Origin of the sequence: Streptomyces sp. NPDC014894, assembly GCF_043080985.1 — a bacterium.
GTDB lineage: Bacteria > Actinomycetota > Actinomycetes > Streptomycetales > Streptomycetaceae > Streptomyces.
The window spans coordinates 57672-114301 of the sequence record NZ_JBIBWD010000001.1 but is presented as its reverse complement, the minus strand read 5'-3'; the positions used below and the strand labels follow the sequence as shown (position 1 = coordinate 114301).

General features: G+C 73.6%; 50 protein-coding genes, 1 tRNA gene and 1 pseudogene (1 of these 52 only partly in view). 22 read left to right on the top strand and 30 right to left on the bottom strand.

Features of this window, described 5'->3' with window-relative positions; genetic code table 11:
- Nucleotides 1–147: 147 nt before the first annotated feature.
- From ACF089_RS00490 to ACF089_RS00480, 3 genes are all read left to right on the top strand, one after another.
- Nucleotides 148–219 (top strand) — tRNA-Arg (locus tag ACF089_RS00490).
- A 750-nt stretch (nt 220–969) separates the two neighbouring features.
- On the top strand, nt 970–1230 hold the full coding sequence (locus ACF089_RS00485; RefSeq protein ID WP_392019822.1) for a CopG family transcriptional regulator: 261 nt from the start codon (nt 970–972) through the stop codon (nt 1228–1230).
- Entirely contained in the window at nt 1227–1640 is a 414-nt protein-coding gene (locus ACF089_RS00480) for a PIN domain-containing protein (RefSeq protein WP_392019819.1), read from the top strand. Before ACF089_RS00485 ends, ACF089_RS00480 begins: the two co-directional genes overlap by 4 nt.
- A 211-nt stretch (nt 1641–1851) precedes the next feature.
- Here the strand turns inward: ACF089_RS00480 and ACF089_RS00475 are convergent, their stop codons facing one another.
- Both ACF089_RS00475 and ACF089_RS00470 read right to left on the bottom strand, forming a co-directional pair.
- Complete coding sequence (locus tag ACF089_RS00475; protein WP_392019817.1) at nt 1852–2622, bottom strand: phosphotransferase; 771 nt, start codon at nt 2620–2622, stop codon at nt 1852–1854.
- A gap of 159 nt (nt 2623–2781) precedes the next feature.
- Nucleotides 2782–6423 (bottom strand): AAA domain-containing protein, encoded by a 3642-nt coding sequence (locus tag ACF089_RS00470; RefSeq protein ID WP_392019816.1) that lies wholly within the window; start codon nt 6421–6423, stop codon nt 2782–2784.
- Between the two features lie 758 nt (nt 6424–7181).
- Here ACF089_RS00470 and ACF089_RS00465 point away from each other — a divergent pair.
- Complete coding sequence (locus ACF089_RS00465; protein ID WP_392019813.1) at nt 7182–8060, top strand: hypothetical protein; 879 nt, start codon at nt 7182–7184, stop codon at nt 8058–8060.
- 256 nt (nt 8061–8316) lie between these two features.
- Here ACF089_RS00465 and ACF089_RS00460 read toward each other — a convergent pair whose 3' ends face one another.
- The 6 genes from ACF089_RS00460 to ACF089_RS00435 form a co-directional block, all read right to left on the bottom strand.
- The gene (locus ACF089_RS00460; protein WP_392019810.1) at nt 8317–9852 is read right to left on the bottom strand and encodes a hypothetical protein; all 1536 of its coding nucleotides are present in this window, start codon (nt 9850–9852) and stop codon (nt 8317–8319) included.
- Nucleotides 9853–10120: 268 nt separating this feature from the next.
- Nucleotides 10121–11098, bottom strand: coding sequence for a CHRD domain-containing protein (locus ACF089_RS00455; protein WP_392019808.1), 978 nt, complete (start codon nt 11096–11098; stop codon nt 10121–10123).
- A 363-nt stretch (nt 11099–11461) separates the two neighbouring features.
- Nucleotides 11462–12196 (bottom strand): anti-sigma factor family protein, encoded by a 735-nt coding sequence (locus ACF089_RS00450; RefSeq protein ID WP_392019805.1) that lies wholly within the window; start codon nt 12194–12196, stop codon nt 11462–11464.
- Nucleotides 12193–12759 carry a sigma-70 family RNA polymerase sigma factor gene (locus tag ACF089_RS00445; RefSeq protein WP_392019803.1) on the bottom strand — a complete coding sequence of 189 codons (567 nt, stop codon included), beginning with the start codon at nt 12757–12759 and terminating at the stop codon, nt 12193–12195. The genes ACF089_RS00450 and ACF089_RS00445 overlap by 4 nt, the downstream gene beginning before the upstream one ends.
- 81 nt (nt 12760–12840) lie before the next feature.
- Entirely contained in the window at nt 12841–13806 is a 966-nt protein-coding gene (locus tag ACF089_RS00440; protein ID WP_392019800.1) for a DUF1996 domain-containing protein, read from the bottom strand.
- 191 nt (nt 13807–13997) lie between these two features.
- Nucleotides 13998–14438 (bottom strand): ATP-binding protein, encoded by a 441-nt coding sequence (locus tag ACF089_RS00435; RefSeq protein WP_392019798.1) that lies wholly within the window; start codon nt 14436–14438, stop codon nt 13998–14000.
- A gap of 158 nt (nt 14439–14596) precedes the next feature.
- Here ACF089_RS00435 and ACF089_RS00430 point away from each other — a divergent pair, with 158 nt between their 5' ends.
- The 3 genes from ACF089_RS00430 to ACF089_RS00420 all read left to right on the top strand — a co-directional run bounded on the left by ACF089_RS00430 (nt 14597) and on the right by ACF089_RS00420 (nt 16914).
- The gene (locus tag ACF089_RS00430) at nt 14597–15475 is read left to right on the top strand and encodes a Scr1 family TA system antitoxin-like transcriptional regulator (RefSeq protein ID WP_392019795.1); all 879 of its coding nucleotides are present in this window, start codon (nt 14597–14599) and stop codon (nt 15473–15475) included.
- The gene (locus tag ACF089_RS00425; RefSeq protein ID WP_392019792.1) at nt 15472–15717 is read left to right on the top strand and encodes a DUF397 domain-containing protein; all 246 of its coding nucleotides are present in this window, start codon (nt 15472–15474) and stop codon (nt 15715–15717) included. The genes ACF089_RS00430 and ACF089_RS00425 overlap by 4 nt, the downstream gene beginning before the upstream one ends.
- A 336-nt stretch (nt 15718–16053) precedes the next feature.
- Nucleotides 16054–16914: a BTAD domain-containing putative transcriptional regulator gene (locus ACF089_RS00420; protein WP_392019790.1), complete on the top strand. Its 861-nt coding sequence runs from the start codon at nt 16054–16056 to the stop codon at nt 16912–16914.
- A 116-nt stretch (nt 16915–17030) separates the two neighbouring features.
- On the opposite strand, the gene ACF089_RS00415 is transcribed toward ACF089_RS00420, so the two are convergent.
- From ACF089_RS00415 to ACF089_RS00375, 9 genes are all read right to left on the bottom strand, one after another.
- Nucleotides 17031–17963 carry a class I SAM-dependent methyltransferase gene (locus ACF089_RS00415; protein WP_392019787.1) on the bottom strand — a complete coding sequence of 311 codons (933 nt, stop codon included), beginning with the start codon at nt 17961–17963 and terminating at the stop codon, nt 17031–17033.
- 44 nt (nt 17964–18007) lie between these two features.
- A complete protein-coding gene (locus ACF089_RS00410; RefSeq protein ID WP_392019785.1) occupies nt 18008–19402 on the bottom strand; it encodes an endonuclease/exonuclease/phosphatase family protein in 1395 nt (464 codons plus the stop codon).
- A complete protein-coding gene (locus ACF089_RS00405; protein WP_392019783.1) occupies nt 19399–20415 on the bottom strand; it encodes a glycosyltransferase family 2 protein in 1017 nt (338 codons plus the stop codon). Before ACF089_RS00405 ends, ACF089_RS00410 begins: the two co-directional genes overlap by 4 nt.
- Nucleotides 20416–20510: 95 nt before the next feature.
- Nucleotides 20511–21377, bottom strand: a complete 867-nt coding sequence (locus ACF089_RS00400) for a UbiA prenyltransferase family protein (protein WP_392019780.1) — start codon at nt 21375–21377, stop codon at nt 20511–20513.
- Between the two features lie 224 nt (nt 21378–21601).
- A complete protein-coding gene (locus tag ACF089_RS00395) occupies nt 21602–22624 on the bottom strand; it encodes an NAD-dependent epimerase/dehydratase family protein (protein ID WP_392019777.1) in 1023 nt (340 codons plus the stop codon).
- Nucleotides 22618–24018, bottom strand: coding sequence for an aspartate aminotransferase family protein (locus tag ACF089_RS00390; protein WP_392019775.1), 1401 nt, complete (start codon nt 24016–24018; stop codon nt 22618–22620). Before ACF089_RS00390 ends, ACF089_RS00395 begins: the two co-directional genes overlap by 7 nt.
- Complete coding sequence (locus ACF089_RS00385; RefSeq protein WP_392019773.1) at nt 24005–25015, bottom strand: lysylphosphatidylglycerol synthase domain-containing protein; 1011 nt, start codon at nt 25013–25015, stop codon at nt 24005–24007. Before ACF089_RS00385 ends, ACF089_RS00390 begins: the two co-directional genes overlap by 14 nt.
- Nucleotides 25012–26070, bottom strand: a complete 1059-nt coding sequence (locus tag ACF089_RS00380; protein WP_392019770.1) for a glycosyltransferase family 2 protein — start codon at nt 26068–26070, stop codon at nt 25012–25014. The genes ACF089_RS00385 and ACF089_RS00380 overlap by 4 nt, the downstream gene beginning before the upstream one ends.
- Nucleotides 26071–26360: 290 nt before the next feature.
- Complete coding sequence (locus tag ACF089_RS00375; protein ID WP_392019768.1) at nt 26361–27299, bottom strand: aldo/keto reductase; 939 nt, start codon at nt 27297–27299, stop codon at nt 26361–26363.
- Nucleotides 27300–27501: 202 nt separating this feature from the next.
- Here ACF089_RS00375 and ACF089_RS00370 point away from each other — a divergent pair, with 202 nt between their 5' ends.
- The gene (locus ACF089_RS00370) at nt 27502–30870 is read left to right on the top strand and encodes a S8 family serine peptidase (RefSeq protein ID WP_392019765.1); all 3369 of its coding nucleotides are present in this window, start codon (nt 27502–27504) and stop codon (nt 30868–30870) included.
- A gap of 179 nt (nt 30871–31049) precedes the next feature.
- On the opposite strand, the gene ACF089_RS00365 is transcribed toward ACF089_RS00370, so the two are convergent.
- From ACF089_RS00365 to ACF089_RS00355, 3 genes are all read right to left on the bottom strand, one after another.
- Nucleotides 31050–32162 carry a flavin-containing monooxygenase gene (locus tag ACF089_RS00365; RefSeq protein ID WP_392019761.1) on the bottom strand — a complete coding sequence of 371 codons (1113 nt, stop codon included), beginning with the start codon at nt 32160–32162 and terminating at the stop codon, nt 31050–31052.
- A gap of 4 nt (nt 32163–32166) precedes the next feature.
- The gene (locus ACF089_RS00360) at nt 32167–32871 is read right to left on the bottom strand and encodes a TetR/AcrR family transcriptional regulator (RefSeq protein WP_392019759.1); all 705 of its coding nucleotides are present in this window, start codon (nt 32869–32871) and stop codon (nt 32167–32169) included.
- A 640-nt stretch (nt 32872–33511) separates the two neighbouring features.
- The gene (locus ACF089_RS00355) at nt 33512–34558 is read right to left on the bottom strand and encodes a Ku protein (RefSeq protein ID WP_392021527.1); all 1047 of its coding nucleotides are present in this window, start codon (nt 34556–34558) and stop codon (nt 33512–33514) included.
- A 49-nt stretch (nt 34559–34607) separates the two neighbouring features.
- Between ACF089_RS00355 and ligD the strand changes: the two genes are divergently transcribed.
- Both ligD and ACF089_RS00345 read left to right on the top strand, forming a co-directional pair.
- Nucleotides 34608–35483: a non-homologous end-joining DNA ligase gene (ligD, locus tag ACF089_RS00350; protein WP_392019757.1), complete on the top strand. Its 876-nt coding sequence runs from the start codon at nt 34608–34610 to the stop codon at nt 35481–35483.
- Nucleotides 35480–36430, top strand: a complete 951-nt coding sequence (locus ACF089_RS00345) for an ATP-dependent DNA ligase (RefSeq protein ID WP_392019754.1) — start codon at nt 35480–35482, stop codon at nt 36428–36430. The genes ligD and ACF089_RS00345 overlap by 4 nt, the downstream gene beginning before the upstream one ends.
- 275 nt (nt 36431–36705) lie before the next feature.
- Here ACF089_RS00345 and ACF089_RS00340 read toward each other — a convergent pair whose 3' ends face one another.
- A complete protein-coding gene (locus ACF089_RS00340; RefSeq protein ID WP_392019751.1) occupies nt 36706–37554 on the bottom strand; it encodes a nuclease-related domain-containing protein in 849 nt (282 codons plus the stop codon).
- Nucleotides 37555–37726: 172 nt separating this feature from the next.
- On the opposite strand from ACF089_RS00340, the gene ACF089_RS00335 reads away from it, so the two are divergent.
- The 6 genes from ACF089_RS00335 (at nt 37727) to ACF089_RS00310 (ending at nt 45245) form a co-directional block, all read left to right on the top strand.
- Complete coding sequence (locus tag ACF089_RS00335) at nt 37727–39865, top strand: PBS lyase (RefSeq protein ID WP_392019748.1); 2139 nt, start codon at nt 37727–37729, stop codon at nt 39863–39865.
- Nucleotides 39862–40224, top strand: coding sequence for a zinc-ribbon domain-containing protein (locus ACF089_RS00330; protein ID WP_392019745.1), 363 nt, complete (start codon nt 39862–39864; stop codon nt 40222–40224). Before ACF089_RS00335 ends, ACF089_RS00330 begins: the two co-directional genes overlap by 4 nt.
- A 109-nt stretch (nt 40225–40333) precedes the next feature.
- Entirely contained in the window at nt 40334–41065 is a 732-nt protein-coding gene (locus ACF089_RS00325) for a hypothetical protein (RefSeq protein WP_392019742.1), read from the top strand.
- A 71-nt stretch (nt 41066–41136) separates the two neighbouring features.
- Nucleotides 41137–42372, top strand: a complete 1236-nt coding sequence (locus tag ACF089_RS00320; RefSeq protein WP_392021524.1) for an ATP-binding protein — start codon at nt 41137–41139, stop codon at nt 42370–42372.
- A 36-nt stretch (nt 42373–42408) separates the two neighbouring features.
- Nucleotides 42409–43788 carry an FtsW/RodA/SpoVE family cell cycle protein gene (locus ACF089_RS00315; protein ID WP_392019740.1) on the top strand — a complete coding sequence of 460 codons (1380 nt, stop codon included), beginning with the start codon at nt 42409–42411 and terminating at the stop codon, nt 43786–43788.
- Complete coding sequence (locus ACF089_RS00310) at nt 43785–45245, top strand: penicillin-binding transpeptidase domain-containing protein (protein WP_392019738.1); 1461 nt, start codon at nt 43785–43787, stop codon at nt 45243–45245. The genes ACF089_RS00315 and ACF089_RS00310 overlap by 4 nt, the downstream gene beginning before the upstream one ends.
- Before the next feature lie 586 nt (nt 45246–45831).
- Here ACF089_RS00310 and ACF089_RS00305 read toward each other — a convergent pair.
- Nucleotides 45832–46728, bottom strand: coding sequence for an ADP-ribosylglycohydrolase family protein (locus tag ACF089_RS00305; RefSeq protein WP_392019735.1), 897 nt, complete (start codon nt 46726–46728; stop codon nt 45832–45834).
- 119 nt (nt 46729–46847) lie between these two features.
- Here ACF089_RS00305 and ACF089_RS00300 point away from each other — a divergent pair, with 119 nt between their 5' ends.
- The 3 genes from ACF089_RS00300 to ACF089_RS00290 all read left to right on the top strand — a co-directional run bounded on the left by ACF089_RS00300 (nt 46848) and on the right by ACF089_RS00290 (nt 49592).
- Nucleotides 46848–47702, top strand: a complete 855-nt coding sequence (locus ACF089_RS00300; RefSeq protein ID WP_392019732.1) for an alpha/beta fold hydrolase — start codon at nt 46848–46850, stop codon at nt 47700–47702.
- A gap of 169 nt (nt 47703–47871) precedes the next feature.
- Nucleotides 47872–48807: a diiron oxygenase gene (locus tag ACF089_RS00295; protein ID WP_392019729.1), complete on the top strand. Its 936-nt coding sequence runs from the start codon at nt 47872–47874 to the stop codon at nt 48805–48807.
- Nucleotides 48808–48857: 50 nt separating this feature from the next.
- The gene (locus tag ACF089_RS00290; protein ID WP_392019726.1) at nt 48858–49592 is read left to right on the top strand and encodes a TetR/AcrR family transcriptional regulator; all 735 of its coding nucleotides are present in this window, start codon (nt 48858–48860) and stop codon (nt 49590–49592) included.
- Between the two features lie 65 nt (nt 49593–49657).
- Here the strand turns inward: ACF089_RS00290 and ACF089_RS00285 are convergent, their stop codons facing one another.
- The 3 genes from ACF089_RS00285 to ACF089_RS00275 form a co-directional block, all read right to left on the bottom strand.
- A complete protein-coding gene (locus tag ACF089_RS00285) occupies nt 49658–50191 on the bottom strand; it encodes a DinB family protein (RefSeq protein ID WP_392019723.1) in 534 nt (177 codons plus the stop codon).
- An 80-nt stretch (nt 50192–50271) separates the two neighbouring features.
- Nucleotides 50272–50520, bottom strand: coding sequence for a hypothetical protein (locus ACF089_RS00280; RefSeq protein ID WP_392019721.1), 249 nt, complete (start codon nt 50518–50520; stop codon nt 50272–50274).
- Between the two features lie 30 nt (nt 50521–50550).
- Nucleotides 50551–51132 (bottom strand): MFS transporter, encoded by a 582-nt coding sequence (locus tag ACF089_RS00275; RefSeq protein WP_392019718.1) that lies wholly within the window; start codon nt 51130–51132, stop codon nt 50551–50553.
- Between the two features lie 26 nt (nt 51133–51158).
- Here ACF089_RS00275 and ACF089_RS00270 point away from each other — a divergent pair.
- The 3 genes and pseudogenes from ACF089_RS00270 to ACF089_RS00260 all read left to right on the top strand — a co-directional run.
- Nucleotides 51159–51479: pseudogene (locus ACF089_RS00270) on the top strand (MerR family transcriptional regulator); the annotation flags it as partial.
- Nucleotides 51469–51756: a hypothetical protein gene (locus ACF089_RS00265; protein WP_392019715.1), complete on the top strand. Its 288-nt coding sequence runs from the start codon at nt 51469–51471 to the stop codon at nt 51754–51756. The pseudogene ACF089_RS00270 and the gene ACF089_RS00265, both read left to right, overlap by 11 nt.
- Before the next feature lie 142 nt (nt 51757–51898).
- Entirely contained in the window at nt 51899–53242 is a 1344-nt protein-coding gene (locus tag ACF089_RS00260) for an NlpC/P60 family protein (protein WP_392019712.1), read from the top strand.
- Here ACF089_RS00260 and ACF089_RS00255 read toward each other — a convergent pair.
- The 5 genes in view from ACF089_RS00255 to ACF089_RS00235 are tightly spaced (at most 46 nt apart) and all read right to left on the bottom strand, a layout consistent with a single transcriptional unit that may run on beyond the window.
- Nucleotides 53194–54450: a styrene monooxygenase/indole monooxygenase family protein gene (locus ACF089_RS00255; RefSeq protein ID WP_392019709.1), complete on the bottom strand. Its 1257-nt coding sequence runs from the start codon at nt 54448–54450 to the stop codon at nt 53194–53196. The two genes, ACF089_RS00260 and ACF089_RS00255, sit on opposite strands and share 49 nt — an antisense overlap.
- 46 nt (nt 54451–54496) lie before the next feature.
- Nucleotides 54497–55162, bottom strand: a complete 666-nt coding sequence (locus ACF089_RS00250; protein ID WP_392019707.1) for an ATP/GTP-binding protein — start codon at nt 55160–55162, stop codon at nt 54497–54499.
- A complete protein-coding gene (locus tag ACF089_RS00245) occupies nt 55143–55520 on the bottom strand; it encodes a DUF742 domain-containing protein (protein WP_392021523.1) in 378 nt (125 codons plus the stop codon). Before ACF089_RS00245 ends, ACF089_RS00250 begins: the two co-directional genes overlap by 20 nt.
- Nucleotides 55521–55564: 44 nt before the next feature.
- Nucleotides 55565–56047: a roadblock/LC7 domain-containing protein gene (locus ACF089_RS00240; RefSeq protein WP_392019705.1), complete on the bottom strand. Its 483-nt coding sequence runs from the start codon at nt 56045–56047 to the stop codon at nt 55565–55567.
- A protein-coding gene (locus ACF089_RS00235; protein ID WP_392019702.1) for a nitrate- and nitrite sensing domain-containing protein crosses the window boundary here: on the bottom strand, nt 56044–56630 show its 3' end. The gene runs 2425 nt beyond the window's last position; 587 of the gene's 3012 nt are visible here — the last part of the coding sequence; its start codon lies beyond the right edge, outside the window; it ends in the stop codon at nt 56044–56046. Before ACF089_RS00235 ends, ACF089_RS00240 begins: the two co-directional genes overlap by 4 nt.

Sequence of the window (56630 nt, the reverse complement as noted above, 5' to 3'; positions counted from 1 at the left end):
ACCCCCTGCGAGCGCCCCCGCACGCCCCCCGCGCCGCCGCCCCCGACGACGGCCCCGGCCTCGAAATACCTGTTCACGGACACCCTGCGGGAGCTGGTAGTGTTCTACCCGTCACCGAGCAGGGCAGCAGCCCGGCGGTGACAGTGCGCCCCCGTAGCTCAGGGGATAGAGCAACGGCCTCCGGAGCCGTGTGCGCAGGTTCGAATCCTGCCGGGGGCACTTCGGATTAAGGCTCTGACCAGCAGAAATGCCGGTCAGAGCCTTTTTTGTGCGTGGCGGAACAGCAACGGCTCACTTGACCGCGTGCAAGGGGCTGCCATCAGGCTGCTGACCAGCGGTTTCATCGAATTCCGAGGCGGAGTGAACGAGTCCGCCACCCGCGAAGAGATCCATCTCGGATTCTGCGGGATACCCGCGGGATGCAGGTCGGCGAGGGCCCCTTCCCCGCTACGCCGTGACCTGCGATTTCCGCCTCTCGCGACACCAATGCCCTTTGCCTGAAGGCCGTTTGCCTCTCTGCGGCCACAGGCGTCACGAAGCGTCGGTCAGCCAGCAAGCCGCACCAGCAGAGCCTTTCGGTTCCCGGGCCACGAGGAGGGCGGAGGCCGGCGCGGCCCAGTCCTCGGCTTCACGGAGGAGATCAGTCGCCCCCATCGCGCCCTCTTCTGCCAGGAGTTGCCCTGGTTGCCGCTACTGCTCGACCAGTACGACATGCGCCGCGTATCCACCTTTCGACCCATGGGCGCAGCCACGGGCACTCGGTCAGGCCCTTCTCGGCCACGACAAGGCGGCTCTGGGTGTAACGCCACAGCGACAGAGGGCCGGTGCGGCACGCCCTGGCCTCTTCATGGCGTTCCCAGGCATCAGCGTCGTCTCCGTCCGCGGGACATCACCCTTGCGGAAGACGGACCACCGCCCCGACAAATACCGCGCCCACAAGGTTGGAGCATCAGAGGTAGGATAGGTGGCATGGGCGAACCTACCAGTAAGTATTCGATCACCATGCCGCGCGATATCGCCGAGGCCGCCAAGGCCCGCAGCGGCCCCTCCGGACTTTCCGCCTATGTGGCCGCCGCTGTCGCCCGGCAGATCGAGCGCGACAACCTCAACGAGATCATCCAGGTCGCCGAAGCCGAGCACGGGCCCATCAGCGATGAGGAGATCCAGGCGGTGCGTGACCAGCTCCACCACGCACGAAACCAGCAGCGGGGCGGAGCGAACGCCGCGTGACCCGCTCCCCCGCCGCCCCCGGCGGCACGCTCGTGCTCGACAGCGAAGGACTGGCCAAGGCGGTCCTCCGTGACCGGACGGTCACGACCTGGCTGGCCCTGGCCAGGACCGACGACCTCCGCGTGATCACTTCCGCGGCCACCCTGGTGGAGGTCGTCCACCCCCGGATCAACCGCCCCGCCCTGGAGTGGACCCTCTCCCGCATCGTGGTGGAACCGGTCACCGAGGCCATCGCCCGCCACGCGGCGGCCCTCCTCGCGGACGCCGGCCTTCACGGGCACAAGTACGCCATCGACGCCATGCTCAGCGCCACGGCCCTCGCCGCACCCGGGCCGACCACCATCCTGACCTCCGATCCCGACGACCTGTCGGCGCTCTGCCGCGGACGGGCGACCGTCATCCAGGTCTGACCGCTTCCGTGGGCCGCGTCCGGCCCACCTGGGCATGAGAGCGTCGGCACTCGGCCCGACGCGGATCTCGGACGAGCTTGGCGACCCAGCCTGGTCAAGGTGCCTGAAAGACTGCCCGATCAGCTGACGCTGGTCGGGCAGTTCGCATGTGGGGACGTCCCGCCGGTGTGGGGTGACGCGGGCGCGGGTCATCAGGGGATCGCGGCTCGGGTCATGACGGGTCGAAGGCGGCGCGCAGGGTGGCGCGGTGGGCGCGGATGTAGTGGATGTCGGCCTCGTAGAGGTCGGTGTGGCCCTCGGCGATATGGCGTTGGAAGGCCGCGTCGCCGTGGGCGGCGCGGGTGCGCATGAGGTCGATGAGGGACTGGATCCGGTCGGGGACGGCGTCGATGACGTCGGGGCCGGCGTCCGTGCCGTACGCGCGGCAGAAGGCGGCGGCGCGGCGGCCCTGGTCGCGCGGGGCGCCGAAGCTCTCGGGGTTGCCGGGGGCGTGGAGCGGGGCGAAGCGGTAGACGGCGTGGGCGAGGTCCCAGACGCGGGGGCCGGGGTGGGCCGCGTCGAAGTCGATGAAGGCGACCGCCGTGCCGTTCCTCACCACGCAGTTGTACGGGGCGGCGTCGCCGTGGCACATCACCTCGGCCGGACCGCGGACGGGGAAGAGCCAGGCGTCGTCGGGGCGCGGCCGGAAGGCGGCGCTCGCGTCGTGGAGGCCCCGCAGGAGCACCGCGGCCGAGGTGAGGAGGGCGGTGGTGCGCAGCTCGGGGGTGAGGGATCCGGGGACCTCGCCGTCGAGGAAGGTGAGCCGCTCGGTGCCGTCGGGGTCGAGTCCGCGCGGCTGCGGCGCGCCGTGGAAGCCCTGGTCGTGGAGGTGCCGCAGCAGCCGGTGGATCGCCGGGGCGGCCGGGGACGCGGGGCGGTGGACGAGGTCTCCGTAGCGGCGGACGGTGTTCACACCGCCGTGGAACTCCTGCCATTCGGTCACGCGCGGCTCGCTTTCCGGGGAGCGGGGGTACGGGGGAAGGGGGCGCGGGTCCGCCGGGCGCGGGTTCTCGGAGTGCGGGTCCGCCGGGCGCGGGTCCTCGGAGTGCGGGTCCGCCGGGTGCGGGACACGGGGTACGGGGCCTCGGGCGCCGGGGCCGGGTCAGCAGCGGCAGGGGTGGGGGAGGCGGGCCGGGGCGAGGGTGCGCATTCTCGTGCGGTCCTCGGGGGAGGTGAGCGGGAGGTCGCGGGCCAGGACGTCGAAGTGCCGGTGGGTGCGCCAGGCGTCGTGGTCGCCCACGACGAACAGGCGTCGACGGGCCCGGCTCACCGCCACGTTCAGCAGATTCGGCGTCGACGCGGCCCAGACGCGCGGGCCCGGCCGGGCGGCCGAGCCGAGGACCAGCAGGACGACGTCCGCCTCCTTGCCCTGGGTCGTGTGGACCGTGCCGATCCGCTCGCGCGGGACCGCCCGGCACAGGCTCCGCGAGAGCCCCGCCACGACATCGCGGAAGGGGCTGACGACGAATATCTCCCCGGGCTCCAGGCCCTGATCCATCAGACGGTGCACGATGACGTTCGCCGCCTCGCCCTCCGCCGGACTCCACTTCCCCTCGGCCGTGCCCGCCGGAACGTGCCACCACACACCGCGCCGCGCCACCGCGTAGTCGTCGGAGCGCGCGACCCCGTGGACCATGAGGCCCTCGTACGCGATCTCGTTGCTGATGCCGAACATCGGTTCGTCACAGCGGCGGTGGACCCGCAGCGGAGATCCGACCCACACCCGGCCCGTCCCGCTGTCGTCCGGCGCGGGCAGCCAGGTGCCGTACGGGTTCAGCCGGTCCGCGACGCGCTGCGCCGAGGTCCGGGAGGGGGACCACTCCTCGTCCACCCCGTACGTCCTGCGCAGTGCCTGCGAGCCGGTGTGCGGGAGGGCGACCACCGGCTCCAGCTGGAGCGGGTCGCCGACGACGACCGCGCGCCGGGAGCGCCACAGGGCGCCGACGGGCATCTGCGCGGTCGCCTGCCCGGCCTCGTCGATCAGGGTCCAGCCGAGCGCGCCGGGGCCGAGGCCCGTGAACATCCGGTCCAGCGAGGCGAAGGTGGTGGAGACGACGGGGACGGCGAGGAAGAGGTTCTGCCAGGCCGCGAGGACGGTCGCCGCGGGGAGGGTGGCGGGGGCGTCGCCGCACAGGACGTCCATGGCCGCGTCCAGGTTCTTGCGCATCCGGTCGGCGGCCCCGAGGAGGAACGCGCGGTGCAGGTCCGTCGCGGCCAGGAAGAGCCGGGTGCGGGCCCGTGTGAACTCCGGGTCCGACCAGGGCGAGGACAGCTCGCGCAGGTCCTCCGGGGTGCGGGCTCCGGGGGCCTCCGCACCGGAAGCACCGGGAGCACCGGGACCGGGGCCGGGACCGCCGGGCGCGCCGGACTCCCCCGCGCCCGGCAGATACGGGCCCCAGCGCCGCGCGGCGTCCGCCGTCGTCCGCTCGACGCCGGCCGCCCGCGCCCTCGCCCCGTCGAGTTCCCCGGACAGCCGGGTGTGCTCCGCGCGGGCCAGGTGCTCGGCCCGCTCCTGTGCCGCGAGCCGCCGGGTGGCGTCCTCGGCGGCGGTACGGGCGTGGCGCACCGCCTCCGTGAGGAGCCGGTGTTCGCTCTCCCAGGTCCGCCGGGCCCCGCCCAGCGAGAACACGACCGCCGGCAGGCCGGGCCGGGTCTCCTCGTGGCGGTCGCGGCGCTCGGCGCGGTCCTCCAGAACGGTCTGGGCCGTCAGACGCTCGGCGCGGGCCCGCGCCAGGGGCTCCCGCAGGGCCCGCAGCGTCCGCCCGGCGGCGTCCACGGCGCGGCCGAGCCGCTCCACGGCGGCCCGGCACTCCTCGTACGCCTCGAAGGCGTCGGCCGCGCGGCCCCGCTCCTCCTGAAGCTCCCGCACGGTCCGGCGGGCCTCGCGGAAGCGGCGTACGGCGTCCCGCCAGTCGGCCGGGGCGGCGCCCTGCGCTGCGGCCCGGCCGAGCAGTTCGCGCATGCCGGGGATCTCCTCGGCGGGAGGTACGGGGCCGGCCCCGGCCGCCCGGTCACGGCCCCGGGCCCGGTTCTTCGGCTTCGGCGGTCCGAACCAGTACGCGTTACGGAACTCCTGCCGGTTCCCCTTGTTGCCCAGCCGGGCCGCGAGCGTGCCCCAGGCCGGCTCGCCGCCGAGCAGCAGTCCGCCCTGCTCGGGGAAGAACGACGCCTCGTCCCGCCACTCGTCCGCGACGGACGCGGCGGCGGGCAGCTCCATGGAGACGTTCTCCACCGCGCCGTTGTTCGCCGACGCGATCACCATCTCGTGGCCGGTGAGTTCGGGCTTGAGCCGCCGCAGGGAGCGGGGGTAGCCGCCGGTGCTCCAGCGCAGCGGGGCGTCCCGGAAGGCGTCGTCGGGGCGGGCCAGCTCCGCGAGGCGTTCGGCGCGCCGGACCAGTACGGCCGCGACCAGGTCGCGCAGCTGGGTGGTCTTGCCGGTGCCGGGCGGGCCGTTGACCGCGTACAGGCCCTCGCCGTCGGCGAGCCGCTCCATGATGGCGTTCACGGCGAACTGCTGGCTCAGTACCAGGGGGTGTTCGGTCCTGGCCGGCCAGCGGCCGAGGGGGAAGCGGGTGGGGTGCACGCCCGCCAGTACGGCCTCGGGGTGCTCGCGCAGATCGACGCGGTCGGCCGTCCGGATCGCGGCGGAGGCGGTCAGATACTCCGTGAGGGCGCGGCCCGGGTCCCGGGCGTCCAGCTTGCGGGCGACGAGGTCGAGGTCGGCGGCGATGAAGCTGTTGAGGAAGTCGGAGCCCCCCGCGCGGCCCGCCTTGCGCTGGGAGACCAGGCGGGTCTGCACTCGTACGGTGTGGGGCCGGAGGTCGTCGGTGACGCCGAAGCGGTCGGCGAGCCAGCGGGTGAGGGCGGAGAGGTGGCGGACGGTGAGGGGGGTGTGGCCGAGGCGGGGGGCGTCGGTGGCCTCGTCGTCGTTGTCGTCGTCGTCGTTGTCGTCGTTGTCGTCGTCTGCGTCGGCTATGTCGGGTGCGTCGTCCGCGTCGGCGGTCCCGGTGTCGGGTACGGCCGTGTCGTGCGGCCGGGCCGCCACGGCGGCGGCCGTGCGGCGGAGGGCCGCGTCGGCGAGGAGGCCGGCCGCCATCTCGCCCAGGACCGGGGCGAGACCTGGTACGAGTGCGCCGCCCACGGTCTCGGCCGCGAGACGGCAGGCGAGCCCGGCGAAGGCGGTCGCGCCGCGCGGGGCGAGGTCGACGATGTCGAGCTTTCCGTCGCCCAGTTGGAGCACCGTGCGCTCGCACTCCCCCGCCTCCTCCTCGAAGCCCTCCAGCCAGGAGCGGGAGCCGGGGCCGGGTTTACGGGCGCGGCCGGTGGCCCAGGCGCAGGCGGAGAAGGTGAGCGAGTCCTGGATCAGGAGGCCCTCGTCGGTGACCTCGAAGGCGAGCATGGCGCTGTCGCCGTCGAGGCGTCCGTCGTGGTCCTCGGCGTCGCCGCCGAAGACGTCGAGGAGGACGTCGCGTACCGAGGCGATGGGGTATACGCCGCAGTAGACGGTGTGCTGGCGGGTCATGGTGGGGGCGATCGGCTGTCTGCGGGACGGGTGGGAGGGGTCCCAGGGGGGGGTGGTGGCGTCGACCGGGTGCATGCCGGTGCGGGGGGCGGGCTTGCCGACCTTCTGGGGGCTGAACATCTCGACCGCGCGCCAGTAGCGCACGATGTTCGCCCTGCGTCCGCGTTCCCCGCGCCCCGGCATTCGGTCCCCGTCCCCCGGCGTCGCCGCCGTCGCTGTCACGCCACGTGGCATCACCCTAACGGGGGGTGGGGGGGCTTGCCGGGGGGCTGGAGGGGGGTGACCGTCCGGTCGGGTTCCTCGGGGGACGGGTCGACCGAGGAGCGCGGGACCTTGCCGGGGCGCTGCCCCGGGCCCCGCTCCTCAATCGCCGGAGGGGCTGAGAATTGACCGCCCCGTCAGGCTCGGATGACCGCCCCGTCAGGCTCCACGGCGCACAGGTCGACCGAGGAGCGCGGGCCCCTGCCGGGGCGCTGCCCCGGACCCTGCTCCTCAATCGCCGGAGGGGCTGAGAATTGACCGCCCCGTCAGGCTCGGATGACCGCCCCGTCAGGCTCCACGGCGCACAGGTCGCCCGAGGAGCGCGGGCCCCCGCCGGGGCCAGCCCCGGGCCCCGCTCCTCAAACGTCGGAGGGGCTGAGAATTGCCTGGGAGAGGCAGGGATGAGGCGTGTCGGAGGGGCTGGGAGTTGACCAGGCGAGGCAGAGATTGACCGCACCGGAGGGGCTGGGAATTGCCCGCGCGGGGCTGGGAATTGCCCCGGGTGGAGAGTGGGGCGACCTGGGGAGGAGGAGGGCTCCGTCGGGGGGTGGAGGGGGGTGGGGCTGGGGGTGGATGTGGGTGGGGGGAGGGCGGGGGAGCGTGGGGGGATGGAGAGAGTGAGAAGGACTCAGGGTGTGCGGGGACGGCTGTGCTGGGTGACGGTTGGAGCGTGTGTGCCGTATGTGGGGTTGAAGGCGGTGTGGTTGGCGGGTGGGGATGTGGGGTTGAGGGGAGCGGCGCGGGAGGAGATGCACGGGGCGGCGTTTCGGGCGGCGAACGCGGTGACGTTGGGGATGGAGCTGGTCGCGGTGGTGGTCGCCGTGGCGTTCGCGTATCCGTGGGGGCGGCGGCTGCCGGCGTGGGCGGTGCTGGGGCCGATGTGGGTGGGCGCGGGGCTGCTCGGGCCGATCCTGCTGGGGGTTCCGCTCGGGATGGCGATCCAGAGCGCGGTGGGCGGCTCGGCGGTGCCGGACGGTGACGGCGGGGGCGCGGGGCCCGAGTTGAGCGGGTGGGTGTTCGGGGTCGTGTACGGGGGGTTCACCGTGCAGGCGGTGACGCTGATCTGGGCGTTCGCGCTGTACGCCCGGGACCGCTGGCCCACGGCCTTCGTATCCCGGGCCCACGGAACGCCTGACGGGAAGCCCCAGGCCGCCACCCGGGCCTTGCAGCTCCTCCTCGTCCGGGGCGCGTCCCTCGTCGCCGCCGTCGCCGGAGTCGCGCAGATCGTTCAGGCGCTCGGGGGCGACGGCTCGCTGACGGCGGCGCAGCGGACCTTCGTGTGCGTCGGCGGGGTGGTGGCGCTGTGCGGGACGGCCGGGGCGCTGCGGCTGGTACGGGGGCGGGGGCCCGGGCGTTCGGCGCCGGCCCTGGCGGCGGCCTGGGTGGGTACGGGGCATCTGCTCGCGGGCGGGGTCTTCGCCTCGGGCGTGGGCGGGGTCGCCGGCGCGGTGTCGGTGTTCGGCGGGTGCGCCGGGCTGCTGCTCGCCGTGGCGTGTCTGCTCACACTCCTGGAGAGCGACCGGGACGGCGAGCGGGACGGCGACCGGGACGGCGGCCCGCGCCCCGGACTCGCGCCGCCCCCGGGAGCCTTGTACTAGTCCTATGGCATATGTGGGCGGATGGAGCACACGGGAATCGATTCTGCGGGTGCATGTCCGCGCCGCCCGGGCGTGAGAGGACGTGCCGGGGCGCGGCCGGGCTTAGACAGCGGGCATGGACGATCCCTTCGCCTTCGCCCCGATCACGGCCCCCGGCGAACCCCGGAAACAGAACGAGAATCGGAACAAGAATCAGAACGAGGAACAGAGCACGGATCAGAGCACGGACCGGGACGGGCACGAGGCCCGGGAGCCGTCACGGGCTGCGCACGACACCCCGTGCCCGCCGCAGCACGGCAGCGGCCTGCGGCTGCCGCCGGAAGGCGCGCAATGACGCCCCCAGCTGGGTCAGAGCCTGGTCCGCCGGGGCCGAGCGCAGGCTCGGGTAGTGGTCGAGGAAGGCGTGCCAGTGCACGCAGGACTCCTCCAGCCGGCCGAGCGGCAGCAGCGTCTCGGCGAGCCGCGCCCGGGTGAGCGCGAGCGGCCGGTGGCGGTCGTCGGCGCGGGCCTCGGCGGCGACGGTCAGGGCCTGCGCCGCCTGGGCCGTGTCGCCGAGGGCGCTGAGCGCCTGCCCCCGCTGGAAGTCGAGTCCGGGCCGGGGGTAGGCGTCGAACGGTCCGCCGGGGCTCGTGGCCCGGTCGTGCTGGATCTCGGCGGTCCGCAGGTCGTTCACGGCCTCGCGCCGGTGGCGGGCGTAGGCGTGGACGACGGCCCGCTGGCTCAGCAGGAACGCCCGGGTCGACGGATCCGCCCCCGGCCCCGCCGTGTCGATCGCGGCCTCGGCGAGATGCCAGGCGTGTTCGCGGAATCCGAGGTGCAGCGCCTGGAGGCTCATCGCGCGCAGGGTGATCGCGTACAGCCTGCGGTCGTCGGCCTCGCGGGCGAGGTCCAGCGCGGCGGTGAAGTAGCGCTGGGCGAGGCTGGGGCTGCCGGCGTCCATGCTCATCCTGGCGAGCAGATGGGCGAGTTGCGCCGCGCCCGTGAACAGCTCCCGGCGCAGCTCCGGGGTCCCCTGGGCGGTGAGCAGCCGGACGGTGTCCTCCGCCAGGTAGGCGGTCAGCGCGGAACGGGCGTGGGCGCCGCCGTGCCGCTCCATGAGGTCGGCGAAGACGGCGGTCATCCGGTGCAGCCGCGCCACGGCTTCGGGGGTCGCCCGGCGGCGCCCGCCGCGCGTCGGCGGTACGGACAGCCCGTGCTCGCGCGGGTTCCAGGCGGGCGCGGCGGTCGCGGCGAGGCTGTACGCGGTGCTCGCCAGGCGGGCCCGGCGTATGGGCACGGCGTCGGCCCGGCACAGCTCGGCCAGCCGTACGACGACGTTCCCGCCGGGCGTGACACCGCCGAACAAGGGACCTTCCAGCGCAAGACCGCCGGACGTCAGACCGCCGGACGTCAGACCGCCGGACGCGGGACCACCGGCCGGGAGGCCCTCGGACGCGGGACCGTCGACCGGGAGACCCTCGACCGCCGGACCTCCCGACGGAAGCCCGCCCGCCCCGAGACCCTCCGACGCCAGACCTCCGGCCGGAATCCCGTTCCCCTCCCTCAGCAGCCCCGTCTCCTCCGCCGTCACCAGCCGGCCCGCGCCCCGGCTCAGCGCCGACGCCGCCAGCTCCGGGATCGGGGGCCGGGGGCGGGAGCCGGTCAGCCAGTGGGCGACCGACGAGCGGTCGTAGGTCAGCGAGAGGCCCTGCGCCGCGCCCAGGTCGTTGATCGCGCGGGCGAGCTTGGCCGGGCCCCAGCCCGCCTCGTGGAGCAGGGCGGCCAGTCGCGGGTTGGGGTGCTGGCGTGCCATGGGGTCTCTCTTCCTCGGCGGTCGTCGAGGCGGCCGAGGACGCGCCCGTCGGGCCGACGCCCGCCCCCAAGGAATCGCCGACCGACCCTCCCGTCAAGGGTTCTCGCCGATGCCGGGCCCGCCGGGCCTCGTCCGTCCACCGGCACGGGATGCGGAAAACACGCCCGGAGGGCGGAGGGCATCGCCGGTACGGGGCCGAAGCGCGGCCGGCACAGACACACCGGCGGGGCTTCGGCCGAGGTGGGCCGGACCGTCGAGGAGACGGCCGTCAGCGGAAGAGCTGACCTCGTACGGCCCCGTCCGGGAACTCCTGCGTACGCACATTGGCGTAGAAACCACTCGCACCGGAGCTGAGCCCGCGCAGCAGCCCCGCGTCCTTCGCCTGAACCTCGCCGGAGAGCGCGAACACGTTCCGCGGCACCGGGGAGGTGAAGAGCGGCACCGCCGCCGGGCCGTTGCGGCCGAGCGCGCCCCGGTGGACGTGGGCCGAGGACGGCGGCGCGAGATTGACCCAGGCCATCGAGTAGCCGAGCGACGCGCGCCCGGGGTGCAGGAAGGTGACGGCGTGTCCGTCCGGATCCCCCACGGCCCGGACGTCGCCGATCGGGACCGCCTGCCCGCCCGAGGCGTGTCCGCGCAGCTGGCCGCCCTTGACGAAGCTCAGCGGATTGACCCGTTCGGCGAGCGGTTCGAGCTGGGCGCGGAGGGCGCCGCCGGGGAACTCGGCGTTCTGGAGGCTGACGTAGAACTCGCGCGGACTGGTGCGCAGTTCCTCCGCGAGGTCCGCGTCGATGAGGGTGGTCTGCCCGGCCGCGGAGTGCACGCCCTCGGGCATCGGGGAGGTGAAGAGGCCCACGGCCGGCTCGCCGTTGGTCCCGGGCGCGCCCCGGTGGATATGGGCGAGGGTCGGCGTGGAGACGCCCTCCCAGCTGAACGCGAAGGTGATCCGGTTGTCCCTGATCTTCACCAGGGCGGTCGCTCGGCCGTCCCGGTCGCCCACGTCCTCGCCCCGCGGCCCCCGCACCGGCTGGGCGCCGTCCAGCCGTGCCACCAGCGAGGCCCGGTCCTCGGGCCGGTCCTCCAGCGCCTTGCCGGTCACCGGGTGCGTGGGCGCTCCGGCGGGGCTGGGCGTGCTCTGTACGGGCTCCGCGCCCGCGCCGCCCGCGCTGTCGGCGGGCGGTGCGGCGGATACACAGGCGACCACGGCGAGGGCGACGGCGGGGCCGGTCGAGAAGAGTCTGCGCATCTTCTTCGTCCTTTCACGGACGGTACGAGAGTGAGAGTCAGGGTGAGAGTGCGTTCCTGAGCGGGGCCAGCATGAGGCCGGCAGGTGAGGTGGAGATGAGAGCCGGGACGAAAGCTGAGGCGGTACGGGTACGGAATCGGGCCCCTCGGTCCGGACCCTCGGTCCCCGACAACCGGTTCACGTTCCCCGCGCCCGTCCGGTTCACCACCCGCCCGACGGCCGGACATCCTCACCGGAGCGGGAACGAGGGCCGGACATCTTCACCACGGCCGGAACGGCGGCCCGTTCGGCACAAGCATCACAAGCGAAACAAGCAACATAAACAGCACGAACGGCACAAGCGGCATAGGAACCATGGAAAGTTCATGAAGGGACATCGGTCTCATAGGTCATCGACGCCGCCACATATCTCTTCCCCGACGCGCTCTCCACCACGATCTCCGCGACGTCGTCCCGCGCCACCGCCGCCGAGCCGTCCAGATTGGCCCCCTTCTCCGCGCTGCCCACCAGCCAGCTCCCCGCGACCACCCGTTCCCCGTTCCTGGCGACGACGACCAGCAGACACCGCTCCCCCGCCGGGACCCCGCTGACGGCCGCGTTGAGCCGGACCCAGTCCGCCGCCGGGGTCATCCGCACCACCAGCCGCGCCCCGGTGCGCGGGTCCTTCGCCGATGTCACCACCGTGCCGGCGGGCTGCGGGGCGGCGGTCGGCGAGACCGTCACCGTGGGCCGGGCGGCGGGCGGGGGCCCGCCCGTCGTCCGGCCCACCGCGTATCCCCCGCCGAGCACCGCCGCCGTCGCCACCACCGCGACGGCGGCCAGCGCGAGTCTTTGGCGCCACTCGGCCGAACGGCGTTCCTCCCGGGCCCGGCCCAGCGTTCGGTGGAGCAGCAGATCGCCGCCGTCCGGCGGCCCGTCGAGGAAGGCCTCGGGCGGCACCTCGCCGAGCCGGGCCTCCCACTCCCTCAGTACAGCGACCTCATCGCGACATTCCTGGCAGACCCGGACATGCGATTCGACGGCCCTTTCCTCCCGCTCGTCCAGAACGCCGAGCACATAGGCTCCGAGCAGTTCGCCGTCATGCCGCTGGGGGCTCACGCAGCCGCCTCCTTCACCACGACCGGCTTCGCCGCTCTGGGATTCTCGGTGTACAGCTCTCTCAGGGCCTTGAGCGCATAGTGTGAACGGGATTTGACGGTTCCGGCCGGTATTCCCAGAGTCTTGGCCGCCTCCGCCACGGTGCGCCCATGGAAGTAGATCTCCATGAGCACCTCGCGATGGTCCGGCGACAGTCTCCCGAGAGCCTCCATCACCAGCACCGAGTCCACCACGGACTCCGCGTGATCCTTTTCCACCGGCCCATTGGTGTGGGACTCCGCCACTTCGGTGGGGCGGGCCTTTTTGGCGCGGAATCGGTCCGTGACGATGTTACGGGCCACGGTGAGAAGCCAGCCTCGCACCGATCCCTTCCCATTGGCCAGCGCGTCGGGATGTTTCCAGGCCCGGATCAACGTCTCCTGAACGACGTCCTCGGCCGTGCTGCGATCTCCCGTCAGCCGCTGCGCGTAGGCCAGCAGAGCCCGGCCGTGTTCCTCGTAGAGAGCCCTAATCAGCACTTCGTCACTCGTTCTCTGCCGAGTGCGGGACCACAGGGCCGCCATCCACTCACTCCGTCCTCTGCTGGGCCGATGCGGTCAACACGGCCCGCCGGCGGCGGCGGTTCACGGGCCGGTTTGGCCGAATCAGGGTGTGGGGCGGCAGCGCCGACCCTCGTTGAGGCAGGCCACCAGCCGGGCCTGTCGGCGCTCCGTCATGACATTGATGAACATCGCGTGGTCCGTCTTGGGATGGCGCTTCTGCCGGGGAAAGGAGTCGACGGCGAACGGCGTCGACGGCGGCAGATCGTACGTGAGGGTGATCCGCAGCCGCGGCACGGCGAAGGTGCGCGGCGGGCAGGCCCCGTCCGGTCCGGGGAAGGCCACATGGGCGCGATGCCCCTCGCTGTCGGTGTGGAGGCCGTTCCAGCAACTGGGGAAGTCGAGCGTACGGGTGGGGCCCAGACCGGCCGGGCAGCGCGGGTACTCGACGGCGAAGCGGTCCGGGTGGCCCGCGCAGCCCCATTGCGCCCGGACCTGTCCGTCCCCGTTGGTCAGAGCCTGCGGATCGCCCGTGATCATGCGCAGGAAGCGGGGCATGGGGATCACCTTGCCGGCCGGACTGCCGTGGTACTCCACGCGCACCGAGGACGGCCGGAGGATCTCCCCCGCGTTGCCGTGCCGTCCGCCCCCGTGGGCGTCGGCGTCCGTCCCCGCCCGGTCGAGGCGGCGCAGCACCGGCCAGTAGTACGCCGACCGGTCGCCGTCCTCGCAGGTGGTCCCGGCGGCGGCGAGGCTCCGGTCGGTGGAGAGGGCATTGGTCGACACATTGCCCACATAGTCGTGTGTGTGGTGAGCCCCGCCCACGAGTCCGGGCGAGGTCACCACATTGTCCGTGTTGTAGTGCCCTTTCTCATTGCGTCCGCATTCCACGGTGAAAGTCCCGGCGGAAGCGTCTGGGCCCTGCGGCGGCTCGACGGAGAACGGGATACTCGCCAAGTCGACATATTCTCCGGCCTTCGGTGCGGAGCCGCTCTCCGTCGCGCGCACCGCGACGATCCCCCCGACCACCAGAAACAGACAGAAGGTCAATAGCAGCGGTGGGGACTTCATCAGCACAGCTCCGCAGGCGCAGAGTTTCTTCAACACAGGTCAAGAATCCCAGTGCGGACCGGCATCTTCAATATCGGCGCACTGAATCGTTCACGCTTTTGACCAGGTCCGACCATCATCTGTTTCCACCCGAATTCACCGACTGTCGCCCGGTTGACGCGCGCCGGCCGCAGGGCGGCGGGGCGGGCGGCTCAGAGATCGACTTCGGCGCGTACGGTCTTGCCGACGGGGACCCGGTCGGTCACCGACCAGCGGTCCGCGAGGGCCGCGACCAGCACCATGCCCCGTCCGCTCTCGGACTCGGGGGCGGGTACGGGGATCTCGCCGGGGCAGGGCGGGCGGACCTCGCCCCGGGTGTCGGAGACCTCGACGCAGAGGGTGCCGGGGCCGAGGAGGAGCCGCAGTTCGAAGTCGCGGCCGGGGACCTTGCCGTGCGTCGCCGCGTTGGCGGTGAGTTCGCCGACGATGACGGAGACGACGTCGGACACGTCGGTGTCACGGGCCACGCCCCAGTCGGCGAGCTGCCCGACGGCGGCGAGACGGGCGGTGCGGGCGCCGAGGCGGGTGGCGGCGAATCGCCGCACGAACACACGTACGGTGACGGCCTGCTGGGGCGAAGTGGGGGTTCTCATGCGCCCAATGTGGCGGGATTCCAGCCGCTTCCTCCAGGCCAGAGCCGTGTACTGCAAGTCAGCGTACATGCGCGGAGGGTAGACAGTATCCATAACAGCCCGTAACGATGGCCGCGTTCGAAGTGCAGGGCGGGACGGGTGCGCGGGAGGTGTCCGGGATGACGGACGGCACGAGTGGTACGGACGACGAAGCGGAGGCCGTCGCGTGCGGCTCGACCTCGGTCGGCGGAGAGCCGGAGTCGTCGGACAGCATGCGGACGTTCGGCGCGGTGGTGTCGGCGCTGCGCGAGCACCACGGCTACTCGCGGGAGGAGTTCGCGCCCCTGGTGCGGTACTCGCGCCATACGGTCGTCTCGATCGAGCTGGGCCGGCGGATGCCGGACAAGCCGTTCATCGAGCGGGCGGAGGAGCTGCTCGGCAACACGGGGGCGCTGCGGAAGTCCGTCGAGCATCTCTCCCGGCAGCCGGGCCTCGCGGCCTGGTTCCGGCAGTGGGCCCGGCTGGAGGGGAAGGCGATCAGTCTCAATACGTACGAGTGCCGACTGATCCCGGGGCTGCTCCAGACCGAGGCGTACGCGCGGACGTTGTTCGTGAACCAGCTGCCGCCGCTGGGCGCACGGCAGATCGAGACCCAGCTCAAGGCCCGGCTGGAGCGGCAGCGGCTGCTGCGGGAGCGCGAGAACACCGCGTACAACTTCATCCTCGAAGAGCAGCTCTTCCATCGGTGCATGGGCGGCGCGGAGGTCACCCGGGACCTGATCGACCATGTCCTCGACCTCGCCCAGCTCTGGAACATCGAGGTCCAGCTCATGCCCCTGGTACGGGAGAGTCATGCCGGGCTGGACGGGCCGATGCAGCTGCTCGAAACGCCGGAGAACCGCTGGTACGCCTACTGCGAGGGACAGGAAAGCGGGCTGCTCATCTCCGAGCCCAAGGTGGTCAGCATGCTCCAGATGCGGTATGCCAGGATGCGTTCGCAGGCTCTCTCCTTTGAAGACTCCGTGAGCCTGTTGCAGCGGATCCGAGGAGCACTATGAGCACGACTCACCTGTCCTGGTTCAAGAGCAGCTACAGCAGCGGCGGCTCCGGAGACTGCGTCGAGGTGGCGCTTTCCTGGCACAAGTCCAGCTACAGCAGCGGCTCGGGCGACGACTGCGTCGAGGTCGCCGCCTGCCCCGGCACCGTCCACGTCCGGGACTCCAAGGTCGAGCAGGGACCCCAGCTCGCCCTCTCCCCCACCGCGTGGACCGGCTTCGTCTCCTACGCCGCCCAGCACTGAGCCACCCCCGCACCACCACACCCCCGTGCCCCGCACCGGACCTCTCCGGAGCGGGGCACATCCATGTCCGGGGCCATGTCCGGGGAGGGGGCTTTCCGCCGACTCGTCTTGAACGGGCTGAACGAAACCGTCTGCACCCATATACCCTTGACAGTTTTTCTGGTCTACACCAGGCTTCCCTTTGTGCTCTTTGAGTCAACTCCAGCCCCACAGGCGGGCCTTCGGCGTTTTCAGGGCGACGGGGTGGGGGCTGTGGAGGCGCTGAGCAGCTTCATCGGGGGGATCGGGGGATCGGTTCAGATGACTGCTTGAAAGAAACAGACTGGGGTAGCTGCTGTGCTCTTTCATGTTCTCGGCCCGCTACAAGTCGCCGTCAAGGGGACTCCGGTCCCCGTTGGGGGCAGGCGATCACAGATAATTCTGGCCATTCTGGCGCTGGAGGCCAATTGGGCTGTTCCACTCGACCGGCTGGTCGACGCGGTGTGGGGCTCCTCGCCCCCGGCGAGCGCCCGGACACAGATCCGGATCTGTGTCTCCGCACTGCGCAGGGCCATCACGGAGGCCGGGGCTCCCGGCCTGATCGAGACACACCCCTCCGGGTACCGGCTGCGGCTGGGCCCGGGGGAGCTGGACTCCGCCGTCTTCGAGGAAGAGGTGGCACAGGCCCGGACACTGGCGTCCGAGGGTCTGGCCGCCGAGGCCGTGACGGAACTGCGCCGGGCGCTCGGCCGGTGGACCGGTCCGGCGCTCGCCGGGCTCGACTGCCCGGCCGTGGAGTCGGGCGCGCGCCGATTAGAAGAGGGCCGCTTACGGGCGATCGAGCAGCGGGTGCGGCTGGAGCTGGATCTCGGACGGCACGAGGACCTCGTGGGGGAACTGGCCGAGCTGGTGCGGGAACACCCCTTCCGTGAGCATCTGCACGCCCAGCTCATGCTGGCCCTCTATCGGTCGGGGCGGACGGCCGAGGCGCTGGCCGTCTACCGCAAGGTGCGCTCGGATCTCGCCGACGAACTCGGCGTCGACCCGGGCGCGGAGCTGCGCGGACTGGAACAGGCGATCCTCCTCGGGGTCGAGAACGTGACCGGGGGCCGGGCCCCGGCGCGGTGGCCCCAGCTCCCGGTGGGCACTCCGATCCGGGGTCCCAGGGATCCGCACCGGACGGCTCAGGACCACCAGTCCGTGAGCGGTCTGCGCTAGCGCGCCCGGCGGGGACGCCGGAGCCGGCCGGACGGGGGATCCCCTGTCCGGCCGGCGGGCGCCGGGTGGATCCGGCGGTGCGGTGCGCGAGGTGGGCGGGGTGGACGGTGTGCGGGTCAGGCCGCGTGCCGCCACCAGAAGGAGCCCGGGTCGAAGTGCTGGGTGACGCCGATCCGCCGCCAGAGCGGGTCGAGGATCCGGCGCAGTTCCGGATCGGCGTGGATGAAGGCGTTGGGGAGTTCCACGTCGAAGCGCTGGGGCGCGGCCGTCATCATCGCGGCGAGCAGATACTGCTCCGAGTAGTGCCGCCACCGCCAGGACTCCGGGTAGTCCGCGGGGAGCATGATGTCGTGGACATGGACGAGGACTCCGGGCTTGAGCCGGGGCAGCAGCTCGAAGAAGAACACCATGACGTCCGAGCCCATGTGCAGCCGGTGCGAGCCGTCCAGGAAGAGGACGTCCCCCGGCTCCAGCTCCTCGAAGACCCTCAGATCCGCGTTCTGGAGCGGCACCCGCTCGACCCGGTCGCAGAGATGGTCGATGCCCGCCCGGGGCTGGGGGTCGATGGAGATGATCTGGGTGGCCAGGCCCAGATCGTCGATGGCCCGGCGGGCGAATTTGGTCGAGTTCCCCGAGCCCACCTCCAGATAGCGGGCCGGGCGCTCGGAGGCGAGGAATCCGTACAGCGAGAGCGCGTCCAGCGGGGAGAGCCAGGTGTTGCCCCAGTACGCGGTGGAGGCCTTCTCCACACCGCGCAGGGGGATCCGGGCCAGCCGGTCGGTGTGGTCGAGGAAGCCGCGCAGCCGGTCGGCGTACCGGTCCCGGTTCTTCTCCAGCAGCTCGCGCACCTCGGTCAGCTCGGCGCGCGGCTCCGGGGTCACCACATGGTCCATGAAGACCGGCTTGGCCAGCCCGAACGCCCACATGACCATGCCGAAGGCCAGCGGCTTGCGCTGCTCCAGCCGGTTCAGCGAACGGCGCAGCACCGGCGCGCGCTCCAGCAGGGTGCGGGAGGGCTCGGGGGCGGTGGCGGAGGACTGCTTGTGCAAGGCGATGCTCCTTTTCGGTGGGTGCGGGCACGTCGGCGGGCGGCTCAGTGCTTCAGCGAGAGCCACAGGTCCTGCATGCGGTGTTCGGAGATGCCGTCGGTCGGGCGGAAGTCGTAGCGGTGGACCTGGACCGGTCCTTCGGTGAAGGTCCAGTCCAGCCGCCACAGCGGGTACGACCGGTGGAGCGCGGCGTTCCCCTCGAAGTCCGCGCGGGCGGGGAACTTCCAGCTCAGGGGGAGGAAGTCGGTGTTCGCGCGGATGGCGTCGTCGGCGCGGTCGCGCAGCCGGGCCAGCTCGCGCATGGAGGCGGTGGAGTTGAAGTCCCCGGAGACGAGCACGGGGTGGGGATTGTCTGCCAGGTCCCGTTCCAGGCCACGGAACTCCTCCTGCCGCCAGGCGAACTTCCTTCGGAAGTACGCGTCGAAGTCAAAACCGGAGAACGGATCGAGGTCGAGCGCGAGCTGAACGGTGATGTGGACGTTGTAGACGCTCAAGATCCTTTCCCCGACGCGCAGGTCCGTACGCATGACCTTGTCCCGGAGGAAGACCCGCTCGAAGGGAGCGTCGGCGGCGAGGTCGGCCCCGGGGCCGACCGGGGGGCGGGCGACGATCGGGAATCGGGAGAGGGTGAGGAGTTCGCCGCGCCGGGCGATGTGGTGGTCGGGGAACTCGGCGCGGAGCCGGGCGTCGTCGTCGAGCCGGAAGTAGCCCTTCTCGCCCCGGCCCGCCGTCCAGCCGATGTGCTCCTGGAGGAGGTAGACGTCCGCCTTCTGCCGGTGCAGCAGCGCGTAGAGCTTGTCCGTCCCGGCGGTCTGGCCCCAGTACTGGGTGTTGAGCGAGACGATGTGCAGCGCCCCGGGGGGCACCGGGCGCTCGCCGCGCCAGAGCGCCGGCCAGTTGAGCCCCGAGCCGGTGGTGAGCCCGAGCAGCAGGGCGGCGAGGGCGGCGCCGGCCGCCCAGGTACGGCGCCGGCCGCAGGCGGCGGCCGTGGCGAGGAGCAGCAGGGCGGGGACGGCGACCAGGAAGAGGGGCGGGGCGGCGTCCAGCGGGATGGCCCAGTGCCACCGCCCGCTGAGCAGCCACCGTACGACGGCGTACAGCAGCCAGGCGGCGACGAGCACGAGGAGGACCCGGCCGTACCAGAGCCGGAGGGCGCGGGCGGTGGGGTGGGGGTGGTGCTCGGGGGCGGGGCTGTCGCCGGGGGGCCGTGCGCCGGGGCGGGGCGGGGCCCCGGGCCGGTCCTCGGGCGCGGGTCCGTCGCCGGGCGCGGGTCCGTCGCCGGGCGCGGGTCCGTCGCCGGGCGCGGGTCCGTGGGCGGGCGCGGGTCCGTGGGCGGGCGCGGGTCCGTGGGCGGGCGCGGGTCCTCTCCCGGGGCGGGGTTCGTCGGCGTCGGCCGGTGCGGGCCGTTTCTCGGGGAGGGCCGGGCGGGGGGCCGTCATGGGGTGCCCGCGGGGGCGAGGGGCGGGGCGTAGAGGCGGCGGAAGCGGCGGCTGACGGCGTACTGCGCGAGCCCCGCCGCCAGGCCGGCCACCACCACCGCGTTCACCAGCAGATGCGCCAGCGTGAACCGCAGCAGGAAGACGGCGCCGCGCTCGCGCCGTACGAAGCCGTACTGGCCCAGGTCCGCGAGGACGAACCCGGCGAGCGCGAGCGCCGAGACGGCCGCGGCCGGGGGCCACCAGGGGGTGAGCGGCAGGGCGGCCAGGGCGAGGGCCGCGAGGACGGAGGCCGCGGCCCGGCCGCCGGTCTCCATCCCGCGCATCGCCCGGCCCCGGTCGAGATAGAACGGCACCCGCAGCCTGCTGCGGACGAACGCCTTCCGCAGCAGCGGGCGCAGCCGGCTCTCGTCGGAGAGCCGGCCCCGTATCCGCGAGGTCAGCAGCAGCGGGAAGCGCGCGGCGAGCCGCTCCGCGTGGTCGATCTCCTCGGTCTGCCGCAGGGCGGGATTGAACCAGCCGGCCTCCTCGAAGGCGGCCCTGCGGACCGCGCCGAGAGCGTAGAAGCCGCCGCTGACCAGCCCTTCGGCGCTCTTGCGCCAGTAGTGGTACTGGAGGATGCGGTACTGCCCCACGAAGCCCTCGGGGAACAGGGGCTCCTTGTCGGGGATGCCGAACACCGCCCCGTAGTCCGGGTGTTCGGCGAAGAGCGCGACCGCCTCGGCGACCGCGTCCGGGTGCATCGTGAGATCGGCGTCCAGGAAGAAGACGATCTCGCCGCTGCTGTGCCGTACGCCGAGATTGCGGGTGGCCCCCGGGCCGCCGTTGCGCTCCGCGCGGATCAGGGTGACGGGGTGGGCGGCGGCCAGGGCGGCGGAGTCGTCGGTGCTGGCGTCGTCGACGACGACCACTTCCACCTCGGGGTAGGTCTGGGCCAGTACGGAGCGCAGACAGAGATCGACGGTCCGGCGGTCGTTGTACAGGGGGACGACCACGGAGACGGTGGGGTCATGCATGTGCGTCCTCTTCGGGCTCGGGAGGGCGGGGCGGCAGGGGCGGCATGGTCGGGGCTCCGGCGGGGGCCGGGGGCGGGGCGGTGGTCCGGACCTGGTCAGACCGTCTGGCAGACGAGGAGCAGACCGCCCCAGAGCGCGGAGTTGGCGATCATCACCCGGTCGAGCAGCAGGGTCCGTACGGGATCCCCGCCCTCGCTGTGCACGATCACGATCTGGAGGTACCGGAAGAGCGCGAACAGCGCGCAGGGGGCGGTGAGCAGGGCGACGGTGGCGAAGCCGGACTCGGAGCGCAGATAGAGGAGATAGCCGACCATCGTGAGGGCCGAGCAGAGCACCAGGACGAGATCCAGGAACTGCGCCGAGTACCCCGCGAGGGCCGGGCGGTGTCCGGTGCCCGAGACGCCGATCTCATGGCGGCGCTTGCCCAGGATCAGCAGCAGACAGAGCGTCAGCACCGTCATCACGAGCCAGCCCGCGACGGGCCGGCCGCTGGCGGCGTATCCGCCGAGCAGCCGCAGGACGAAGCCGGTCGCCACCGTGAACACGTCCAGCAGCGGCAGGTGTTTGAGCTTCCAGCTGTACGCGGCGTTCAGCGCGAGGTACACCAGCATCGGCCAGGCGGCCGCGCCGAGCGCCAGCAGCGCCCAGGCCAGCAGCACGGTGAGCGCTCCGGCCAGCACGACCGCGCTCCGGATCCGCATCCGGCCCGCCGCCAGCGGGCGGTGTCTCTTGACCGGGTGCCTGCGGTCCCGTTCCACGTCCGCGATGTCGTTGACGATGTACACCACCGCCGACGTCAACACGAACGCCACCATCGCCAGCCCGACCCGCACCACCCCCTGCCAGTCCCCGACCGCCCCCACCAGCGGCAACGGCACCACCAGCAGATTCTTCGGCCACTGTCCCGGCCGGGTGAGCGCGAGCGCGGCGCGGAGGGCGGGCGCGCGCCCGGCCCTCGGCACAGGCGTGGACTCGGCCGCGTGGCCGAGACCGGGACCGGGAGCGGGAGCGGGAGCAGGAGCGGAAGCAGGCGCGGGCGGGGGCGACACAGCGAGGACAGGGCCGGGCACAGCACCCGGCGCGGGCGGGACGCCGTGAGGCGGCGAGGGGGGCGCACCGCGCGGGGTGGGAGGAGGAGGGGTGGGTGCGGCGTTCGGGGCGTCGTTCGCCAGAGTCATGGCCGGCCTCAGAAGAAGATCTTGGCGGCGGAGAGGAGGCCCTGGCTCCACGGGTCCCGGCTGGTGCGGCCGGCGGCGGCGCCGACGGGGCGTTCGTGGTGGGTGGTGCGCCACCATTCGTAGGTGCGGAGGATGGCGTCCTCGTTGGAGAGCTTGGGGGTGAAGCCGAGCCGGGCGGCGGCCTTGTCGATGCTGACGTACGAGTCGTCCATGAGCTTGTGGAGCAGCCGCCCGTACACCGGGGAGAGCCTGGCCCGCTGGAGCCCGGCGAGGACGGTGAGGGCCGGGCGGGCGGGCAGTCCTATGACGCGTTTGCCGTGGCCCGCCGCGTCCAGGACGGCCTGGAAGTCCTCGCGGAGGGTGCGGAACTCGGCCGCCGCGAGATTGTAGGTGTCGTTGGCGACCGCGTCGGGGGCGGTGAGGACGGTGACGACGGCGTCGGTCAGATCGTCGATGCCGAACATCTGGATGCGGACGTCGCCCTTGCCGAGCACGGGGAAGTTCCGCCCCTCCTCCGCCCATTCGAAGAGCATCGAGAAGAGGCCCATCCGCCCGGGCCCGACGAAGGTCTTCGGCCGCAGGATCGGCACGCACATGCCCTCGGCGCGATGGCGTTCGGCGATCTCCTCGGCGGCGGCCTTGGCGCGGCTGTAGGTGTCGACCGGCTCGCGGGGATACTCCTCCGGGGTCGGCACCCGGCGGGGCAGCCCGTACACGGCGGTGGAGGAGATGTGGACGACGCGCGGGGTGCGGGCCGCGCTCGCGGCGGCGAAGACGTTCTCCGTACCGCCGACGATGATGGAGCGGATCTGCTCGTCGGGATAGCTGGGCAGCGCCGCCGCCGCGTGGACCAGCGCGGTGGAGCCGTCCAGCGCGCGTCTCATCAGCGCGCGGTCGCGGATGTCGCCGACGAACTCCACCCCGGGGGCGGCCCGCAGATCGACGCCCCGGACGTGGTGGCCGTCGGCGGTCAGGCGTTCGGCGAGCCGGGAGCCGAGCATGCCGGCGGCGCCGGTGATCGTGATCACCACTGGGATCTCACCTTCTGCTTGATGAATCGGGTCACCAGCCGGTTCAGCCCACGCCCCAGCACCTCGCCCAGCGCGTCGACGGCCCGCTCGGCCTCGGCGGGCGGGGTGACGAGGGAGGGGCCGATGACCAGCGGATTGCGGCCGTTGAGGGTGTAGTACGCGTAGATGTCGTGGTCCTCGTAGAGGGCGTTGATCACCGCGCAGGTCACCAGCTTGGTCTTGAACGCGGGGTCGCGGGCGAGCCCGCCCGGGGCGAGCTTGGCGACCAGGTCGAGGATCTTCGGGCCGCCGTCCACGAAGACGCCCCAGAGCGCGCCCGCGCCGGTGACCTGTCCGACGGCCTCGGGATACTCCTTGGCGAGCCGGGCGAGCCCCGGTTCGAGGACCGCGCCGAGGGCGCGGGCGCGCGCCGGATAGTCGTCCTCCACCGCGATGTTCACCGCCTCCAGCGCGGTCGCGCACTCCTCGCCGAAGCCGTAGTAGGTGGTGGAGGTGGACTGGAGCAGGGCGTCGCCGAGATTGTCGTAGGCGCGGCGGAGCACCGGCTCGCGGGCGATGTAGGCCGAGATGGAGGACTTGCCGCCGCCGAAGGACTTGGAGGTGGTGAGGATGTCGGGGACGAGCCCCTCGTACCGCATGAAGTGGAAGAGGGAGCCGGTCTTGCCCCAGCCGCTGTAGATCTCGTCGAAGATCAGCACGATGTCGTGGCGGGTGCACAGCTCGCGCAGGCCGCGCAGGAACTCCTCGGAGCACTGCTGGACGGTGGAGGCGCTGAACGGCTCGATGAGGATCGCGTAGACGTCGCCGGGGTGGGCGGCCACCGCGTCGCGGACCGAGCCGAGGTCGCCGTAGCGGAAGGTGTCGATCCCGGGGATCGTCGGGAAGGCGAAGGCGTTCTGGCCGGTGAGCCCGCCGGAGCCGAGCAGTTTGCCGTGGAAGGCGCAGTCGGCGCGCAGCACGGTCCCGCGGCCGCCCTTGTGGTACTTGAAGGCCAGTTTCACCGCGCCCTCGACGGCCTCCGCGCCCGAGTTCGGCAGGAAGGACATGGAGAGGTCGCCGGGGAGGATCTCGGCCAGATTGGCGGACAGGGCGGCGAGATAGGGCGAGAAGTAGGTCTTGTGGACCTCCATCCGCTTCTCGCGGGCGAAGCGTTCGCGGGCGGCGAGGATCCGGGGGTGGTTGTGGCCGTGGTTGAGCACGCCGACCCCGCCGGTGAGGTCGAGGACGCGGCGGCCGTCGGAGAGGGTGAGATAGGGGCCCTCGGCGTGGGCGACCAGCTCGCGGCCGAAGCCGAAGGAGGTCATGAGGGAGACCTGGCTCTTGTTCACATGGCGGCGGTAGAGGTCGTGGACCTCTCCGATGTCGAGGTGTTCCGCGTCGTCAAGGGTGTACACGGGGTTCTCCCATCGGGGTCGGTGCGGGTTGCGCGGTCGGGTGGGCGGCTCGCCGCCGCAGTCGGGCCCAGGCGAGGACGACCGCCGAACTGCCCAGCTCGGCGACGACGCAGACGACCCGGCTGGCGATGGCCGCCGTGGCGGCCGTCCCCGCCGGGAGGACGGTGGACAGGGCGGCGGTGATGGTCAGCTCCCGTACGCCCCAGCCGTCCGGGACGATCACCGCGAGGCTGGAGACGACCGCCGCCAGCGCGAACGCGCCGACCGCCGTCGTCAGCCCGGACCACAGGGGGCCGTCCAGGGCCAGCACCAGGAACCAGAGATGGAGCCCGGAGATCAGCCAGGAGGCGACGGCGAGCAGGATCGCCCGCCGTACCGCGCGGTCGGACGGCGGCTCCACGGTCTGCCGGAAGAGCCGCAGCAGCGCGGTCACCGGGCGGGTGGCGAGGGCGGGCCGGACGACGCAGGCGAGGAAGCAGAGGGCGGGGAGGAGGAGCCACGGCCAGTGGCCGGGCAGGGCGGCGGGGGCGGCCAGCAGGCTGACGCCCGCGCCGGTGAGGACGGTCAGGGCGAGCGTGAGGACGTACGCGGAGGTCATCCGGGCCCCGGGGACGCCGGCCGCCCGGCCCTGGGTGACATGGGTGAGCAGGCCCCAGATCCGGCCGGGGACGTATTTGCTGAGCTGCCCCAGGAAGAAGATCCGGGCCGCCGTCAGCCCTTTGACGCCGTGTTCGCCGGGGACCAGCACCCGCCAGGCGTGCACGGCGAGCAGCAGCCCGGCGAGATAGACGGCGACCGACGCGGCGAGCAGCGGTACGGCTTCGGCGCGGGCGAACGCGCGGGCGGCGGCGGGTCCCTCGTCCCGCAGCAGCAGCACCAGACCGATGAGCGCGGCCAGCACGATCACGGGGGTGAGGAACCGGCGCAGCATCCGGTCCAGGGCGGGCGGCAGCGCGGGGCGCGCGGCGCTCGCGGCGGGGTCGGGGGCGCCGCTCACCGGGGGGCGTCCGGGCGTACGGCGGGGCCCGTGGCCGAGCGGGCTGCCGTCGGCGCGGCCGGGGCCGTGGGCGCTGCGGGGCGGGCGGGGGCGCGGGCCCCGGGGCCGAGGGCGGTGCGGGCCGCGCCGACGGCGGCCCCGGTCAGCAGCGCGGTGTGGACGAGGAGATGGAGGCCCGCGGCCCGGGCGGCGAAGGCGGGTCCGTGGCGGCGGGCGGCGAACCGGAGCAGACCGAGGTTGGCCGCGCAGAAGCCGGCGGCGGCGAGGGCGGGGACGGCGGGGCGCGTCGGGAGCAGCGGCAGGGCGGCCAGACAGAGGGCGGCCGCGGCCACCGAGGCGGGGGTGTTGGCGGTGAGGTTCCGCCGGCCGCTGCGGCGGGCCGAGGTCAGCGCGGGCACCAGCAGCAGCGCCCGGCGGTAGGTCTCGGCGAGCAGCGGGAGCAGCCGGTGCTCCTCGTCGTGGCGGGCGACGATCCGGTCGGTGAGGATGATCCGGTAGTGGGGCGCGAGCCGGTCGCTGAACTCCAGGTCCTCCGAGTCGCGCAGGCTCTCGTCGAAGCCGCCGATCCGGTCGAAGACCTCGCGCCGCACGGCGGCCTGGGCCAGGAACGCGGTCTGGGTCTCGCCGACTCCGCGCATCCGCCACCAGTGGGCGTGGAGGACCTTGTACCGCTCGACGGGCCCGTCGTCGTAGAGCGGTTCCGGGGCGATGACCCCGTGGACGCAGCCGCAGCCGGGGTCGGAGCGGAGGATGTCGAGGGCGTTGGCGACGGAGTCGGGGGTGAGGGCCTCGTCGGAGTCGAGAAAGAAGACGATCTCGCCGGTGGCGGCCCGGATTCCGGTGTTCCGGGCGGCCGAGACGCCCTGGTTGCGCTCGTGGCGCAGGAGCGTGCAGGGGCGGGTGCGGGCGATCTCGGCCGTACGGTCGGTGCTGGCGTCGTCCACCACGATGACCTCGTGGATCCGGCAGGTCTGGGCGTGGACCGAGTCCAGGCAGGCGGCCAGGGTGCGGGCGGAGTTGTGGGCCGGTATGACCACCGATACGGAGAGCGTCATACGGACAGTTCAGTCGCTCTCCGTATCGGTCGGTTATCCCTCGGTTATCGGTCGGTTATCGCGTGATTATTGATCGGTTATCGGTCGGCTATCGGCGCGATATCGCCGAACCGGAGGCGATGGGGCGCGGGGGGCGTGGGGCCTGTCCGGGTCCGGGGCGCGGCTTCGGCTCACGGCTCCGGGGCGCGGCTTCGGGTCGCGGCTCCGGGGCGCGGGCTCGGCTTCGGGTCGCGGCTCCGGGGCGCGGGCTCGGCTTCGGGTCGCGGCTCCGGGTCGCGGGCTCGGCCCGCTCAGACGCCCGCCGCGTCCAGGCGGCGGCGCTGGTCCTCGTCCAGGCGGAGTGCGAGCGCCCCCATGACCTCCTCCAGCTGCGCCACCCCGCTGACGCCGACCACGGGGAGGACGGGCGGATCGCTGTCGAGCAGCCAGGCCAGCACGGTCTGGTTCACGCTCGCGCCCAGCTCGGCGGCGATCTCGCGGAGGGCGGCGAGCCGGGGCCCGGTGCCGGGGTGGTCGTAGGCGGCCGGGAGTTCCACGTCGTCGCGGGTGTACGCGCCGGAGAGCAGCGCGCTGTACGCCCAGAGCCGCAGATCGCCCTCGGCGCGCACGTAGTCGCGGAGTTCGGGGGTGACATGGCGGTGGCCCGAGGACGGCAGAGGGGTGTCGAAGCGCGGCTGGAGGTAGGAGTCGCGGTACTGGAGATGGGTGTAGCGCGGGCGGTCCCCGGCGAGCGCGCGGGCGCGCTCCACGCTCCACAGGGCGTGGTTGCTGACGCCCAGCTCCCCCGCCTTGCCCTCCTTCACCAGGTCGGAGAAGACGCCGACGGTCTCCGCCAGGGGGACGTTCCGGTCCTCCACATGGGACCAGTAGACATCCACGCGATCGGTTCTCAGCCGGCTCAGACTGCCCTCGACGGCGGCTCTGAGCGCCTTCTCGGAGAGGCCCTCGACGCCGCCGGGTCCGGCTCCGGACACGGCGGGCCGGCCGCCGGCCTTGGTGCTGAGCACCACGGAGTCCCGCAGACCGCGCCGGGCGAGCCAGTTCCCGAGGGTGGTCTCGCTCTCGTCGCCGGTTCCGCCGGCCGCCCAGTACGCGTAGTTGTTCGCGGTGTCGAGCACCGTACCGCCCAGTTCGGCGAATCGGTCGAGCACGGCGAAGGAGGTGGGCTCGTCCACGGTGGTGCCGAAGGCCAGGGTGCCCAGGGCGATGGTGCGCTGCGGTGTCGTCATACGGCCACTGTGGCAGTTGGAGTTGGCTCGAAGTCAACCTCAACTTCCCACGGGAAACGTTGAGTTCGGGCGCGGAGCCACGGCATACTTCGACACCCCGGGGGGACAGGATGCGTACACCCTGTCGACCAACCCCCCGGCCGGATGAACGAGCCACGTTCGTCCCCTTCGCTCATCTCCAGGGGGAGACTTGCGTAGACAAGTGAACAAAGCGTGCGTCACCACGATCGCCGCGGCTGCCGCCGTGGCACTGACGGCGGGCATGACCGGCCCGGCGTCGGCGATCGAGGAGCGCGCCGACCAGCAGGCCTCGGCCTACGCCGCGGCCGCACAGGGCAAGACCGGTCCGGGGCGCGGCGAGCACCGCGTCGCCCTGATCACCGGCGACCACGTCCTGGTGGACGACAAGGGCCGGGTCACCGGTCTGAAGCGGGCCAAGGGCCGTGAGGACATACCCGTGCAGACCCGCACGGTCGACGGCCACACCTATGTCATTCCCGCCGACGCCGCCAGGCTGATCAGCGAGGGCAAGCTCGACCGCCGGCTGTTCGACGTCACCGAGCTGAGCAAGGCGGAGAGCCGCAAGGCGTACCGCGACGGCCTCAAGGTCATCGTCAGCTACCGGGGGGCCTCGGCCCAGGCGGCCAAGGCCGAGGTGCGGTCCGCGGGCGACACGCAGGTGCGCCGCACGCTCAAGACGCTGAACGCCGACGCCGTCACCACGCCCGGCCAGGACGCGACGGAGCTGTGGGAGGCGCTGACCCGTCCCGGCGACGGCGGGGCGCGCGCCGCCGCGGCGGGCATCAGCTCGGTGTGGCTGGACGGCGTCCGCCGCGCCCACCTCGACAAGAGCGTGGCGCAGATCGGCACGCCGGCCGCCTGGACCGCCGGGTACAAGGGCAAGGGCGTCAAGATCGCGGTGCTGGACACCGGCGTCGACGACACCCACCCGGACCTCAAGGACCAGGTGATCGGGGCGGCGAACTTCACCTCGTCCCCCGACACCAAGGACCGCTACGGACACGGCACCCACGTCGCGTCCATCGCGGCGGGCACCGGGGTGAAGTCGGGCAAGCACAAGGGCGTCGCCCCGGAGGCCAAGGTCCTCAGCGGCAAGGTCCTGAACGACTACGGCTCGGGCGACGACTCCGGCATCATCGCGGGCATCGACTGGGCCGTGGCGCAGGGCGCGGACGTCATCAACATGAGCCTCGGCGGCATGGACACCCCCGAGGTGGACCCGCTCGAAGCCCATGTGAACAAGGTGACGGCGGAGAAGGGCGTGCTCTTCGCCATCTCCTCCGGCAACGACGGTCCGGGCGCGGGCACGGTCGGCTCCCCGGGCAGCGCGGACTCCGCGCTGACCGTCGGCGCGGTCGACGACAAGAACAAGCTGGCCGACTTCTCCAGCATCGGCCCCCGGGTCGGCGACGGAGCGATCAAGCCGGACGTCACCGCCCCCGGCGTGGACACCACGGCCGCCTCCGCCAAGGACAGCCTGATCGCGGGCCAGGTCGGCGAGAAGCCCGCGGGCTATCTCACGATCTCCGGCACCTCGATGGCCGCCCCGCACGCGGCCGGCGCGGCGGCGCTGCTCAAGCAGCAGCACCCGACGTGGAAGCCCGAGCAGATCAAGGGCGCGCTCACCGGCTCCGCCAAGGACGGCAAGTACTCCGCCTTCCAGCAGGGTTCGGGCCGGATCGCCGTCGACCAGGCCATCAAGCAGACCGTGATCGCCGAGCCGGTCTCGGTGAGCTTCGGCGTGCAGCAGTGGCCGCACACCGACGACAAGCCCGTCACCAAGGACGTCACCTACCGCAACCTGGGCGACAAGGACGTCACGCTCAGCCTGACGGCCTCGGCGCTCGACCCGAAGGGCAAGCCCGCTCCGGCCGGCTTCTTCACCCTCGGCGCGAAGACCGTGACCGTCCCGGCCGGCGGCACGGCGAGCGTCCGGCTGACGGCCGACACCCGCCTCGGCGGCACCGTCGACGGCGCCTACTCGGCGACCGTCGTCGCGACCGGCGGCGGGCAGACCGTCCGCACGGCCGCCGCGGTCGACCGCGAGGTCGAGTCGTACGACCTGACCGTCACGCACATCGGACGGGACGGCAAGCCGTCGGCCGACGCGCGCAGCTCCATCTTCGGGTCCGGTGCGAGCGGGGCCCGCTGGTACGACCTCCAGGACCCGTCCGGCGTCCAGACGGTCCGTGTGCCCAAGGGCGAGTACATCCTCGAGGGCCTCGCCGCGATCGACCCGCAGGACTGGTCGAAGGGCCTGGACCTCGTCATCCAGCCCAAGCTGAACATCACCAAGAAGACGGCCGTCACCGTCGACGCGCGTACGGCCAAGCCGGTCGACGTGAAGGTGCCGAACGCCAAGGCCAAGACGTCGTACGCGATGTTCGAGTTCACGAAGCTGTTCTCGAACGGCGGCGGCCTCTCCAGCGGCTACTTCCTGAACTCCTTCTCCGACGTGAACACCACGCACCTCGGTCCGGAGGTCACCGACGGATCGCTCACCCAGGCCTGGGCGGGGCAGTGGACGACCGGCGACAGCGAGTACAACACGCTGAGCGGCGGCACGGTCAAGAAGATCCCGGCCGGTCATGTCAAGCACTACAAGACCGGTGAGCTGGCCAAGATCAAGGCCGGGCTCGGGGCGTCCTCCAAGGACAAGGGCAAGAAGGCCGAACTGCTGGTCTGGGGACGGCTGCACAAGGACGGCGGCAGCGTCGCCTCCAGCGTCCCGGTCAACGTGCCCGGCAACCGGACGGTGTACGTCTCCACCAACTCGAACTCGAACTGGGAGCTGGACTACCGCCAGATCCAGGGCGAGGACGAGGACGGCTGGCCCGTGTACGCGTCGGGTCACACCACCGTGCCGAAGAAGTACGCGGCCGGTAAGTCGTACGAGGTGAAGTTCAACACCGGCGTGCACGGCCCCGTGGTCGGCAAGGACGTCGGCGTCTTCCGCAAGGGCAACGAGCTGGTCGGCTCGGTGCCGGTGTTCGGCGACGGCTCGGGTCACTACGGCTGGTCCGACTACTCCTCGGTGAAGACCACGCTCCACCGCGGCAAGACCAAGGTCGGCCAGCACGACGACCCGCTCTACGGCGAGAAGGCCTTCAAGGTCGGCGCGGCCGACGCCGGGTACACCCTGGCGACGTCCGTGAAGCGTGACGCCAAGATCGGCAAGGCGGCCAGCCGGATCGACGCCAACTGGACCTTCCGCTCCAAGAAGCCCGCGGGGAACAAGACCTCGCAGGTGCAGCTCTCCACCGCCCGCTTCGGCGCGCAGGTGGGCCTGGACAGCACGGTCGCGGCCGGCAAGACCCAGTCGGTGCCCGTCATCGTCCAGGGTCCGGCGGCGGGCAAGGGGCTCAAGTCCCTGACCGTCCAGGTCTCCTACGACCAGGGCAAGAGCTGGAAGAAGGTGTCCGTCAAGAAGGGCAAGGTCAGCCTGAAGAACCCGGCGAAGGGCAAGGGGATCTCCCTGCGCGCCGACGTCACGGACACCAAGGGCAACAAGTCGCACGTGACCGTCTACAACGCCTACCTCGGCAAGTAGTCGCCACCGCGAGACACACTCCGCCGGTCGAACCGGCGATCAAGGCGGCGGTCCACCGGAATTCTCCGGCGGGCCGCCGCTGTCGTGTTCGCTCGCGTCGTCGTCGTCGCGTCGTCGCGTCGTCGCGAGGTGTCCGCGCGGGTCCCGCGATCACCTCGCGTCGTGAGGGGCGGGCCCGGTCACACGCGGGCGGCCTCCCGGGCGGTGCGGGGGCGCGGGAGGAGGGCGGGGCGGGATCCGGCCACACGGCGGCGGAGACTGCGGGCGATGTGGGCGGCGTCCGTGCCGACGCCGTACAGCGCGTTGGAGAACAGCGTGTGCTGGCCCTCGATCCCGAGATACGCGAGCCCGGGGTGGCTGGTGGAGAGGCCGTGGCGCTGCCGGGGCGTGCCGTCCGGGCGCAGTGCGCCGAGCGGCCGAAGATACTCCAGCGCGGGGCGGTACCCCGTACCCAGGACGATCGTGTCCACCCGCTCCCGGGTCCCGTCGGCCCAGAGCAGTTCGCCGCCCTCCGCGCCGGTGAACATCTCCCGGCGCTCCGGCCGGCCCCGGTCGAAGGCGGTCCGGTAGACGCCGTCGAAGTCGGGGATGTGGTTGTACTTCGACAGGGGCGGCAGCAGCGGGGCGATCGGCAGCCGGCACACCGCGTCCACCATCTTCCAGACCGGCTCCCGGGTCGGGCCGAGCTTCCAGGTCGAGAAGTTGAGCGGGCGGCGGCTGGCGATGGAGCTGTGCGCGTGGCCGGACAGCTCGTACGCGATCTGGACGGCGGAGGTGCCCGAGCCGACCACGACCACCCGCTGTCCGGCGAAGGGACCCGGCGCGCGGTACTCGCTGGAGTGGATCACCCGGCCGGTGAAGTCGGCGAGGCCCGGCAGTTCGGGCCGGTGCGGATTCTGGAAGTTGCCGGTGGCCGCGACCGCCACCGTCCCGTGGAAGCGGGAGCCGTCGGCCGTCTCGGCCACATAGCCCCGGCGGTCCGCGACGACGGACACCACGCGCTGCCCGGTGCGGATGTCGCAGTCCAGCCGGGAGGCGTAGCGGCGTAAGTAGGCGACCACCTCGTCGCGGGCCGGGAAGTGCCCCGGGTCGCCGGGGAAGGGCATCCCGGGGAGGGAGAAGATCCGCAGCGGGGTGAAGGCGGTCAGGCTGTCGTAGTAGTGGGGCCAGGAGCCGACCGGTTCCTCGCCCGCCTCCAGGACGATCGGGGCGAAGCCCTGGTTCCGCAGGGCGTAGGCGGCGCCGAGGCCCGACTGGCCGCCGCCGATGACGATCGCCGTGTCCGTGTGCATGGGGCTACTCCTCCGGTGGTGGGTACTGGTGGGTGAGAAGGCCGTCGGCGACCGCGTCGACGGCCCGGTCGACCAGATGGACGAGGGACTGGGAGCCGCCGATGCGGTGCCAGTGGGTGAAGCAGGCGCGGATCGCGCCCTCGACGACGCAGTACAGCAGCAGCGGGCGGGGGTCCTCGGGCGCGCAGCCGATGCGGCGGGCGACCGCGGCGACCAGCCGGCGTTCGTCCTCGGCCTCCAGGGCGACCAGCCGGCTGATCAGCGAGGGGTGGTCCGTCATCACCGTCAGCCGGGTCAGCCACTCCTCGCGCTCGGCGTCGACGGACTCCAGCTCCGCCCGCCAGGCCCGGGCGAGCGCGCGCACGGGGTCCGTCTCCGGCGGGGCGGCGAGGACCCGTTCGACGGTTTCGGCGTCGCGCTCGGCCTGGTCCGGGTAGGGCAGGAGGAGGGCGTCCTCCTTCGAGCCGAAGTAGTTGAAGAACGTCCGCGCGGACAGGCCCGCCGCCCCGCTGATGTCCTCGACCGTCACCCGATCGAGCCCGCGCTCCGCGACCAGCCGCAGCGCGGTGGCGGCGAGGAGGCGGTGGGTGTGGCGGCGCTTGCGTTCGCGGAGGCCGAGGGGGGGTGCTTGGGCGCCGGGGGCGGCGGGGGCGGCGGGGTGGGGGTCGCCGGGGGCGGCGGGGGGCTCGGGGGGTTGGGTGGGGGGCACGTGGTCGACGGTAGTCGTGTTTGTGCAGGGGCTGCAATATTACGTGATGTGCAAGGTTTTTGGGGTGGGGGTCGAGCTGGGTGCGGGGTCATCGGCTGGAGGTTCGTCCTCAAGCGCCGGACGGGCTGGGGTGGCCGCACAGGTCTGGAGGCGGGCACACCGGCTCACTGTCCGTCCTCAAACGCCGGACGGGCTGGGGGTGGACGCACGGGGCCGGAAAGGGTGGCCGTGCAGGTCCGGAGGCGGGCACACCGGATCGACGTCCGTCCTCAAACGCCGGACGGGCTGAGATTGACGGCACGGGGTGGGAGTTCGCGGCACGCAGGGCGGGAGTGGGGCGCGGGTCCGAGCTGGGTGCGGGGGCAACGGCTCGCCGTCCGTCCTCAAGCGGCGGACGGGCTGAGATTGACGGCACAGGGTGGGAGTTCGCGGCACGCAGGGCGGGGGTGGGGCGCGGGTCCGAGCTGGGTGCGGGGGCAACGGCTCGCCGTTCGTCCTCAAGCGCCGGACGGGCTCAAATGGGCGCCAGGTCCGGAGGCGGGCACACCGGCTCACTGTCCGTCCTCAAACGCCGGACGGGCTGGGGTGGACGCACGGGGCCGGAAAGGGTGGCCGCGCGGGGCTGGAAACGGGGCCGGGGTCAGGAGGCGTGTTTTGACGTGGATTTTTTGGCGGGGGTTTTTTTGGCGGGGGGCTTTTTCGAGGGGGGTTTGGCGGTGTCGGTGGGTGACTTCGGGGATTTCGAGGTGGATTTGACGGTGGACTTCGCGGTGGGTTTCGCGGCGGAGCGCTTGGTGGAGGACTGCTTGGAGGTGGACTTCCGGGCCGTGCCGGCGCCCGTCCCGGACGCCGCCTTCTTCCGGGTCTTGATCGGGGTCACCTCGGCGACGCGGTCGCCGTCGCCCCCGCGGGCCTCCTTCGCGGCGCGCACGCTGCCCTCCAGCGCGGCCATCAGGTCGATGACCTTTCCGCCGGGGCGCTCGGCGCCCGCCGTCTCGGGGAGCGCGCCGCCGCCCTCGGCCTTGGCCGCGATCATGGACTCGACGGCCTCGCGGTAGTCGTCGTGGAGCGACTCCATGTCGACCTCGCCGAGGGTGTCCATCAGCGCGTCCGCCAGGTCGAGTTCGGCGTCGCGCACCGTGACCTCGGACTCGGGGGCCACCCCCTCGGGGGTGCGGATCTCGTCGGGCCAGAGCAGCCCGTGCATGGCGATCACATCGTCCACGACCCGGAGCATGCCCAGCCGCTCCCGCCCCCGCAGGGCGAACTTCGCCAGCGCCACCTTCTCGCTCCGCTTCAGGGCCTCGCGCAGCAGGGTGTACGGCTTGGCGGCGGGCACGCCGTTGGCGGAGAGGTAGTACGCCGCGTCCATCTGGAGCGGGTCGATGGAGGACGCGGGGACGAAGGCCACGATCTCGATCGTCTTCGCCGTGGGCAGGGGCAGCGCCGCCAGATCCTCGTCCGTGATCGGGATCATCGACCCGTCGGCCTCCTCGTACGCCTTGCCGATCTCCGCCGCCGGGATCTCCTTCTCCTCCAGCTCGCAGACCTTGCGGTAGCGGATCCGGCCGCCGTCGGCGGTGTGGATCTGCCGGAAGGAGACGGAGTGGTTCTCGGTGGCGTTCACCAGCTTGATCGGGATGCTGACCAGCCCGAAGGAGATGGCCCCGTTCCATATGGATCGCACCATGAGTCCCTCTCATCCGAAATTTCGGTATTCATGGGATTCTCATCGTATGACGCCGATCACAGAGGTGGCTGGGCGGCGGCTGGCGCTCAGCAATCTCGACAAGGTCATCCACCCGGCGACCGGCACCGCCAAGGGCGAGATGCTGCACTACTACGCCGTCACGGCCGAGGCGCTGCTCCCCCATCTGAGGGACCGGCCGGTCTCCTTCCTGCGGTATCCCGACGGGCCCGGGGGGCAGCTCTTCTTCACCAAGAATCCGCCGCCCGGTACGCCATCGTGGGTACGGACCGCCCCGGTGCCGCACTCGGACGACCCGGGGGCCCGGCAGGTGGTCGTGGACGATCTGCCGTCGCTGATGTGGGCGGCGAACCTGGTGGTGGAGTTCCACACTCCGCAGTGGACGGCGGAAACCCCCGGCGTCGCCGACCGGATGGTCTTCGATCTCGACCCCGGCCCCCCGGCCTCCGTCGCGGACTGCTGCGCGGTGGCGCTGTGGCTGCGGGAGCGGCTGGCGGCGGACGGCCTGGAGGCCTGGGCGAAGACCTCGGGCTCCAAGGGGCTGCATCTGCTGGTGCCGATCGTGCCGACGCCGTCCGGGGAGGTCTCGGCGTACGCGAAGGGGCTGGCCGTGGAGGGCGAGGAGGCGCTGCCCCGGCTGGTGGTGCACCGGATGGCGCGGGCGCTGCGGCCGGGGAAGGTCTTCGTCGACCACAGCCAGAACGCCGCCGCCAAGACCACCGCCGCCCCCTACACCCTGCGGGCCCGCCCCGCGCCGACCGTGTCCACGCCGCTCACCTGGGAGGAGGTGGAGGGCCGCCGGAATCTGGACTGCCGGCTCGGCGATCTCTCACCCCGGCTCGACCGGTACGGCGATCTGCTCGCGCCGCTGACCGATCCCGGCCGGGCCCGGCCGCTGCCATGACCCCGCCGCCCGCCCACGCCGGCTCCCCGCTCCGGCCGCCGCTGCGGGTCGCCCGCGCGGAGTCGGTCAGCCTGCTGCCGCGCGGCGCGAACCTCGCGTACGAGCCGAAGTTCGACGGCCACCGGATGCTGATCTTCCGGGTGGACGGGGAGTCGGTGCTCCAGGCGCGGTCCGGGCGGATCGTCACCGCCGCGTTCCCGGATCTGGCGGAGGCGGCCGGTCCGCTGCCGGAGGGCACCGTGCTCGACGGCGAGGTGGTGGTGTGGTCCGAGGGGCGTACGGACTTCGCCGCCGTACAGCGCCGGGCCACGGCCGCCCCGGGGCGCGCGCCCTCGCTCGCGCGCCGACTGCCGGCCTCGTACGCCGCCTTCGATCTGCTCGCGGAGGGCGGGGAGGATCTGCGGGGGTTCACGTACGAGCAGCGGCGGCGACGGCTGGTCGCGCTGCTCGCGCCGCTGGGGCCGCCGCTCCAGGCGGTGCCGATGACCACGGATCCTGACGAGGCGGCCGAGTGGTACCGATCGCTGCCCGCGATCGGCGTCGAGGGGCTGGTGATCAAGCGGATCGACCAGACGTACCAGACCCGTCACAGCGGGGCGCGGGCCTGGCGGAAGCTGCGTCACACCGCCGTGCGGGACGCGGCGGTCGTCGGGTTCACCGGCCCGGCCGAGCGGCCGCACGCCCTGGTGGTGACGGTGCCCGACGACGACGCGCCGGTGGTCTCCGGGCCGCTCGCCCCGGCGCTGCGGCCCCAGGCCGCCGCCGCGCTGCCGCCGCTCCTGCCCGTACCGGACGAGGAGCCCCGGGCCATGGCCGTCGGGCGGGGCGAGATCGGCTACCGGCCGGTGGAGCCGGGGCTCATGGCCGAGGTCGAACAGCGCACCACCCGGCACGGCGCGACCACGGTCGTCCGGCTGCGGCTGCCCCAGGACCTCGACGGCGACTGACCGCCGCGCGGCCGGGCCCGGACCCGCCGAGGAGGATCCGGGCCGGGCGGACGATCCGGCGGGGAGGCGCGGGACCGTCAGCGGTACGGCCCGGGCGATCCGACCGGAAGACGCGGGACCGTCAGCGGTACGGCCCGGGCGATCCGACCGGAAGACGCGGGACCGCCAACGGGCCGACCGGACGATCCGACCGGAAGACGCGGGACCGTCAGCGGTACGGCCCGGGCGGCGGTCGCGGGCCGGGGGGGCCGGCCGGCCGGCCCCGGGCGCCCGCCTCAGGTCTTCGACCACGCGCCTCGGTCGCGGGCCGCGGCGTAGAGCGAGTCGACGTCGGCGGGCTTGTGGAGCGCGGCGAGGGAGGTCAGGGAGGGGATCTCGCGCTCGCTCAGGACGCGGACCCCGGCGGGGCGGGAGAGCAGCTCCAGACGGGCGGCGCCCACCACGGCGAGGACCGGGGCGACGGCCACCGCCAGGGCGTGGGAGGCCCGTTCGGCGCGGCGGCGGGTGAGGCGGAGGAGCGGGACGGGCTCGGTGCGGCCGGTGCGTACCGTCAGGCCCTCGATCCGGACCCGCAGCCGGTGGGCCGGGAGGGTGTGCACGGCGAGCACGCCGCCCGGGCCGACGGCGAGATGGTCGATCCGGTCCCCGCCGGGCAGCGGCACCGAGTGCAGCACGCGCCAGCCCGCGCCCTCCAGCCGGTCCAGCTCCCCGCCGATCGTCTCCTCGGCCGCGAGCCGGGCGAATCGCGCGTGGTCCGGGCCGCGCCGGGAGAGCCGGCCGGGCGGCTCCCGTCCGGCGAGCTCGCCGAGGAGCGCCTCGCCGGGACGGTTCGGGGCGAGGTCGTCGTCGGGGTGGAGCGAGAGGCGGAGGAGATCGGCCGAGGTGGGCACCGGCGGCGGGCCGATGGCGACGTCCCCGGTGAGATAGGGCGCGAGCGCGGCGATGACCTCCTCGCGGCGGGCCTCGTGCACCAGGCTGATCCGGCCGCCGTCGTGCGGGTCCCCCACCGGATCCCCGTCGCCGCCGGACTTCTCGTACCAGGCCGCGTGACGGCCGTCGGGCAGCGTGACATAGAGCCGATAACGGCCCTTCTCCCGGGCCGGCGTCACCCTTAATCGCGGCATGCCGCAACCCCCGATCTCCGACTGACCCTATCGACCATGGGAACAGGTGTGGGGCCTTCTGGGCAATATCCCCTCGATGTTCGAGCGGTGGTGCAGACTCTCCCCAAGCGCTCGGTGCCGGCGCCCGGTTCGGGGCGCGGAAGGGCGCGCACGGCTCTTGGGAGGGGGCGGCGTGTTCGGGGGAATGGACGAGGTCGACTGGGCCGCGCTGGAGCATGCCTACGGCCCGGCGGACGATGTGCCGGAGCTGCTGAGGGGACTGGCGTCCGAGGATCCGGCGGAGCGCGAGGCCGCCCTCGACGGGATGTACGGAGCGGTGCACCACCAGGGCGATGTGTACGACGCGACGCTGGCCTGCATACCGTTCCTGCTGGAACTGGCGGCCGATCCCGAGGTCCAGGACCGCGGGGGCATCGTCGAGCTGCTGACCAGCATCGGCGGGATCGATCTGGACGGCGACGACGAACTCGATCCGGACGCGGAGGACTTCGAGTACGCGGCGAACTACGCGATGGCGGCCTCGGCGGTCACCGCGGGCGCGGACGTCTTCCTCGCGCTCGTCGACTCCGACGACCGGGGCGTGCGGCTCACCGCCCCGCTGGCGCTGGCCGCCCTGCACGGCGAACCGGAGCTGGTGCTCGGGCTGCTGCGGGAGCGGCTGAAGATCGAGCAGGATCCGGAGGTGCGGTTCGCCTGTGTGGAGGCGGCGGGCCGGATAGCGCTGCGGCACGGCGCGCTCGCCGCCGAGGTCGTGGAGTGGCTGGTCGAGCTGGCCCATATGCCCTGCGCGCCGCGTCCGACGGGCGCGCCGCCCACGCGCCCCGCGGCCCCGGGCGGCTGGGGCACGCACGCGGCGTACGACGCGGGGCTGCGGCTCTCGGCCCTCGCCCAGCTGGCGCGGTGCGCGCCGCAGTCGCTGCCGCCGGACGTGGTGCCGGGGGTGACGGGCCTGCTGCGGGAGCTGCGCGCGCGGCCGGCGGCCCCGGGCGGCGGCGCCCCGGCGGCCGGGCGGGGCGGCCGGGGCGCGCCCTGGACCGGGGATCTGCTGCGGACGCTCCACTCCGGGCTCGGCGACCGGGTCGCGGACCGGACGGCGCTGCTGGCCGATCAGCTGTCCAGCCCCGACCCCGGGCAGCGGATCGACGCCGTCCGGATGAGCAGCGGTCTGCTGCGCACCTGGCGCGGGGAGTACGGCGGGCTGGTCGGGCTGATCGGGGAGCAGCTCGCCGACAAGGAGCCCCGGCTCGCGGACGCCGCCGCCGTCGCCCTCGGCGAGCTGTTCGGGCTCGCCGCGCCGGCCGCGGACGCGCTCGCGGACTTCGTGACCGCCGATCCCGGCTGCTGGGTGCAGGAGTGGGCGAGCGGCCCCCGGATGCTGGGCAGCGCGGTGGCGGCGCTGGCCCGCGCGGGCGACGCGCGGGCGGTGCCGGTGCTGGCGCGGATGCTGGAGCTGCCGGAGGCCCCGCAGGATCTCGGCTATGTGCTGGACCATCTGGGCCCGGCGGCGGCCCCCCTCGCCCCGGCGCTGCGCGGCCGGCTGGCCGAGACCGAGCTGGACGACCGGCTCTACGACGTGGCCGGTCCGCTGCTGTACGGGCTCACCGCGCTGCGGGCGTCCGAGGCGGTGCCGGAGGTGCTGCGGATACTGCGGGGCGCGCCCGAGTACCGCCGGGAGTGGGTGGTGGAGCTGGTGCTCAGGGCGCTCGCCGCGTTCGGTCCGGCAGCCGGGGAGGCGATACCGGATCTGCGGGCGCTGCTCGGCCGGGCGGCGCGTTCGGGCCGGCCGCCGGGCGCGTTCGGGGCGAAGGCGGCGGCGGCGCTGTGGGCGGTGGAGGGCGAGGCGGGCGCGGTGCTGCCGACGCTGCGGGCGGCGCTCGCCTCGGCGGACTCCGGGGCCCGCCGCTCGGCGGCCGGGGTGCTGGGGACGATGGGCCTTGCCGCCCGGCCGGCCGTCCCCGAGCTGAGACTCCTGCTGCGCTCGGCCGATCCGTGGACCCGGGTGGACGCGGCGCTGGCGCTGTGGCGGGTGACCGGGGCGGCCGAGACCGCCTGGCGGGTGCTGGCCCAGTCCTGGGCCGCCGTGCCGTTCACCCGGGTCCCGATCGCCGAGCGGCTGGCGGAGCGGACGGGGGCGGCGGGGCGGCCGACGGCGGAGCGCGCCGAGGGCGCGGAGCGGGTGCTGCGCGCCGAGCTGTCCCGGGCCCGGCGGCACAACGCGATCGACGGGGGATACGGCAGCCATGACATCGTGAGGGACGAGAGGCTGCTGGCCCTGTGCCGGCGGGCGCTGACCGAGAGGCCGACCGCATGATCATTTTCGGTACCAAGGGGTACCTCCACCAGCTGGCGATACTGACCCTCGTGTGCGGTTCGTGCGGCAACCCCTCCGCGCACACGCTCCGTAAGAGGGTCGGCAAGTTCACGCTGTTCTTCGTCCCGCTCTTCGCGTACTCGACCTCGTTCGCGACGCAGTGCACGTTCTGCGGCGCGGAGCGGAAGGTGACCCGGGAGGAGTCGGACCGGCTGCTGGCCCAGAGCGCGGCGGTACCGGGGCCGACGGGGTCCCCGAACCCGGCGCAGGGCTTCCAGGGCGGTGCGCCGTACGGCGGCCGGGACACGTCCCAGGGCGGTCAGCAGGGCCCGCAGGGTGGCAATCCGTACCAGCGTTGACGCGCGGGGCCCGGCGCCACGGGCCGGCGGGCGGTGCGCAACGTTCGCGAAATGTCCCTGCGCATAAGGTGGGCGGGCCGCACCGGACCACCGCACCGCCAGGAGAATCTTGCGCCCGCCCCGACCGCTCACCGCCGTTCTGCTGACGGCGGTCGCCGCGACGGCGCTGGCGGGCTGCGGCGACGCGGGCGGGCTCCAGAGCGCGGGCCCGACCGCGACGGCCACCGGGCCGGTGCGGCTGTGGCCCGGCCTGCCGCCGGTCACCGCTCCGCCGTACGACTACGGGGAGGCGGACACGGCGCTGGTCCGGGGGGTTAAGGTGCCCGCCGGCGGGGTGCGTGCCCTGGATCCGGTCGCCGTGCTGCGGGCCGAGGAGGGGACGGCTTCCGGCGCCCGCGCGGGGATCGACGGGATCTATCAGGAGACCGTGGAGAAGCTCCGTACCTGCGGGACGAAGCCGGACGCGTGTCCGGTGCTCACCCCGCACCGCCGTGATCTGACCGGGGACGGCCGGGAGGAGCTGATCATCGGGATCACCATGCCCGAGCAGCAGACGGCGGTCCGCTGCTACATGCCGGACGCGCGGGGCCGGCTGACGCGGATCATGGCCACCTCCGACCAGCTGGTGAGCGTGGCGCTGGCGGGCCGGGACATCATCCTGCGCTCGGTGTCGGCGGGGATCCCGGGCTACGAGTACCGCACGGTCTGGTCCTGGGACGGCAGACATCAGGCGATGCTCCAGACCAGCGACGAGATCGTCCGGGTGAAGCCGCGCTCCGGCGAGCGGCCCTCGGGCGCCGGGGCGTCCGGCGCGCCCGCGGATCCGGCGGGTCAGCGGTGAGCCGCCCGAGGCTGCGGCTGCCGCGCTGGACGGCGACGCTCACCTGGAAGGCCGCGCTCTTCATCACCGTGATGTGCTGCGCCCTCGCCGCGCTGCTGGGCGCGCTGGTGCACGCGGCGGTGACCACGCAGACGGTGGACCGGGCCCGGGAGAAGGCGCTGGGCAGGCTGGGGGAGGTCACCGAGGCGTACGAGGCGGGCGAGCCGCTGCCCCCGTACGCCGGGGTGAGTCCCGAGGGGCTGCCCGCCGCGCTGCACGATCTCGCCCTGCGCGGGGAGCGCGGCACGATGGTGAGCACCCACCGGTCGCGTCCGACGATGTGGGCGGCGGGCCCGGCGGACGGCCGGGCGCTGGCCGTACGGATCGACTACACCCTCAGCGCCCGGACGATCACCGGCCTGGACCGGGCGATCGTGGGCTCGTCGGTGCTGGCCATCGGGGCGACGCTGCTGGTGGGCGCGTTCGCCGTCACCCGGGTCACCCGCCGGCTGCATCTGACCGCGCAGGTGGCGCGGCGGATCAGCGCGGGCGATCTGGACGCGCGGGTCAACGATCCGCGCACCGAGGACCCCACCCGCCCGCAGGACGAGGTGGCGACGGTGTCCGGCGCGCTGGACACGATGGCGTCGTCGCTCCAGAACAAGCTGCTGAGCGAGCAGCGCTTCACCGCGGACGTCGCCCATGAGCTGCGCACCCCGCTGACAGGTCTGTCGGCGGCGGCCGAGCTGCTGCCGGAGGGGCGTCCGACGGAGCTGGTGCGGGACCGGGTGCGGACGATGCGGACGCTGACCGAGGATCTGCTGGAGATCTCCCGGCTCGACGCGGGCCGGGAGAGGGTGGATCTGGACGTGCACGAGCTGGGGAGTCTCGCCGAGCGGGTGGTGCGGGCCTCGGGGACCGAGACCGAGGTGCGGGTGGTGCGGGACACGGCCGTGGAGACGGACCGGCGGCGGCTGGAGCGGGTGCTCGGCAATCTGGTCGCCAACGCGCACCGGCACGGCGGCGGGCCGGTGGTGCTGACCGTGGACGGGCCGGTGGTGACGGTCGAGGACCGGGGGCCGGGCTATCCGGCGTATCTGCTGGAGCACGGTCCGGCGCGGTTCCGCACCGAGGGCGGCAGCGGCAAGGGGCACGGTCTGGGGCTGACGATCGCGGCGGGGCAGGCGGCGGTGATCGGCGCGGAGCTGGTGTTCCGGAACGCGCCGGGCGGGGGCGCGGTGGCCCGGGTCGATCTGGCCCCGAGCCGTGCGGCCCACCACGCCGCGCACCACCCGGCACAGTCAACACAGGTGACACAGGGCGCATAAGGGACATAAGCATGCGGTCTTGCTACGTTGCGTGGCATGACCGCAACGACGAGGGCCGCGGACGCTCCCCCGCCCGCCCCCCGGCTGCCGGGGCGGCGCGGCGTCGAACTCTCCCTGCTGACCGGGGCCGTCCTCATCTCCGTGCTCGGCTACACGATCGTCGGCCTCTCCCGCGACCACGCCGTCCCCCAGGACGTGCTGCGCCACGGCGCGGGACTGGGCGCGCTCGCCCTCCTCGCGCATCTCGCCGTACGGCTGCGCGCCCCCTTCGCCGATCCGCTGCTGCTGCCCATCGCGCTGCTGCTCAACGGACTCGGGCTGGTGCTGATCCACCGGCTCGACCTGGAGACCCCGGACGCGGTCGCCGCCCCCGCCCAGCTCGTCTGGTCCACGCTCGGGATCGCGCTGTTCATCAGCGTGGTGATCGCCCTGCGCGACCACCGGGTGCTCCAGCGGTACGCGTACGTCTCGGTCGCCGCCGCCCTGGTGCTGATGACGGTGCCGATCTTCTTCCCGGCGGTGAACGGGGCCCGGATCTGGATCCGGGCCGGCGGACTCTCCTTCCAGCCGGGCGAGTTCGCGAAGATCCTGCTGGCCGTCTTCTTCGCCGCCTATCTCGCCGCCAACCACCACACCCTGGCCGTCACCGGCCGCCGCTTCTGGCGGCTCCAGCTGCCGACCGGCCGGGTGCTCGGCCCGATCGCCGCCTTCTGGCTGATCAGCGTGGGCGTGCTGGTGCTGGAGCGGGACCTCGGCACCTCGCTGCTCTTCTTCGTGCTCTTCGTGGTCATGCTGTACGTCGCGACCGGCCGCACCGGCTGGATCGCGGTGGGGCTGACCCTGGCGGCGGCCGGGGCCTTCGCCGTGGGCACGCTGGAGCCCCATGTGCACGGCCGGGTCGAGGACTGGCTGAACCCCTTCGCGAGCATCGAGGCGGGCGAGGGACCGAGCCAGGTCGCCCAGTCGCTGTTCGCCTTCGGCGCGGGCGGCGTGCTCGGCGCCGGGCTCGGCCTCGGGCACTCGGCGCTGATCGGCTTCGCCGCCAAGTCGGACTTCGTCCTCGCCACCGCCGGCGAGGAGCTGGGCCTGGCGGGGCTGACCGGGATCCTGCTGCTGTACGCGCTGCTGGTGGCCCGCGGCTTCAAGTGCGGGCTGTGCCTGCGCGATCCGTTCGGACGGCTGCTCGCCGTCGGGCTCGCCTCCATCGTCGCGCTCCAGGTCTTCGTCATCACCGGCGGCGTGACCGGGCTGATCCCGCTGACCGGGATGGCGATGCCGTTCCTGGCCCAGGGCGGCTCCTCGGTCGTGACCAACTGGATCATCGTGGCGCTGCTGATCCGGCTCAGCGACTCGGCCCGCAGACCGCTCCCCGAGCCGGCCGGCTCCCTGGTGCTCGCCGCCGGAGAGCCCCGGTGATCCGCAACGCCCGCCGGGCCGCCGCGCTCTGCGCGGGGCTGCTGATCGCGCTGCTGCTCAACGCGGCCCGGGTGCAGATCATCGAGGCCGCCTCGCTGGACGCCGATCCGGCCAACCGGCGCTCGGTGATCGCCCGGTACGGCGAGCCGCGCGGCGACATCCTCGTCGACGGCCGGCCCGTCACCGGCTCCAGGGACTCCGGCCAGCAGCTGCGCTATGAACGCACCTACACCGAGGGCCCGCTGTACGCGCCGGTGACCGGCTTCTCCTCGCAGACGTACGGCACGAGCCTGGTGGAGAGCGCCGAGGACGCCATGCTCTCCGGCACCGATCCGCTGCTCGCGCCGTTCCCCTTCTGGAACGAGCTGAGCCGGGGGCGGCCGGACGGCGGCGACGTCGTCACCACCCTCGACGCGGCGACCCAGCGCGCGGCGTACGAGGGGCTCGGCGGCAAACGGGGCGCGGCAGCCGCCCTGGAGCCGTCGACCGGGCGGATTCTCGCGCTGGTCAGCAGCCCCTCGTACGACCCCGGGGCGCTCTCCGGGACCGGTCGGGCGGTACGGCGGGAGTGGGCGCGGCTCAACGCGCTGCCCACCCGGCCGATGCTCAACCGGGCGATCCGGCAGACCTATCCGCCCGGCTCCGCCTTCAAGATCGTGACGGCGGCGGCGGCGCTGGACACGGGGGTGGTCCGGGACCCGGACGCGCCGGCCGGGACCCCGGACCCGTATGTGCTGCCCGGCACCCGCACCACGCTCCCGGACGCGGTGGACGGCTGCGGGAACGCCTCGCTGGCGTACGCCGTCCAGTGGTCCTGCAACACGGTGATGGCGGATCTCGGGGTGCGGGTCGGGCTGCCCGGGATGCGGGAGGCGGCCCGCCGGTTCGGCTTCAACGACGGGAGTCTGCGGATCCCGTCCGCGGTGGCCCCGTCCAACTTCGACGCCCGGATGTCGGCGGACCAGCTGGCTTTGTCCTCGATCGGCCAGTTCAACACCACGGCGACCCCGCTCCAGATGGCGATGGTGGCGGCGGCGGTGGCGGGCGGCGGCGAGCTGAAGACGCCCTATCTGGTGGACCGGGTGATCTCCGGGGGCGGCATCCGCACCGTGGCCCAGGCCCATCAGCGCTCCTACCGGCAGGCGATGAGCCCGTCGACGGCCCAGCAGCTCCAGCGGCTGATGGTGGCGGCGGTGGAGGAGGGCACCGGGGCGAACGCCGCGATCGAGGGCGCGACGGTCGGCGGGAAGACCGGCACCGCCCAGCACGGGCTGGGCAACTCCGGCACCCCGTACGCCTGGTTCATCTCCTGGGCCCAGCGGCACGGATCGGTCCAGCCGGAGGTCGCGGTCGCCGTCGTCGTGGAGGACGCCGAGGCCGTGCGCGGCCGGGTCACGGGCGGGGCGGGCGCGGCCCCGATCGCCCGGGCGGTGATGGAGGCGGCGCTGCGGGAGTGAGGAGGGGTGGTCGGGGGCGGCCGGGTCGACCGGGGCCGGTCCGGGGGGCCGGGCCCCCGGACCGGCCCCGGGCCGCCCCGGCGGGCGTGACGGCCCGGCGGGCGTGACGACCCGGCGGGCGTGGCTTTGCGGGTGCGGGCCCCGGGAGGCCCAGGAGACCCCGGCGGTGCTGCGGGTGCGGGCCCCGGGAGGTCCCGGGAGGTCCGGGCGGTGCTGCGGGTGCGGGCCCCGGGAGGTTCAGGCAGTGCTGCGGGCGACGCGGGCCCGGGAGACCCGGGAGGCCCAGGCGGTGCGGCGGGCACGGGCCCGGGAGGTCCCGGGAGGTCCCGGGCGTGGCTTTGCGGGTGCGGGCCCCGGGAGACCCAGGAGACCCCGGCGGTGCTGCGGGCGCGGGCCCCGGGAGGCCCAGGCAGTGCTGCGGGTGCGGGGCCCGGGAGGTCCCGGGGGTGCTGCGGGTGCGGGCCCCGGGAGGCCCAGGCAGTGCTGCGGGTGCGGGGCCCGGGAGGTCCCGGGGGTGCTGCGGGCACGGGCCCCGGAGGTTCCGGGGGTGCTGCGGAGGTCCTGGCGGTGGGTCCCGGTGGTCGGCTCATTCCGGCGGCAGGGGCTCCCGGCGGGCGAGCCAGACCGGCGGCACCGCGTCGACGCCGGTCGCGGCGGCCACGATGCCGCCCGTGATGGCGCAGGTGGTGTCGACGTCGCCGAAGGCCGAGGCGGTGGCCCAGAGGGCGGCCTCCAGATCGTCGCGGTGACGGGCGGCGGTCCAGACGGCGAAGGGGACGGTGTCGTCGGCGCGGATCCGGCCGCCGTTGCCGAGGACGTCGGAGGCCCGCCCCGGCTCGGTGGCGAACGACAGCTCCGCCGCGCGGCGCAGCCCGTCGCGGACGACGCCGGGCGGGGTGCGGTCGGCGACCGCGCCGACCGACAGCTCCCCCCGGGTCGCCAGGGCCGCCGCCACCGCCACCGCCACCGCGCCCGCGACGCCCTCCGGATGGGCGTGGGTGACCCGGGCCGAGCGCGCGGCCTGCTCCACGACCCGGTCCAGATCGGCGGAGAACCACGCGCCCAGCGGGGCCACCCGCATCGCCGCGCCATTGCCGAAGCTGCCGCCGTCGAACAGCTCGGGAGCGCGCGCCCGCCAGCTCCCGGGCTCCTCCAGCAGCCGGGGCAGCAGCAGGCGCATGCCCTGGCCGTAGCCGCGCGTCGGATCGGCGTCGTAGGCGCGGGCGAAGGAGGCGGCCAGCCGGTCCTGGTCGATCTCGCCGCAGCGCACCAGCACCTGATGGACCGCCAGCGCCATCGCGGTGTCGTCGGTCCAGTGCCAGTCGGGCTCCTCGGGGGTGCGCCGGGCCCTGATCTCGTCGAACGCCCGGTCGCGGTCGCGGAAGAGCGGGAACCAGCGCTCCCCGAAGGCGTCGCCCAGGGCGAGCCCCTGAAGACTGCGGCGGGCGGCGGCGCGGTCGGCGTGGGTCACGGTCGTGGTCATGGCTGCCATGCTCCCGGAACGGGAAGACGCCGTACATCCATTGTCGTCCGGGAAGAGGCTCTTTTCCGTCCTTCCGCAGGACGATCTTCGGGCGGAGCACCGGACCTACGGTGGGAGCCATGACCTCGCTCGCACTCCACGACCACGGGGGCGACGGCCCTCCCCTGCTCCTGCTGCACGGCGCGGGCCGCTCCCGCGCCGACTGGGACGCCGCCGCCCGGCGGCTCACCGCCCGCCATCGCGTGCTCGCCGCCGACCTCCCCGGCCACGGCGGCTCCCCGGGCCGCTCCCCCTGGACCGTCGACGGCGTGCTCGACGACATCGAGGACGCACTCGACGGGCTGGGCCTGCCCGGGGCCGCCCTCGCCGGGCACTCGCTCGGCGGGCTGATCGCCGTCCGGTACGCCGAGACGCACCCCGGCGTCACCCCCGCCGCCGTGAACCTGGACGGCTTCGGCTGGGGCCGCCCCGGCCGGTACCCGGACGCGGCGCGGGTACGGGAGATGGGCCGGGCGGCGGCCGGGGCCGTCCAGGACGCCGGATACATCGAGCGGCAGACCGCGTACGCGGAGCTGTTCGGCGTTCCGGCCGAACGGGCCCGCGCCGCCGCCCTCGGCACGGTGCGCCCGCTCCCCGACGGCCGGTGGCAGACGCTCCCCGAGCGGACGGCCGCGCTGGAGATGCTGGACGCCCTGGACGCGCTGGACGCCGTCCCGCTGCTGCGCCGGGCCCCGTGCCCGCTGCTGGTGGTGCGGGCCCGGCGGCCGCAGCCGCCGACGCCCGGCATGGAGTGGTTCGACGCGCTGCTCGCGGAGTTCGCGCGGGACCTGGACGAGGAGCTGGCCCTGCTCACGAAGGAGCGGGAGCGGGCGGAGGTCGTGGAGATCGACGCCACCCACGCGCTGCTGCTGGAGGAGCCCGAGGCGGTGGCGGAGCTGGTGGGCGACTTCCTCGCACGGGTCGCCGGGCGCTGACCCCCGGGCTCCCGAGCCGCGCCGACGGCTGTTCCGGCGGGGGGTGTTGACGCGCTTGCTGACAAGGAGTCTCATAAGGGGTGCCCGGGGCGCGGACCGCTCCGGGCCCGCCCGGCCGCCACGCCGGGCCGGGCGGACCGTCCGATGACCCTCCGCGAGGTGCCCCGCCATGACGACCGCCGACGAACCGGACATACGCCTGCTCCGCGACGCGCTCGGCCCCCTCCGCGACCGCGAACAGGTCGCCCGGCGACTCCTGGAGGCCTCCGCCCGGCACTCCTGCGACCCCGACGCCGAACTCGACTGGGACGCGCCCTTCGACGACGCCAAGTGGTTCTGGCCGCCGGAGCTGGTGTCGCTCTACGACACCCCCCTCTGGCGGACCATGTCCGAGGAGCGGCGCAAGGACCTGGCCCGGCACGAGGCCGCCTCGCTCGCCTCGCTCGGCATCTGGTTCGAGATCATCCTGATGCAGCTGCTGGCCCGCCACATCTACGACAAGCCGGTGACCAGCAGTCATGTCCGCTACGCACTCACCGAGATCGCCGACGAGTGCCGCCACTCGATGATGTTCGCCCGCATGATCGAGCGCGGCGGCACACCCTCGTACCCGGTGCCCCGCGTCCATCACAACGCGGCCCGGGTGCTGAAGACCGTCTCCACCACCCCCGGCTCCTTCGCGGCCACCCTGCTCGGCGAGGAGATCCTCGACTGGATGCAGCGACTGACCTTCCCCGACGAGCGGGTCCAGCCGCTGGTCCGGGGCGTGACCCGGATCCATGTCGTGGAGGAGGCCCGGCACGTCCGCTACGCCCGCGAGGAGCTGCGCCGCCAGATGGCGACCGCCCCCCGCTGGGAGCGCGAACTGACCCGGATCAGCTGCGGCGAGGCGGCCCGGGTGTTCTCCGTCTGCTTCGTCAACCCCCGGGTGTACGAGGACGTCGGCCTCGACCGGCGCGTGGCCGTCGCCCAGGTCCGCGCCTCCGGCCACCGCCGCGAGGTGATGCGCTCGGGAGCCCGGCGGCTGACGGACTTCCTCGACGACATCGGGGTGCTGAACGGCGTCGGCCGCCGGCTGTGGCGCAGCTCCGGTCTGCTCGCGTAGGGCCCGCGCGGGGCGACGGGAACGCGGGAGGCAGGGCCTACGCTCTGCGTATGACGACTCCCGCCCCCGCCGCACCCCGCGCGTACCGACGGCTGAGCGTCGAGGAACGCCGTGGGCAGCTCCTGGCAGCCGCGCTGCGGCTGTTCGCGCATCTGCCGCCGGAGGAGGTCTCGCTGGACGACGTGGCGGAGGCGGCGGGCGTGTCGCGCCCGCTCGTCTACCGCTACTTCCCGGGCGGTAAGCAGCAGTTGTACGAGTCCGCCCTGCGGTCGGCCGCCGACGAGCTGCGGCGATGTCTGACCGAGCCGCCGTCGGGACCGCCGCCCACCGAGCGGCTGGCGACGCTGCTCGACCGGTATCTCGCCTTCGTGGCCGACCGGGACACCGGATTCAGCGCGCTGCTGCGCGGCGGGAGCGTGGCGGAGACCTCCCGTACGACCGCGATCGTGGACGAGGTCCGCCGGGCGGCGGCCGATCAGATCCTGGTGCAGCTGGGCGCGGACGGGCCGGGTCCCCGGCTGCGGATGCTGGTCCGCACCTGGATCGCGGCGGTGGAGGCGGCCTCGCTGATCTGGCTGGACGAGAACAAGCGGCCGGCCGCGCCGGAGCTGCGGGACTGGCTGATCGACCATCTGCTGGCCCTGCTGGCGGCCTCGGCGGCGACGGATCCGGAGACGGCGGCGACCGTCGGCGGGCTGATCGCCCGGGAGCGCGGGGACGGCCGGGCGGCGCGGCTGGCGCGCGGGGTCCGCTCTGCGCTGCGGGACGCGGCCGAAGCGCCGTAGCGCCGCGCCCGCCCCGAAGCCGTCCGGGCCGGACCGGACGCGGACCGGGCGGGGTCCTCGTACGGTCAGAAGCCGGTGGCGCCGTCGATGCGCTCCCTGAGCAGATCCGCGTGCCCGTTGTGCCGCGCGTACTCCCCGATCACATGAACGAGGATCCAGCGCAGGGAGACCGTCGAATCCCCCACGTACGCCGCCGACTTCCCGTCGATCGCGCCGGTCTCGTCCAGCGAGGCGGCGGCGGCGCTCAGTTCGCGGCTGCGGGCCACCTCGGCGCGCCAGACGGCCAGCACCTCGTCGAAGCCCTGGTCCTGGCCGAAGGCGAGACCGCCCTCGGCGGCCCGCCCCCCGTACAGCTCGGGGGCCTCCTCCCCGGCGAACACCGACTGGAACCAGTTCCGCTCGACGAAGGCCATGTGCTGGAGCAGCCCCAGCAGGGTGAGCGTCGACGGCTCGGCCGAGGCGAGCCGCAGCCGCTCGTCGTCGAGACCCGAGCACTTCAGGACGAGCGTCTCGCGGTGCAGGTCCAACCAGGCTTCCAGCATGGCGCGTTCATCGGCGTGCGGGGGCGGGACGACGCGTCCGTCGGGTAGCGAAGACATGGCTCCCACCCTGTCACAGCGCCCGCCGGGGCGAGAAGGCTCACCGCCCGGTGATCACCTCGCCGGGACCTCCGGCCGGCTCACGGCGCGCTCCCGGCGGCGGGGCGGCGGCGGGCCGGGAAGCCGTGGACGCGCGCGCCGAACACCACGGCGAGCACCGGGAACAGCAGGGCGAGGACGCTCCAGGGGAAGGAGACCGGCCCGAGCAGCCGCAGCAGCGGCGCCCCGGCGACCGCGCCCCCGGCCATGGCCGCGTTCCAGAGCGTCACCAGCACGGCCCGCGCGGTGTCCGCCGCCGGGCCGCCCGCGTCGGCGACGGCGCTCTGCACCAGGGTGGGCGCGCCCCCGAAGCCGAGCCCTCACAGCACCGCCGCCGTGTACACCGCCCCGGGCCCGCCGGAGCCCGTCGCGAGGATCGCGGCCGCCGAGGCGAACAGCGCGGCGCTCGCCAGGACGAGTCCGCGCGGTCTGCGGTCGATGTGGGCGCCGACGACCCAGACGCTCAGGAGCGAGGCCGCGCCGAAGGCCGGCAGCACCAGATCGATGGAGCCGGCCATGCCGCGCCGGCCGAGGAAGGCCGCGAGACAGGTGTGCAGGACGGTGGGGGCCAGGACGAAGGCCAGGGTGACGAAGAGGACCGGTACGACGCCGGGCACGGCGAGGGTCCGCCGGATCGGGATCCGCCCGCCGCGCGGCCCGCCGGGGAGGTCGGGGACCGTCAGCGCGATCCAGCCGATCAGCACGACGGCGACGACCGTGACCGCCGAGAAGACGGCCCGCCGGCCGGCCCAGCCGCCGAGGAGCGCGCCGCCGGGCACGCCCAGGGCCAGGGCGACGGGGATCCCCGCCATCACGACCGCGACCGCCTTGCCCCGGAGCCGGTCGGGGGCGAGCCGGCGGGCGTATCCGGCCGGCAGCGCCCAGACCAGTCCGGCGGCCACCCGGCGAGAAAGCGGGCGGCCATGGTGTCGACCGGGTCCTCCGGATCAGAGGGCTGCTGGACGCGGGGCTGCCGACCCGGATCATCAAACAGATCCTGCCCTGTCTGAACAAGCCCCGCGTCATCCACTTCCCGGACGCCACCCCGGAGATGATCGCCACCCTGTCCCGCGAACGCGACCGGATGACCCGGCGCATCGAGTGCCTGACCCGCAACCGGGACGCGCTCGCGGAGTATCTCGACGTGGTCTGCCCCGAGGGCGGTGCGGCCGGCCGGCCGGCGCGGCGGGGCGTGCCCGGTGGGAGGCCCGGGGCCGGGCTGGGCGAGACTGGCCGGTGTGAGAGCTGAGAACACCCTCTTCGTCGGCGGTCCGATGGACGGCCGCGTGCTGCCCGTGCTCGTCGGCGCGACCGGGCACCCCCCGAAGTGGTACGAGATCCCCGTCCCGGCCGAGGGCGGCGGGCCGCCGACGACGTACGCGTACCGGCGCGAGCCGCACGGCCAGACCAAGCGGCTCGGCCTCCAGCGGGGGTGGAAGTACGTCTACGCCCCCGAGGGCCGGGAGCCGCGCGAGCTGAAGTGGCCGTGGTCGAAACCGGGCGGCCCACGAGCCGACACGCCGTAGAGCCGGCGGAGTCCGCCGCCACGAGTGAGCGCGTTGCGCCGATCCGGTCACCCGCCGGGCGGCCCGGCTCGCGCCCGCGCACGATCGGTGCGCGGGGCGGAACGGCCGCCCGGCGACCGGAGGTGATGAGGTGTCAGGCCGATTGCTGCGTACGGTGTGCACGGCGGCGCTGGTGACGGCGACGGCGCTCACCCTCGCCCCGCCGCCCGCCGCCGCCTTCGCCGCGAGCGCGCGCACGGCGACGGACCCGGCGGTCCCGGCCCCCGTCCCGGCGCCCGCGCCCGGCGCACTCCTTACGCCCGCCCCGGCCGGGGCCCCCGGCGGACCCGGCACGGCAGCCCCGTACAGCGGGACGGGCACGGCCCCCACGGCGGGAGACGCGGAGGACCCGACGGGTACGGACGACCCGGGCGGCGGGGACGTTCCGGCGGGCGCGGGCGGGTCGCGGGCCGTGCCCGAGGCGCTGAACCGGCTGCGCGCGCTCTACCTCCGGGCCGAGGAGGCCGGTGTCGCCCACGGCGAGGCCGTCCGGCGGCTCGATGCCCAGCGGGACCGGACCGGGCGGCTGGGCCGGGAGCTGGCCCGGGCGCGGGAGGCGCTGGCGGAGAGCAGGGCGGCGGCGGGACGGCTCGCCCGCGAGCAGTACCAGGGCCGGTCCGAGCTGTCCGCGCTGCTGCGGGTGCTCCTCGCCCACCGCCCCGAGAAGGCGTTCGCCGAGGCCCATCTGATGGAGCGCGCCGCCGCCCACCGGGCGACCACCACCGCCCGGCTGGAGAGACGGGCCGCGCGGGCCGCCGCGCTCGACCGGACCGCCAGGACCGCGCTCGACCGCGAGCGCGACCTCGCCCAGCGGCAGCGGCGGGCCCACGACACCGCCGCGCGGCGGCTGCGCGAGGTCGAGAAGGTGCTCGCCTCCCTCTCCGCCGCCGAGATCGCCCGGCTGACCTCGCCCGGCGTCCGGGACCGGGTCATGACCCCGGGCTCCCCCGCCGCCGCCGTGAGCCGCCCGACCGCCCAAGGCGCGAAGGCCGTGCGATACGCCGTCGAGCAGATCGGCAAGCCGTATGTGTGGGGGGCCGAGGGCCCCTGGTCGTACGACTGCTCCGGGCTGACCTCACAGGCGTGGGCGGCGGCCGGGCGCCGGATCCCGCGCACCAGCCAGGAGCAGTGGGCCCGGCTGCCGCGCATCCCGCTGAGCGCGCTGCGCCCGGGCGATCTGGTGGTCTACTTCCCCGGCGCGACCCATGTGGCGATCTATCTGGGCGACGGTCTGGTGATCCAGGCCCCCCGCCCGGGGGCGACCGTGAAGGTCTCCCCCCTCGCCGCCAATCCGCTGCTGGGCGCGGTCCGGCCGGACCCGGACGGCGTGGTGCTGCCCGAGGGCGGCTATCTCCCGCCGGCGCTGCCCGAGGGCGCGGCGGCGGGAGACGACACCGGCTACTCGGACGCGGGCGCGCCCGCCGACGCGGCGACCTCGGCGAGATAGGCCTCGGAGAGAGCCGGCTCGTAGAAGAAGTTCTCGAAGTCCGCCGGATTGTCGAAGCCGTTGGCGAAGCGGTCCGCCACCGGCTGGAGCCGGCTGCCCGCGCCGATCAGATTGAGCACGTGCTCCGGCGGGGGCGCGAGCATGGCGTTGGTCCACTTGGTGACGTGCCGCGCGGTCTCCCAGTAGCGGTCGAACGCGGACTGCATCCACGCGCCGTCGAACTCCCGGTCGCCGTGCTCCACGATCGAGGCCAGATAGGAGGCCGCGCACTTGGAGGCGGAGTTCGAGCCCTGTCCGGTGATCGGGTCGTTGGCGACGACCACGTCCGCGACGCCGAGCACCAGCCCGCCGCCGGGCAGCCGGCCGATCGGCTTGCGCACGGTCGGGGCGTACCGTCCGGCCAGGGTGCCGCCCGCGTCGGTCAGCTCGACCTTGGAGGCACGCGCGTACTCCCAAGGGAGGAAACGTTCCAGCAGCTCCAGGGTGAGCTTCAGGTGCTCCGACGGGTCCTTGATCCCCTGGAAGACGTCCAGCGGACCGCCGGGCACGCCCTCCCAGAAGAGGATGTCGGCACGGCCGGAGGTGGTGAAGGTCGGCATGACGAACAGCTCGCCGACGCCGGGCACCAGATTGCAGCGGACCGCGTCGAACTCGGGGTGCTCGGGGCGCGGGCCCATCCCGTGCACATAGGCGACGGCGAGGGCGCGCTGCGGGGCGTCGTACGGGGAGCGGGAGGCGTCCCGGCCGAACATGGAGACCAGCTCGCCCTTGCCCGCCGAGACCATGACCAGGTCATAGGTGCGCGCGAAGAAGTCCAGGTCGCCGACTGCCGCACCGTGGATGACCAGCTGACCGCCGCGCTGGGCGAAGGTCTCCATCCAGCCGGCCATCTTCACCCGCTGGTCGACGGACTGGGCGTGGCCGTCGAGCTTGCCGACCCAGTCGATCAGCCGCTGGGACTCGGGACCGGCGACGGAGACGCCGAGCCCCTCGATCTTCGGGGCCTGGGACTCCCAGAAGTTGACGCCGAGATCGCGCTCGTGCTGGAGGGCGGTGTGGAACATGCACTGCGTGGACATCACACGGCCGGAGCGGATCTCCTCGGCCGTGCGATTGGACATCAGTGTGACCTCGTAGCCCTTCGACTGGAGGCCGAGGGCGAGCTGGAGACCGGACTGACCGGCTCCGACAATGAGTATCTTCCGCATCCGGGGGAGTCTCTTTCGTCTGGACGAAGCTGGGGACCGTGGGGGGTTATTCGGGGGTGACCTCGAGCGCGTGCGCCACCAGGCCGAGCAGTGACTCGACCACGGTGGTCTTGTCGCGCGCGTCCATGATCACAATCGGCACGCGCACCGGTATGGTCAAGGCCTCCCGCACGTCCTCGGTCTCGAACAGCTGCGATCCGTCGAAGTGATTGACCGCGACGATGTACGGCAGCCCGCTGCTCTCGAAGTAGTCGAGAGCGGGGAAGCAGTCCGACAGCCGCCGGGTGTCGGCGAGCACGATCGCCCCGATCGCGCCGCGCGCCAGGTCGTCCCACATGAACCAGAAGCGCTGCTGTCCGGGCGTGCCGAACACGTACAGCACCAGATCCTCGTCCAGCGTGATCCGGCCGAAGTCCATGGCCACGGTCGTGGTCAGCTTCTCGGGCGTGCCGGAGAGATCGTCGGTCTCCTCGCTCGCCTGAGTCATCAGCGCCTCGGTCTGGAGCGGGGTGATCTCCGAGACCGAGCCGACGAAGGTCGTCTTGCCCACGCCGAAACCACCCGCGACGACCACCTTGGCCGCGGTGGGGGCACGGCTGTGATCCAGCTGCCAGGCCTGGACGCCCTCTTCGGCCGGGCCGGGCCACAGCCCGGGGCGGGGCTCGGCCGCGGATGCTCCGGAGCCAGGCGTGTCAGAGGCGGCGAAGTCCACTCAGCACCCTTTCAAGCAGTGCGCGTTCGGGGCGTCCCGGGCCGTGCCCGGTGCCGTACACACGGATCTTTCCCTGGTCGGCGAGGTCGCTGAGAAGCACCCTGACGACGCCCAGCGGCATCTTGAGGATCGCCGAGATCTCGGCGACCGTTCGCATTCTGCGGCACAGCTCGACGATGGCCTGCAGTTCGGGCATGACCCGGGTGGAGAGATCGCCCTTGGGCAGCTCTCTGCGCTCCTCCGGGGCCTCCAGCGCCGCCACGAACGTCTCCACCAGCAGCACATGGCCGAAGCGGGTGCGTCCGCCGGTGAGCGAGTACGGGCGTACGCGGGCGGGGCGGCGGTTCTCGCCGCGCATCGGCAGCCCGGAGGGCGTCGAGGACGGCGGGGGCGGTGAGGACGTCACTGGGTGCCCTCCAGGGACAGGCGGAGTTCACTGCGGAGTTCGGGGGTGAGGACATGTCCGGCGCGGCCCACGAAGAGCCCCATGTGGTACGCGACGACGGACATGTCGCAGTCGGCCTCGGCCTGCACCCCGAGCAGTGAGCCGTCGCTGATCGACATGATGAACACGCTGGCGCCCTCCATCGCGACCATCGTCTGTTTGACGCCGCCGCCGTCCATCAGCCGGGCGGCCCCGATGGTGAGGCTGCCGATGCCCGAGACGATGGTGGCGAGATCGGCGCTGGAGCCCCTGGGGCCGTCCTGGCGGGCGGTGTCGGGGCGGGCGGTGTTCTGCGCGGGGTCGGAGGACAGCAGCAGCAGTCCGTCGGACGAGACGACGGCGACCGAGCGCAGTCCGGGCACCTCCTCCACCAGATTGCTGAGCAACCAGTGCAGATTGCGTGCCTCACTGCTCAGGCCGAACGTGCCGGTCGCAGTCAACTGCGTGCCTCCTCGACTGTGTCCCCCGCTTCTTCGGTTGTCGCTTCTTCGCTCGCCGCGCCGGCGCCCGCGATCTCCGCCTCCGCCTCCTGGCGGCCCTTGTCGGCCGCTCGCTGGAAGCCCCCCAGCTTGCGGCGCAGGGCGTCCGCGTCGACGCTGCCCCCGCGTTCGCCGGAGGCGGCCACGGGCTTGACGACCTTGGGCGTGCGCTTGGGCAGGCCCTTGTCGGTGACGCGGTCCCAGACGGGTTCGGCCCCGGCCGCCCGGGCGGGCTCCCCGGCCCGCTCGGATCCGGCAGCGGATGGATGGTCCGCGGCCGCCGGGTGGTGTGAGGCTCCGGGTGCGCCGGTGTCCCGGCGCTCGGAGCCGTGCTGCTCGGTGATGTCGGTGGTGTGGGTGGTGTCGGTGATGTCGGTGGGGTGCTGCTCGGCGGCGGGCGCGCTGTGCCGCTTCTCGGCGGCGTGCTCGCCGGGGGCCTGTCCGGGGGCGGCGCCCTGCTCCGGCAGCCGCATGGTGAACGTGGGCTCGTCGACCCCGGGGGCCGTGGAGCGGGAGGACGCCGGGCCGCCGTCGGCCGTGCGCT

Bases quoted from the DNA above. Each gene is read 5' to 3' on its own strand.
- ACF089_RS00345 (WP_392019754.1), top strand. From the start codon at position 35,480: ATGACCCCGCCGCCCGCCCACGCCGGCTCCCCGCTCCGGCCGCCGCTG.
- ACF089_RS00410 (WP_392019785.1), bottom strand. From the start codon at position 19,402: ATGACGGCCCCCCGCCCGGCCCTCCCCGAGAAACGGCCCGCACCGGCC.
- ACF089_RS00290 (WP_392019726.1), top strand. From the start codon at position 48,858: ATGACGACTCCCGCCCCCGCCGCACCCCGCGCGTACCGACGGCTGAGC.
- ACF089_RS00445 (WP_392019803.1), bottom strand. From the start codon at position 12,759: ATGGCGGCCCTGTGGTCCCGCACTCGGCAGAGAACGAGTGACGAAGTG.
- ACF089_RS00315 (WP_392019740.1), top strand. From the start codon at position 42,409: ATGACCGCAACGACGAGGGCCGCGGACGCTCCCCCGCCCGCCCCCCGG.
- ACF089_RS00320 (WP_392021524.1), top strand. From the start codon at position 41,137: ATGTGCTGCGCCCTCGCCGCGCTGCTGGGCGCGCTGGTGCACGCGGCG.
- ACF089_RS00300 (WP_392019732.1), top strand. From the start codon at position 46,848: ATGACCTCGCTCGCACTCCACGACCACGGGGGCGACGGCCCTCCCCTG.
- ACF089_RS00285 (WP_392019723.1), bottom strand. From the start codon at position 50,191: ATGTCTTCGCTACCCGACGGACGCGTCGTCCCGCCCCCGCACGCCGAT.
- ACF089_RS00340 (WP_392019751.1), bottom strand. From the start codon at position 37,554: ATGCCGCGATTAAGGGTGACGCCGGCCCGGGAGAAGGGCCGTTATCGG.
- ACF089_RS00245 (WP_392021523.1), bottom strand. From the start codon at position 55,520: ATGCGCGGCGAGAACCGCCGCCCCGCCCGCGTACGCCCGTACTCGCTC.
- ACF089_RS00295 (WP_392019729.1), top strand. From the start codon at position 47,872: ATGACGACCGCCGACGAACCGGACATACGCCTGCTCCGCGACGCGCTC.
- ACF089_RS00455 (WP_392019808.1), bottom strand. From the start codon at position 11,098: ATGCGCAGACTCTTCTCGACCGGCCCCGCCGTCGCCCTCGCCGTGGTC.
- ACF089_RS00460 (WP_392019810.1), bottom strand. From the start codon at position 9,852: ATGGCACGCCAGCACCCCAACCCGCGACTGGCCGCCCTGCTCCACGAG.
- ACF089_RS00365 (WP_392019761.1), bottom strand. From the start codon at position 32,162: ATGCACACGGACACGGCGATCGTCATCGGCGGCGGCCAGTCGGGCCTC.
- ACF089_RS00405 (WP_392019783.1), bottom strand. From the start codon at position 20,415: ATGCATGACCCCACCGTCTCCGTGGTCGTCCCCCTGTACAACGACCGC.
- ACF089_RS00380 (WP_392019770.1), bottom strand. From the start codon at position 26,070: ATGACGCTCTCCGTATCGGTGGTCATACCGGCCCACAACTCCGCCCGC.
- ACF089_RS00485 (WP_392019822.1), top strand. From the start codon at position 970: ATGGGCGAACCTACCAGTAAGTATTCGATCACCATGCCGCGCGATATC.
- ACF089_RS00305 (WP_392019735.1), bottom strand. From the start codon at position 46,728: ATGACCACGACCGTGACCCACGCCGACCGCGCCGCCGCCCGCCGCAGT.
- ACF089_RS00375 (WP_392019768.1), bottom strand. From the start codon at position 27,299: ATGACGACACCGCAGCGCACCATCGCCCTGGGCACCCTGGCCTTCGGC.
- ACF089_RS00425 (WP_392019792.1), top strand. From the start codon at position 15,472: ATGAGCACGACTCACCTGTCCTGGTTCAAGAGCAGCTACAGCAGCGGC.
- ligD (WP_392019757.1), top strand. From the start codon at position 34,608: ATGACGCCGATCACAGAGGTGGCTGGGCGGCGGCTGGCGCTCAGCAAT.
- ACF089_RS00255 (WP_392019709.1), bottom strand. From the start codon at position 54,450: ATGCGGAAGATACTCATTGTCGGAGCCGGTCAGTCCGGTCTCCAGCTC.
- ACF089_RS00430 (WP_392019795.1), top strand. From the start codon at position 14,597: ATGACGGACGGCACGAGTGGTACGGACGACGAAGCGGAGGCCGTCGCG.
- ACF089_RS00330 (WP_392019745.1), top strand. From the start codon at position 39,862: ATGATCATTTTCGGTACCAAGGGGTACCTCCACCAGCTGGCGATACTG.
- ACF089_RS00435 (WP_392019798.1), bottom strand. From the start codon at position 14,438: ATGAGAACCCCCACTTCGCCCCAGCAGGCCGTCACCGTACGTGTGTTC.
- ACF089_RS00440 (WP_392019800.1), bottom strand. From the start codon at position 13,806: ATGAAGTCCCCACCGCTGCTATTGACCTTCTGTCTGTTTCTGGTGGTC.